Source organism: Duganella zoogloeoides, from assembly GCF_034479515.1.
In the GTDB taxonomy this organism is placed as follows: Bacteria; Pseudomonadota; Gammaproteobacteria; order Burkholderiales; family Burkholderiaceae_D; genus Rugamonas; species Rugamonas zoogloeoides.
Map to the genome: position 1 here is coordinate 2,006,500 of NZ_CP140152.1, position 57,671 is coordinate 2,064,170.

The following is a 57,671-nucleotide window of genomic DNA, read 5'->3' on the forward strand; positions in this document are numbered from 1 at the left end:
TGCGCGCGGCCGGGCAGGTGATCAACCTCTCCGGCCGCAGTACCATCGAGAGACCTCCACATGCAACCATCGATTTCAGAATCGCCGTTCGGCCAACTGCCCGACGGCCGCGCCGTCACCCAGTACACCCTTACCAACGCCAACGGCATGATCGTCAAGATCCTCGACCTGGGCGGGATCATCACCGAAATCCATGTGCCCGACCGCGACGGCAAAGTGACCGATGTGGTGTGCAGCTTCGACGACGTGGCCGCCTACCTGGGCGAGTCGCATTACTTCGGCGCGCTGATCGGTCGCTATGGCAACCGCATCGCCAACGCCAGCTTCACGCTCGACGGCACGCAGTACCAGCTCGACGTCAACAACGGCGCCAACCACCTGCACGGCGGCGTCGATGGCTTCCATCGCCGCCTATGGGCCGCCGAGAGCTTCAACACCCCCAAGTCGGCCGGCCTGATACTCACGTACCTGAGCGCCGACGGCGAGCAGGGCTACCCGGGCAACCTGGAAACCACGGTGATCTACGAGCTGCGCGCCGATAACGAGTTGCGCATCGCCTTCCACGCCATCACCGACCGGGCCACGCCGGTGAATCTCACCAACCACGCCTACTTCAACCTGGCCGGCGGCGGCGACATCCTCGGCCACGAACTGACGATACACGCCGACCGCTACACGCCGATCGACGCCGTGCAGATCCCGCTGGGCGACCTGCCGCCGGTGGCCGGCACGCCGTTCGATTTTCAGACGCCGCACGCCATCGGCGCGCGCATCGACGCCGACGACGAGCAAATTCGCAACGGTTTTGGCTATGACCATAACTTCGTTCTCGCCAAAAAGACGGAGGGTGCCCTGGAGTTGGCCGCGCGCGTGCGCGAGCCGGCATCGGGCCGGGTGCTGGAGGTATGGACCCAGGAACCGGGCGTGCAGTTCTACAGCGGTAATTTTCTCGGCGATTCGGTACAAGGAAAAGGGCGCATCTACGGCCATCGTAGCGCCTTCTGTCTGGAACCCCAGCACTTCCCCGATTCGCCCAACCGGCCCGCGTATCCATCGACGATTTTGCGCCCGGGCGAGGAGTACACGACCGTCATGGCTTACAAGTTCACGACCGAATAAGTGCCAGCCACCGATATCCATTTCGGTATCGAAGTCGTTTAACAATTTATTGGAAAGTTATCTCAGTACATTTTAGACTGCTTTCATCGCTGTGCTGGCGTGGTTTGGCCGGGCCGGCGCACAAGAATAACTGAGGAGATTTGCATGTCCGAGAACGACAACAAGAAAGTTAAGCTGCGCTCCGCCGAATGGTTCGGCTCCAATGACAAGAACGGTTTCATGTACCGCAGCTGGATGAAAAACCAGGGCATTCCCGATCATGAATTCCAGGGCAAACCGATCATCGGCATCTGCAACACCTGGTCCGAACTGACCCCGTGCAATGCCCATTTCCGCAAGCTGGCCGAACACGTCAAGCGCGGCATCCTGGAGGCGGGCGGCTTCCCGGTCGAATTCCCGGTCTTCTCGAACGGCGAATCGAACCTGCGTCCGACCGCCATGCTGACCCGTAACCTGGCGTCGATGGACGTCGAAGAATCGATCCGTGGCAATCCGATGGACGGCGTGGTCCTGCTGGTGGGCTGCGACAAAACCACTCCGGCACTGCTGATGGGCGCCGCGTCGGTCGATATCCCGACCATCGTCGTCACCGGCGGTCCTATGCTGAACGGTAAGCTGAACGGCAAGAACATCGGTTCCGGCACCGCCGTCTGGCAGCTGCACGAGCAGGTCAAGGGCGGCGAAATCAGCATGCACGAATTCCTGGCCGCCGAAGCCGGCCACTCGCGTTCCGCTGGTACCTGCAACACCATGGGCACCGCATCGACGATGGCCTGCATGGCCGAATCGCTCGGTACCTCGCTGCCGCACAACGCCGCCATTCCGGCTGTCGATGCGCGCCGCTATGTGCTGGCGCACATGTCGGGCATCCGCATCGTTGAAATGGTCCGCGAAGACCTCAAACTGTCGAAGATCCTGACCAAGGAAAACTTCGAAAACGCGATTCGCGTGAACGCCGCCATCGGTGGCTCGACCAACGCCGTGATCCACTTGAAGGCCATCGCCGGCCGTATCGGTGTCGATCTGGAACTGGAAGACTGGACCCGCGTGGGCCGTGGCATGCCGACCATCGTCGACCTGCTGCCATCGGGCCGCTTCCTGATGGAAGAGTTTTATTACGCCGGTGGTTTGCCGGGCGTGATCCGCCGCATGGGCGAAGGTAACTTGCTGCCCAACCCGAACGCGCTCACCGTCAACGGCAAAACCATCTGGGAAAACTGCCTGGACGCGCCGATCTACGACGACGAAGTAATCCGTCCGCTGGAGAAGCCGCTGCTGAAAGACGGCGGCATCTGCATCTTGCGCGGCAACCTGGCGCCACGCGGTGCGGTACTGAAGCCATCGGCTGCCACCCCGGCGCTGATGCAGCATCGCGGCCAGGCCGTGGTGTTCGAGGACTTCGAGCACTACAAGTCGCGCATCCTGGATCCGGACCTGGAAGTCGATGCGAACTCGATCCTGGTCATGAAAAACTGCGGTCCGAAAGGTTATCCCGGCATGGCTGAAGTAGGCAATATGGGTCTGCCGCCGAAGCTGCTGGCAGCAGGCGTGAAAGACATGGTCCGTATCTCGGATGCCCGCATGAGCGGCACTGCCTACGGCACCGTGGTGCTGCACGTGGCGCCCGAAGCGATGGCCGGCGGTCCGCTAGGCATCGTCAAGGATGGCGACTGGATTACGCTGGACTGCGCCGGCGGGGAACTGAACCTGGAAATCTCGGATGCCGAGATGGCCGAGCGCCAGGCAGTACGCGTGGCCGGCAGCGCGCCGGGACCGAAAACCGGTTACCAGCAGCTGTACATCGAACACGTGCTGCAGGCCGACGAGGGCTGCGACTTCGACTTCCTGGTCGGGAACCGTGGTTCGGCTGTGCCGCGTCATTCGCACTAAAACATATCGCACGCCGGTCCGCCGTCAACGGCGGGCCGCAGCCGTTAGCTTTTGAGTCGTCATCCTCGCGAAAGCGGGGATCCATACTGAGTAACAGGATCAGGCGTTCCATGGATCCCCGCGTGCGCGAGGATGACGGGGCGGCGGCCACGATTGCCGCGACGGCTGCGCTCAGCAAGCTGCAACCCGCAATTCAAGGAGACTTCCATGCTACTCATCCAATTCACCAACGAACAAGGCGCGCGCCAAATCGGCGTGCTGGAACAGGACACCGTCCGCATCATCGACGGCTACACCACCACGTACGCCCTGGCACAGGACGCGATCCGTAAATCGGTCGGCCTGGCCGCCCTGGCCGACAAGTCCATTGGCACCAACACCGCTTCGTTTGAGGCGATTGCCGCCGACGGCCGTCTGCTCCCGCCACTCGATCACACCGACGACGCCCACACCTACGTCACCGGCACCGGCCTGACCCACCTGGGCAGCGCCGACACCCGCGACGCCATGCACAAGAAAATCGGCGGCGACGTCGAGACCCTGAGCGATTCCATGAAGATGTTCCGCATGGGCGTCGAAGGCGGCAAACCTGCGGCCGGTGAGGCTGGCGTGCAGCCGGAGTGGTTCTACAAGGGCGACGGCTCCATCGTCGCCGCCAGCGGCAAGGACCTGGCCATGCCGGACTTCGCGCTCGACGGCGGCGAAGAGCCGGAAGTGGCCGGTCTGTACGTGATTGGCGACGACGGCCAGCCGTACCGCGTCGGTTTCGCGATCGGCAACGAGTTCTCGGACCACGTGACCGAGCGCCAGAACTACCTGTACCTGGCCCACTCCAAGCTGCGCGTCTGCGGCCTGGGTCCGGCCCTGCTGGTCGGCGCAGCGCCAGCGCACATCGAAGGCACTTCGCGCATCTATGATGTTGACGGCAAGGTACGCTGGGAAAAGGCGTTCTTCAGCGGCGAGCAGAATATGTCGCACACCATCGCCAACCTGGAGCACCACCACTTCAAGTACCCGCTGTTCAACCGCGCGGGCGATGTGCACATCCACTTCTTCGGTACCGCCACCCTGAGCGTGGCGGACAACATCGTGGTCAAGGAAGGCGAAACCTTCGAGATCGACGCGCCGCAATTTGGCCCGGCACTGCGCAACAAGCTGGCCGTGTACAAAACCGAAGTCGCGAAAGTGAAAGCCTTATGATTGATACCAGCGTTCTCACCGGCGAAGCACTGATCGCGGGCCAGCCCGTCAAGGGCACCGGCGCCTCCTTGCGTGCCTGGGACCCGGCAGCGGGCAAGCTGCTCGAGACTGAATTTTTCGCGGTCGATAACCAACAAATCGACGCGGCCTGCCGCGCGGCCGAAGCTGCATTCGACACGTTCCGCTCCATCAGCGACGAGCAGCGCGCAGTGTTCCTGGAAACCGTGGGCGAGCAGATCGTCGCCCTCGGCGACACCCTGGTCGAACGCGTGATGGCCGAAACCGGCCTGCCGCGCGCCCGCGTGGAAGGTGAGCGCGGCCGCACCGTCGGCCAGCTGAAACTGTTTGCCAACTTGCTGCGCGAAGGCTCGTGGAACGATGTGCGCATCGATGCCGCGCTGCCCGACCGTGCGCCGCCGCGCCCCGACCTGCGCCTGCGCATGATCGGTCTCGGTCCGGTCGCGGTTTTCTCGGCCAGTAATTTCCCGCTGGCGTTCTCGGTGGCCGGCGGTGACACCGCCTCCGCCTTTGCCGCCGGTTGCCCGGTCGTGTTGCGCGGCCATTTCGCCCATCCCGGCACGTCCGAGCTGGTGGGCCGCGCGGTAGCCAGGGCTGTCGAAATTTGCGGTTTGCCGGGCGGCGTGTTCTCGCTGCTCACCGGCGCCGGCAACGCCATCGGCCAGGAGCTGGTGCGCCATCCTGCGATCAAGGCCGTGGGCTTTACCGGTTCGCGCGGCGGTGGCATGGCGCTGATGGCGGTGGCTGCCGCCCGCCCGGTACCGATTCCCGTGTATGCAGAAATGAGCTCGATCAACCCGGTCTTCTTGCTGCCGGCCGCACTGGCCAACCGCGCCGAAGAAATCGCGGCCGGTTTCGCCGGTTCGTTGACGCTGGGCGTGGGTCAGATGTGCACCAACCCCGGCCTGGTGCTGGCGTTGGCCGGTCCCGAACTCGATCGCTTCACCACGGCCGCCTCGCAGGCGCTGGCTGGCGGCGCGGCAGTGACCATGCTGTCGCCAGGTATCGCCGGTAATTTCCAGCGCGGCGTGGCCCAGTTGAAGGATCAGCCCAATGTCTCGACCGTGGCGCTGGCGCCGCAGGAAGAGGGCAAGGGCGCCCCGGCGCTGTTCGTTACCACCGGTGCGGCCTTCCTGGCGCAGCATGCGCTGGGCGAAGAGATCTTCGGACCAGCATCACTGGTCGTGGCGTGCAAGGACTTGGCCGAACTGTTGCTGGTGACCGAAAACCTGGAAGGCCAGTTGACCGCCACCCTGCAACTGGACGACGCCGACCTCGATGCCGCGCGCGCACTGCTGCCGGTACTGGAGCGCAAAGTGGGCCGCATCCTGGCCAACGGTTTCCCGACTGGCGTGGAAGTGGCCAGCGCCATGGTGCATGGTGGTCCGTTCCCGTCCACCTCGGACGGTCGCAGCACGTCGGTGGGCACCGGCGCCATCGTGCGCTTCCTGCGCCCGGTGTCGTATCAGAACCTGCCGCAGGCGCTGCTGCCGGAAGTGCTGCGCGATAACGGCGCCGAAGCATGGCGCCGCCGCGACGGTGAACTGACCCGCAAGTGATGTCGGACTAGCCTGCGAGCCCCGCATAGACGGGGCCGCGGGCACAGGCGTGAGCCTAAACTTCAGGAGACTGCATGACCCAGTTGGCCAAGTTCCCCAGCTTGCGCGGCAAGCGCGTATTCATCACCGGCGGTGGCAGCGGTATCGGCGAGGCGATGGTGATCTCGTTTGCCGAGCAGGGCGCCAAGGTAGCTTTCGTCGATATCGCCCGCGATCCCAGCCTGGCCCTGTGCCGGCGCGTGAAGGAAGCCGGTTATCCCGAGCCGCTGTTCCGCCTGTGCGACATCACCGACATCGCCGCCCTGAAGGCCACGATGGCCGAGCTGACTGGCGCCATCGGCAACTTCGACATCCTCGTCAACAACGCCGCCAACGACCAGCGCCATGACACGCAAGACGTCACGGTCGAATACTGGGACCAGCGCATCGCCATCAACCAGCGCCCGATGTTTTTTACCTGCCAGGCCGTGTTCGACGGCATGAAGGAGAGGGGGGGCGGCGCCATCATCAATGTCGGTTCGATCTCGTGGCAGGTCAAGAACGCCGGGTATCCCGTCTATGCCACCGCCAAGGCGGCCACCCACGGCCTCACGCGCGGCCTGGCCCGCGAATTCGGCGCCCACGGCATCCGCGTCAATACCGTCACGCCGGGCTGGGTGATGACCCAGCGCCAGATCGACCTGTGGTTAGACGACGCCGGCGAGCAGGATATCAAGCGCAACCAGTGTTTGCCCACCAAGCTGCTGCCCCAAAATATCGCCTCCATGGTGCTGTTCCTGGCCGCCGACGATGGCGCCATGTGCACGGCGCAGGAATTCATTGTCGATGGAGGATGGGTTTAGCAGTTGAGTTTAGTAGTTGACCCAAGCAGTACCGCAATACCCGCAGCACCGTTCGCCGCCCCGGAGACAGCGCCCAGCATGAGGCGCCTGGGCCACATAACCCTAAAAAATGGTATGAACAATGGTGAAGAACTTTATCTCTGCGCTCGCGGTCGGCGTGATGGCCGCGCCGGGCGCAATGGCATTGACCCCCGAATCGAACCCGGTGAAGCTACCGGTGTCGAGTCCCGATGGGCGCATCGTGGCCAGTATCGTTGCAACGCCCGGCAAGCCGCTCAGCTACACGGTCAAGCGCGATGGCAGGCCGGTGCTGCTGCCGTCGGCACTAGGCCTGCAATTGCAGGGCGCTGATTTGTCCGGCGCGCTCACGGCCACCGCCGCATCGAAGACCACCGCCATCAGCGACGATTACCGCATGGCGGTCGGCAAGAAGCGCGACATCAGCTACCGCGCCAACGAGAAAACCTGGACCGTGCAGAACGCACAAAACCAGAAAATGGACATCGTATTCCGCGTCTCGAACGACGGCGTGGCATTCCGCTACGTGGTTGCCGAGCCGTCGCTGCCGCGCAAGACGCTGGTGCAGGAGCGCACCACGTTCGCATTCCCCGGCACCGCGAAAGCCTGGCTGCAACCGATGTCGGTCGCGCAGACCGGCTGGGAGCGCACCAATCCCTCTTACGAAGAACACTACAAGATGGACATTGCCGTGGGCACGGCATCGCCGTCGCCGGCCGGCTGGGTGTTCCCGGCTTTGTTCAAGAGCGGCGAGACCTGGGTCGCGCTGTCCGAAGCGGGTATCGACGGCACGTACCAGGCTTCGCGCCTGGCGCCGGAATCGAACGATGGCGTGTACAGCATCGGCAATCCGATGCCTGCCGAGGCTTACGGCGGTAAAGGCTTGCTGGCCGACGTCAAGGGCACCTTGACCACGCCGTGGCGGCTGATCGCACTCGGCTCGCTGGCAACGGTGACCGATTCCACGCTGGGTACCGACCTGGCTGCGCCCGCGATCAGGTTCGACGAGAAGCTGGTCAAGCCGGGCCACGCGTCGTGGAGCTGGGCCCTGCTCAAGGATGATGGCACGGTGTATGACGTGCAGAAGAAATTCATCGACTACGCGGCCGACATGCACTGGGACTACACGCTGATCGACGCCGACTGGGACCAGAAAATCGGCTACGAGAAGGTGAAGCAGCTGGCCGACTATGCCGCCACGAAAAACGTGGGCCTGCTGCTCTGGTATAACTCGTCCGGCCCGTGGAACGGCACCAAGTATACGCCCAAGGGCAAGCTGCTCACCCACGAGCAGCGCGTGGCGGAGTTCAAGCGCATCCGCGACATGGGCATCAAGGGCGTGAAGATCGACTTCTTCAACGGCGACTCGCAGGCGATGATGGCCTATTACGTCGATATTCTCAACGATGCGGCCGCTGCCGGCCTGCTGGTGAACTTCCACGGCTCCACGCTGCCGCGCGGCTGGCACCGCACCTGGCCCAACCTGATGACGATGGAATCGGTGAAGGGTTTCGAGTTCACCAGCTTCGAGCAAAAGGATGAAGACGCCATGCCCACCCACGTGGCCATGCTGCCGTTCACCCGCAACCTGTTCGACCCGATGGACTTCACGCCGATGGTATTCCGCGACATCCCCAACATCAAGCGCACCACCAGCAACGGTTTTGAGCTGGCCACGTCGGTGCTGATGCTCTCCGGCATCCAGCACTTTGCCGAACGCCCGGAAGGCATGGCCACCGCGCCCGGCTACGTGAAAGACTTCCTGCGCGAGCTGCCGCGCAGCTGGGACGACAGCCGCTATGTCGATGGCTATCCGGGCCAGTATGCGGTGATCGCGCGCCGTGCCGGCGACACCTGGTACATCGCCGGCATCAACGCCACCGAGTCCGACAAGACGATCACGCTCGACCTGTCGTTTGCCGGCAGCGGTGCGGCGCGGATCATCGCCGACGGCGAAGCCGTCACCGGCAACCCCGCCAGTTTCAGCCAGCGCAGCCTTGCCGCCGGCACGAAAGCAGTAGTGACCATCAAGCCGCGTGGCGGCTTCGTGATAACAAAAAAACAGTAACCAGGAGACCAGCATGAACCACCGTACTTACAACATCAAAAATGCCGTAGCCACCCTGTGCCTGATCGCCGCCGGCGGTTATGCGTACGCCGCGCCAGTGACCGTCACCATCGACACGTCGAAACCGGGCCCGGTAATCAACAAGAACGTCTATGGCCAGTTTGCCGAACACCTGGGCACCGGCATTTACGAAGGCATGTACGTCGGCCCGAAATCGAAAATCCCCAATACCCGTGGGTGGCGCAATGACGTCATCGGCGCGCTCAAGGAAATGCACGTGCCGCTGGTGCGCTGGCCGGGCGGCTGCTTCGCCGACGAATACCACTGGCGCGACGGCATCGGCGCGCGCGAAAAGCGTCCGGTCAAGGTCAACACCAACTGGGGCGGCGTGGAAGAATCGAACGCGGTGGGCACCCACGAGTTCTTCGACCTGGCCGAGCAGCTGGGCGCCGATACCTACGTGAACGGCAACCTGGGCACCGGCACGGCGCAGGAGATGTCGGAATGGGTGGAGTACATGACCTCCGACAGCAAATCGACGCTGGCCGAACTGCGCCGCAAGAATGGCCGCGACAAGCCGTTCAAGGTGGACTTCTTCGCCATCGGTAACGAGGCCTGGGGCTGCGGCGGCAACATGACGCCGCGCTACTACACGGACCTGTACAAGCAGACCGAAACCTTCCTGCGTGCGCCCAAGCACCTGCGTCCGCAAATCATCGCCAGCGGTGGCAACGACTACGACACCAGCTGGACCGACATGATCAGCCGCGAGGCCAAGAAGCAGACCTACGGCATCAGCTTCCACTACTACACCATCCCGACCGGCAAGTGGGAAGTGAAGGGCGCAGCTACCGGATTCAATGAAAGCGAATGGTTCTCGACCCTGTCGAACACGCTCAAGATCGACAGCATGATCAAGAAGAACGTCGAAGTCCTGGACCGCAACGACCCGGAGAAAAAAGTCGGCTTCCTGGTGGACGAGTGGGGCACCTGGTATGACGTGGAGAAGGGCACCAACGCCGGCTTCCTGTACCAGCAAAACACGCTGCGCGACGCGGTGGTGGCGGCGCTCAACTTCAACATCTTCCACGACCATGCCGACCGGGTGAAAATGACCAATATCGCGCAGATGGTCAACGTGCTGCAGGCGATGATCCTGACCGACAAGGACAAGATGCTGCTCACACCGACGTACCACGCCTACCACATGTACGTGCCGTTCCAGGATGCGACATCGCTGCCGCTCACGCTCAAGGACAATCCACAGTATTCGTACAACGGCAGCAGCATTCCTGAAATCAGTGCATCGGCCGCGCGCGCCAAGGATGGCAAGCTCTATCTGGCACTGGTCAACACCAACCCGAACAAGGATGCCGACGTGGCGGTGGATGTGCCGGGCGTAAGCATCAAGTCGGTCAAGGGACGCGTGCTGACCGCGCCGGCCATCGACACCCACAACACCTTCCAGGCGCCGGACACCATCAAGCCTGCGCCATTTAGCGCCAATGCCGGCGCGGACGGCAAGCTGACGATCAAGATCCCGTCGAAAGCGGTGATCGTGGTGGCGGTGGAGTAAGCCATGGAAGACTTCATGCTCTCGCGCCGCAAGGCGATCGCCGGCGGCGTGGCGCTGCTGCTGGCCGGCTGCGGTGGTGGCGACGGGGTGAGCAACCCTGTCACCGCCACGCCGACGCCTACCCCGACGCCAACGCCGACACCGACACCGACGCCAACGCCAACGCCAACGCCAACGCCAACGCCAACGCCAACGCCCACCACGATCGCCTTCACGGAGGCATCGGTGCACGATCCGTCCGTGATCCGGGTCGATGGCACGTACTACGTGTTCGGCTCGCACCTGGCTGCCGCCAAGTCCACCGACTTGATGAACTGGACCAAGATCGCCGACGGGGTCGATGCGGCCAACCCGCTGTTTTCCAACGTCATTACGGCGCTGGCCCCCACCTTCGCCTGGTCGCAGGTGAATGGCCTGTGGGCGGCGGACGTGGCGCGCCTGGGCGACGGCAAGTTCTACTTCTACTACAACTCGTGCAAGGGCGATTCGCCGCGCTCCGCCATGGGCGTGGCCGTGGCGGACAAGGTGGAAGGCCCGTACGTGGACAAGGGCATGTTCCTGCGTTCCGGCATGTGGGACCAGGTCAGCGAGGACGGCGTCAATATCTATAACGCGCTGACCATGCCCAACGTGGTGGATCCGCAGACATTCTTCGACAAGGACGGCAACCTGTGGATGATTTACGGCTCGTACTCGGGCGGCATCTTCATCCTGAAGATGGACAAGATTACCGGCAAGCCGGTGGCAGGCCAAGGCTACGGCAAGCACCTGATGGGCGGTAATCACAGCCGCATCGAAGGCGCCTATGTGCTCTACAGCCCGGAGTCGAAGTTCTACTACCTGTTTACGTCCTTTGGCGGCCTGGATGCCAATGGCGCGTACAACATGCGGGTGGCGCGGTCGCTCAACCCCGACGGCCCGTACGTCGATGCCAAGGGCAACGACATGGCCACGGTGAAATCCGATCCGGCAAAGCCGCTGTTCGACGACGCGACCATCGCACCGTTCGGCCAGAAGATCATGGGCAACCACCAGTTCGCACTGGCGGCGGGGGAAAGCGGCACGGCGCTTGGGTACGTTTCGCCGGGCCACAACTCGGCCTATTACGACGCTGCCACCGGCCAGTACTTCCTGATCTTCCACACGCGCTTCCCCGGCACCGGGGAGCTGCACCAGATCCGCGTGCACCAGATGTTCATCAACGCCGATGGCTGGCTGGTGGTGGCGCCGTTCCGCTACGCGCCGCTCAGCAAGAATGCGACGCCGTTGTCGGCGGTGGTCACGGTGGCGGATGCCGCCGGCAGCTACAAGATGATCAACCACGGCAAGGATATTTCAGCGGTCATCAAGGCGTCGCAAAATATCGTGCTGGCGTCCGGCGGTGCGGTGACCGGTGCGGCGACCGGCACCTGGACCCATGATGGCGACAACCGCATCACGCTGGTACTGGGTACGCTCGGTACGTTCAAGGGCGTGCTGTCGCGCCAGTGGAATACCAACGCCAGCGCGTTCGTGGTGACGTGGACGGCGCAGTCGGTCGATGGTGTGTCGATCTGGGGTGCGCGCACGGGCAGTTAAATCAAGACCCGCCATTGCTGTTGTCCAGCAATGGCGGGGGCTTTCAGTCAAAGGCATTACATGAAGTCTCTCATTTCTTCGATCATCCTCGCTGCCGCCACGGTGGCAGCACTCCCGTCCACCGCCAAGGAAGTCAGCGTCCACGATCCCGTGATGGCGAAGGAAGGGGATACGTATTACGTATTCTCCACCGGCCCCGGCATCACCTTCTACAGTTCGAAGGACATGAAGAACTGGAAACCGGAAGGGCGCGTGTTCGCCGGCCAGCCCACGTGGGCCAAGCGCGCCGCGCCGACGTTCGACGACCATATCTGGGCGCCGGACATCCAGCACCATAATGGCAAATACTATTTATATTATTCCGTCTCCGGTTTCGGCAAGAACACCTCCGGCATGGGCGTTACCGTCAACAAGACGCTCGATCCGCGTTCGCCCGACTACCGCTGGGAAGACCAGGGCATGGTGCTGCAATCGGTGCCGGTGCGCGACGACTGGAACGCCATCGACCCGAATGTGATCGAAGATGAAAACGGTGATGCGTGGATGTCGTTCGGTTCGTTCTGGAGCGGCCTGAAGCTGGTCAAGCTCAATCAGGACTTGACCGGCCTGGCCGAGCCGCAGGAGTGGCACGCGATCGCCGCGCGGCCGCGCAGCGACAAGGTGGCCGGCGAGTCCGCCGGTCCTGCCGAAATCGAAGCGCCGTACATCTTCAAGAAAAACGGTTATTACTACCTGTTTGCCTCCTTCGGCCTGTGCTGCAAGAAGGCCGACAGCACCTACCACCTGGTGGTGGGGCGCTCGAAGTCGGTCAAGGGCCCTTACCTGGACAAGCAGGGCGTGGACATGGTCAAGGGCGGCGGTTCGCTCGTGATCGCCGGCGACAAGGACTGGAAGGGCCTGGGCCACAACAGCGCCTACACCTTCGACGGCAAGGACTACCTGGTGCTGCACGCGTACGAGACAGCCGATAACTATCTGCAAAAGCTGAAGATCATGGAAATGAAATGGGACAAAAATGGCTGGCCCACCGTGGACCAGGCTGACTTGAACAACTACCGCAGCGTGCAGCTGCCCGCCAAATGAAATACCAGCTTCGCCTGCTGGCCGCCGCAGCCCTGATCGCGGTATCGAGCGTCGTCCATGCGGCGCCTCTGAAACTGTTCCCGCTGCAGGACGTGCGCCTGGGCGCCAGCCCGTTTCTGGAAGCGCAGCAGACCGACCTCCATTACATGATGGAGATGGAACCGGACCGCCTGCTGGCGCCGTTCCTGCGCGAGGCGGGTCTGCCATTGAAAAAGCCGACGTACGGCAACTGGGAGTCCACCGGCCTCGATGGCCACATGGGCGGCCATTACCTGTCGGCGCTGGCGCTGATGTATGCATCCACCGGCGATGCGGAAGTCAAGCAGCGGCTCGACTACTTCGTGGCGGAGCTCAAGCGCTGCCAGGAAAAGAACGGCAACGGCTATATCGGCGGCATCCCCGAGGGCAGCGCCGTGTGGCAGGCCATCGCCCGTGGTGAAATGAAAGCCGATAACTTCTCGGTCAACGGCAAATGGGTCCCGTGGTACAACCTGCACAAGGTGTACGCGGGCCTGCGCGATGCCTACAAATATGCCGGTAACGAGGATGCGCGCACCATGCTGGTCGCGCTGTCCGACTGGGCGCTGGCACTGAGCGCGCACCTGACCGACGAACAGATGCAGAACATGCTGCGCGCGGAGCACGGCGGCATGAACGAAGTGCTGGCCGACGTGGCCGAGATGACGGGGCAGAAAAAGTATATGGACCTGGCCGTGCGATTCTCGCACCAGGCCATCCTGCGCCCGCTCGAGGAAAAAAAGGACAAGCTGACCGGCCTGCACGCCAACACGCAAATCCCGAAAGTGATCGGCTTCAAGCGCATCGGCGACATCACGGGCCGGCGCGACTGGCAGCAGGCCGCGCAGTTCTTCTGGCAGACGGTACACGATCACCGCACGGTGGCCATTGGCGGCAACAGCGTCAAGGAGCACTTCCACGACGCCAACGATTTCACGTCGATGATCGACGAGGTGGAGGGGCCGGAGACTTGCAATACGTACAATATGCTCAAGCTCACCGAGATGCTGTTCCTCGGCGACGCGAAAGGTTCGTACACCGACTACTACGAGCGTGCGCTGTACAACCACATCCTGTCGTCGCAGCGGCCCGATACCGGTGGCTTTGTATATTTCACGCCGATGCGGCCCAACCACTACCGCGTGTATTCGCAGGTGGATAAGGGCATGTGGTGCTGCGTGGGTTCGGGCATCGAGAGCCACGCCAAGTACGGTGAGTTCATCTACGCCCACGGCAAGGATGCGCTGTACGTGAACCTGTTCATCCCGTCCACGCTCAAGTGGAAGGAGAAGAACCTCACCATCACCCAGACCAACCAGTTCCCGGACCGGGACAGCAGCACGATTACCGTGACCGGCAACGGCAAATTCGCGATGAAGATCCGCTATCCGTCGTGGGTGGCGCGCGGCGCCATGCGGGTGACGGTCAACGGCAAGACGGTGGCCGCCAAGCCGGGCGCGGACAGCTATGTCAGCGTCGAGCGCACCTGGAAGAGCGGCGACAAGGTGGAGGTCAGGCTGCCGATGACCACCTGGCTGGAACAGATGCCGGACAAGTCGAACTACTACGCCGTGCTGCACGGCCCCATCGTGCTGGCCGCGAAAACCGCGCCGATCGCCAATGAAAAGCTCAGCTTCCTGGCCGACGATTCGCGCATGGGCCATATCGCTTCCGGTCCGATGTGCCCGCTGGAGTCGGCGCCCACGCTGGTGAGCGACACCAAGGACTTCATGGACCGCTTCAAGCCGGTGCCGGGCCGTTCGCTTACATTTACCGCACCGGGACTGGTGCAAGGTAAAGACGTGGGCAGCGTGGTCTTCATGCCGTTCTTCCGCCTGCACGATGCGCGCTACGTGATGTACTGGCCGTACTCCACGCCGGCCAACCTGCAGGCGATGCAGGCCAGGGCGGCCGAAGGGGAGAAGGAGCGGCTGGCCTTGAATGCGCTCACCATCGACCAGGTGGCGCCGGGCGAGCAGCAGCCCGAGTCCGATCACTTCTTCAAGTCCGACGGCGGCGAGGCCGGGATCAACCAGGGCAAGCACTGGCGCCACGCGACCGGCTGGTTCAGCTACGACCTCACCGACAGGAAGGGAGAAGCAAGTGCGTTGCGCCTGACCTACGCCAGGGGCGATGCCGGCCGCAAGTTCGACATCGTCGTCAACGGCCAGTTGCTGGCGGAAGTGGTGCTGGACGACCAGGCCGCGCAGCCGTTCTACACGGTGGACTATGCGCTGCCGCCGGCGCTGGTGGCAGCGGCGAAGGGCAAGCTGGTGGTGAAGTTCGTGGCCAAGCCGGGGTCGATCGCTGGCGGCTTGTACGGACTGCGGCTGCTCAGGCTATATCCGAAATGATATCGAACAAGCGCAAAATGTGATTGGATAGATATTTCCCTAGCCCTTAGTATTTGCTCGATAAATACGAGCTAACCATACGAGCCATTCGGAGACTTAGGAGTTGTACATGAAACTGAAGAAAATTGCCGCCATCGTTGCTGCCGGCGTGGCGTTCGCCGCCGCCACCGTGGCCCACGCCGCCAATCCGCTGTTCCCTAAAATCTTCACCGCCGATCCGGCCGCCTTCGTGGAAGACGGCGTGGCCTACCTGTACGTGGGCCGCGACGAAGCCACGCTCAAGGACAAGGATTACGTGATGAAGGAGTGGCGCCTGTACTCGAGCTGCGACATGAAGAACTGGACCGACCGCGGCGTGCCGCTCAAGCCATCCGCCTTCAAGTGGGCGATCGGTAAAGTGGACGCCTGGGCCTCGGACATCGTCAAGCGCGATGGCAAATACTACTTCTATTCCACCGTCGATCACGCCACCATTCCCGGCCGCGCCATCGGCGTGGCCGTGGCCGACAAGCCGGAAGGTCCGTTTGTCGATGTGCGCGGTTCGGCGCTGGTCACCAACGACATGACCAAGGAGTCGCCGATTTTCTGGGACGATATCGACCCGGGCGTATTCGTCGATGACGACGGCCAGGCTTACCTGTACTGGGGTAACACGGTACTAAAGTACGCCAAGTTGAAAAAGAACATGATGGAGCTCGACGGCCCGATCGTCACCGTGGGCATGGACCGCTTCACCGAGGCGCCGTATCTGCACAAGCGCAACGGCATCTACTACCTGTCGTACTCGCGCGAGTATCCGGAAGAAACTGCGTACATGACCGGCCCGAGCCCCACCGGTCCGTGGACGTATCGCGGCGTGATCATGTCGAAGAATAAAATCGTCAAGACCATCCACCACGCGTTCATCGAATTCAACGGCAAGTCGTACATCGTGTACCACAACGACAAGCTGCCCGGCGGTGGCGAGTTCCGCCGCTCGGTGGCGGTGGAAGAGTTCACCTATAACGCCGATGGCACCATCCCGTACATCAAGCAGACCAAGGAGGGTCCAGCAGCCAACCCCAGCCCTGCTTGCGGCAAGTAAGCGAGTGATATCGAAACGAACGGTGTTGACTAAAAATCTATGCCGTTTGTGATATCATTTTCCTATGGAAACAAACCCAAACTGGTTTTTACGTGCGCGCCTCAAGACGCGGCAGCTGCTGCTCCTGATCGCGCTCGACGAACAGCGCAACATCCATCGCGCCTCGGAAGAGCTGCACATGACGCAGCCGGCCGCCTCCAAGCAATTGAAGGATCTCGAAGAGATGCTGGGCGTGCAGCTGTTCGACCGCCTGCCGCGCGGCATGGAACCGACCATCTACGGCGAGACCATGATACGTCACGCCCGCATGGCGCTCACCAGCCTGTCGCTGGCGCACGAGGACATCGTTGCCATCAAGGCCGGCCTGGCCGGCCAGGTCGATATCGGCACCATCATGACGCCGGGGATCGCGCTGCTGCCGCAGGCGATCACGCGCACCAAGCAGGCCGCGCCGCGCCTGCGCATCGGCGTGGAGATGGAGCAGTCCAACGTGCTGCTCGAGCAGTTGCAGCGCGGCCGCCTCGATTTCATGATCGGCCGCATTCCCGAGCGCCAGAGCGCCCAGGGCCTGAGTTACGAAGAGCTGGGCGACGAGCCGGCATGCGCGGTGGTGCGTCCCGGCCACCCGCTGCTGGCAGCGCGCAACCTGCAGCTGCGCGACATCTCGTCGCAGCCGTGGATCCTGCCACCGCAAGGCAGCATCCTGCGCGCGCGCTGCGAACTGATGTTCCGCCGCGCCGGGCTGGAAGTGCCGTTCAACGTGATCGACACCACGGCGGTGCTGATGATCAAGCCGCTGTTGCAGCAGACCGACGCCCTGAACGTGATGCCGGTGGCGGTGGCCCAGTACTACGAATCGCAGGGGGTGTTGAACATCCTGCCGATCGAGCTGCCGTGCCGGATGGATGCCTATGGCATCATCATGGTCGATGGTCACCTGATGTCGCCGGGGGCGGAGCTGTTGTTGCGGTATGTGCGCGAAGTGGCGCGCGAGATTTACTGAGGGTTGCCGCCTAGCCGAAGCTGGCGAACGTATCGAGCAGCACCTTGGCCCGGAACGGTTTCACGATCACCCGGCTGATATCGCGGCTGCGCAATTCCTGCAGCAGCGCCGCCGTCGGATGGTCCACCATCACGGCGATCGGGATGGTTGCGCGGCTGGCCGACATGCCGCCGCGTACCCGGTCGAGCAGCGTGAAATTGTGGGCGGCGCCGCCAAAGGCGCCGCATTCGAGCGAAATCACCGCTCCCTGGAAACTGCGTTCGCGCAGCAGTTTTTCGGCCGCTTCGGCGGTCGCCGCCTCGTGCACCGTACCCATGCCCAGCGAGCGGGCCGTCATCGACACGGTTTTGCGCAGCAATGGCTGTTCTTCCACCAGCAGCATGTTGATCGGATTGCGTGGACGTTCAGGCATGTTCATTTCCTCCCGATAATTCCTCTTGCAGCAGGTCGCGCAGGCTGGCCAGGATCGCCAGTTCGGTGGCGTCCAGGGTGCGCGGCTCGTGGTCGATCAGGCACAGCGTGCCGATGGCGTGGCCCGAAGGTTCGAGCAGCGGCGCGCCTGCATAGAAAATCACGCGCGGCTCGCCGGTGACGATGGGGTTGTCGGCAAAGCGCGGATCCTGGCGGGCGTCCTCGATCACGAAGATATCGGGCTGCACGATGGCGTGGCCGCAAAACGAGATGTCGCGCTGGGTCTCGCACACATCAAGCCCCACGCGGGCCTTGAACCACTGGCGATTTTCATCGATCACCGACAGCAGCGCGATCGGCACGCCGAATTCTTCGGCCGCGAAGCGCACGATCCTGTCGTAGCGTTCTTCCGGTGGCGTATCGAGGATCAGCAGCGCGCGCAGCGCAGCCAGGCGTTCCTTGTCGTTGGCGGGTATCGGTGCTGCAAGCATGGGCGGTCGGGGCGCGGCGGCCAGAAGGTCATGTTCGGTCAACTTTAACACTGCCTCGCGATAAACGGTGCATGGTACGCAAAGGTGTTTTGTTGACTCAGTCAGCAATATGTTCGACAATTGCTGGCAATTCATTTGACGGAGTTCCAATGTCATCACCAGTGAGCGACGACCGCGTCGCGGCCGTGCGGTCGTTCAACCGATTTTTCACGCGCCAGATCGGCGTGCTGCGCGAGGGTTTGCTGCATAGCCAGTTCACCCTGACCGAGATGCGCGTTCTGTACGAACTGGCCCATCACGGCGACCAGCCATCGGCCGCGCTGTGCCGCGACCTGGGGCTCGATCGTGGTTATCTGAGCCGCATCGTCACGGGGTTCGAGGCGGCAGGCCTGGTCGCCAAGGTGCCGTCTCCCACCGACGGACGCGCCAAGCTGCTGCACCTGACCGACCACGGACGCGCCGTGTACGAGCCGCTGGACCGCCGCTCGCGCGAGGAAGTGGGCGACCTGCTGGCGCGCTTCGACGACGCCGACCAGTTGCGCATGCTCGACGCCATGCGCACCATCCGCACGCTGCTCGACACCGATGGCGCCCTCAAATACGCACAGCCGTTCGTGCTGCGCACGCACCGTCCCGGCGACATGGCGTGGATCACGCGCCGTCACGGCGCGCTGTATGCAACGCAGCAGGGCTGGGATGCCAGCTTCGAGACGCTGGTCGGCCAGATTTGCGCGGACTTCGAGCACAACTTTGATCCGGCGCGCGAGCGTTGCTGGATCGCGGAGATGAACGGTGTGCCGGTCGGCTCGATCGCGCTGGCGCGCAGCGGCGAGGAGGGCGTGGCCAAGCTGCGGCTGCTGCTGGTGGAGGATGCGGCGCGCGGCCACGGCCTCGGTTCGCGCCTGGTGGATGAATGCCACCGTTACGCGCGCGCTGCCGGCTATCGAAAAGTGCGGCTGTGGACCACCGACCAGCAGGCCGAGGCCCGCCATATCTACCGCAACAAGGGCTACGTGCTGGTGGCGGAGGAAGCCGTGCACGCCTTCGGCAAGGACATGGTCAACGAAACCTGGGAACTCGATCTCTGACGCGATTGCCCGGCCGGCGCGGCTCTGGCACACTGGCCGGCATATCAATCATGGTCGCGGGGACGTATGCGCAACAAGCGGTGGTGGAAGTGGCCGGGGCGGGTGCTGCTGGCCGTGGTGTGCCTGATGCTGCTGGCAGTGGCCGGTGGCTGGCTGTACCTGCGCGCCAGCCTGCCCGCGCTGGACGGCACGCGGTTGGCGCCCGGTTTGCACGGCACGGTCAGCGTGGCGCGCGACCGGCATGGCGTGCCTGTCATCAGCGGTGAGAGCCGGCTCGATGTGGCGTATGCCACCGGCTTCGTGCACGCCCAGGAGCGTTACTTCCAGATGGACCTGCTGCGCCGGGTGGCGGCCGGCGAGCTGTCGGAGCTGTTCGGACCGCGCGCGCTGCCCACCGACCAGGCCCACCGCCTGCACCGCCTGCGCGCCCGCGCCGACCTGGCGCTGGCCGCGCTGCCGGCCGGCGACCAGCAGCTGTTGATACGCTACACCGACGGCGTCAACGCCGGCCTGGGTGCGCTCGGCGCCAGGCCGTTCGAGTATGTGCTCACCGGCGCCGCGCCGCGTCCGTGGCGCGCCGCCGATTCTCTGCTGGTGATCTGGGCCATGTATTTCGACTTGCAGGGCAACCAGATGCCGCGCGAACTGGCGCGCGGCTGGCTGCGCGACCACACCGATGATGCCCAGCGCGCTTTCCTGGTGCCGGCGTTCACCGCGTGGGATGCGCCGCTCGACGCGGCAACCGTCACCGGCGACGAAGCGCCGATCCCCGCCACCGCGCCCGCATGGTGGGGCCGTCCGCGCGGGCAAGGCTTGCAGACGCCGCGCCGCCTCGCTTTGGCCGATCCTTCGGCCGTCCCCGCGACGGGGCCGTTAGCCGAATCGTCCATCGCCCTGGTCCCGACGTTAGCCGAATCGTCCACCGCCTCGACGCTATCGTTTGTGCAAGCGCCGACGGACTGGCTCAACACCGTTGGCAGCAACAACTGGGCGGTGGCCGGCGGTCGCAGCGACAGCGGCGCGGCCATTGTCGCCAACGATATGCACCTCGGCCTGCAACTGCCGGTGATCTGGTACCGCGCCGCCTTGCAGTTCGCCGACGGCAAGGGTGGACAGCGCCGCGTGGTGGGCGTGACATTACCCGGCGCGCCGGTGGTCGTTGTCGGCAGCAATGGCCAGGTGGCATGGGGCTTTACCAACAGTTATGGCGACTACCTGGACCTGGTCGAAGTCGATGCCGACGCGGCCCATTCGGGGCAACTGCGTACCCCGGCTGGCCTGGAGACCCCGGTGGTCCACCACGAAACCATCATCGTCAAGGGACAGGCAAGCCATACACTGACAGTGCGCGATACCTCGCTCGGGCCGCTGCGTGAGGTCGGCGGCAAAACCTACGCGGTGCGCTGGACCGCGCACCAGCCGGGCGCTGTCAATGTCCGTGCGCATTTGCTCGAAAGCGTGGCGACGGTGGAGCAGGCATTGGCGCTGGCGCCCACGCTCGGCATCCCGGCGCAGAACATGGTGGCAGGCGACAGCGGCGGCCATATCGGCTGGACTATTGCCGGCCGCATTCCGCGCCGCGTGAGCAGTGCTGCCGGCGCCACCAACGCCACCAACGCCACCAACGCCACCAACGCCACCAACGCCACCAACGCTCCCAGCGCTGCCAACCCTGCCGGCACCACCCGCGCCACCGACGCCAGCTATCCGCTGCGCGCCGGCGACATGGCCAGTACCTGGCGAGGCTGGCTGGCGGCGGACGAATATCCCAGGTTGATCGATCCGGCCGGCGGCCAGCTGTTTACCGCCAACAGCCGCCAATTGAATGGGGCCGGCGCGGCGCTGCTGGGCGATGGTGGTTACGACCTCGGTGCGCGTTCGCGCCAGGTGCGCGACGGCTTGACCGCGCTGGGCCCGCGCACCGGCGTCAGGCAGGTGTGCGCGGTGGCGCTCGACGACCGCGCGCTGTTCCTGGCGCCGTGGCGCGACCGGGCTATCGCCGCGCTCGATGCGCAAGCGGTGGCCGGCCAGTCGCTGCGCGCCGAGGCGCTGGCGCTGCTGCGGTCCACCTGGACCGGCCACGCCAGCGTCGATTCGGTGGCATACCGTCTCACGCGCGGCTATATGTACGCGCTGTTCGACATCCTGTATGGCGGCGCCGACCAGCAGTTGTCCGCCCTCGATCCCAAGGCCGGCATGGCGGCAGCCAGCGCGCGCTGGCCGGTGGTAGTGGCGCGCCTGCTCGATGCGCAACCGCCGGCCTGGCTGCCGCCCGGATTCGCCAGCTGGCACGCGGTGCAACTGGCGGCGCTGGACCGCGTGATCGCCGATCTGACGCAGGACGGCCGGCGCCTGGCCGACGCCACCTGGGGCCAGCGCAACACGGCCGCCAGCGCGCATCCGATGGCCGCATCGATACCGGTGCTGGGGCGCTATCTGAAAGTGGCGCCCGACATGCTGGCCGGCGACCAGCACATGCCGCGCGTGGCGGGCCCCACTTTTGGCGCATCCGAGCGGCTGACGGTGGCGCCGGGGCGCGAGGAAGAGGGCGTGTTCAACATGCCAGGCGGCCAGGGCGGCCATCCGCTGTCGCCATACTTTCTCGATGGCCGCGACGACTGGGTGGCGGGACGGGCCACGCCGCTTCTGCCGGGCCTGCCTGTCCATACGCTGCATTTCAGCCGACCTTGATCCAGATCTAATCACGCTCACGCAGGCGGAACCGGGCGGTCACAGTGGAACTCCAAGCATGATAACCAGGAGTTCTCCCCATGCTCAAAATTGCGCTCATCAGTTCGTATGCTTCGCCGCTGGCCGTCAATCGCAGTGTCGATTGCGACAGCCTCGGCCTTTACGTGGCGCAACTCGGTTCGGAACTGGGTGCGCTCGGCTGCCAGGTCGATATCTTCACCCGCCGCGACCGCATCGAGCAGCCCCAGGTCCATTATTGGCGGCCCAATGTGCGCATTATCCACGTGCCGGCCGGTCCGCCCGCTGTCCTGGCGTCCGAACACATGCAACCGTTCATCGAGCAGTTCGGGCGTTTCATGGCGGGCTTTGCGCGGCGCCAGCGCGGCGGCTACGACATCGCCCACGCCTGCGACCCGTCGTCCGGTTGCGCGGCGCAGCAGCTGCGGCGCACGCTGGGCGTGCCTTATGTGATCACGCTGTCTGCGTTTCCGGCGCAGCAGGGCGGCGCGGCGGCGGTCGCCTTGCAACAACAATCGCTGGACAATGCCGACCGCGTGCTGGTGCTGTGCCGACAGCAGCGCGACGCACTGCAAGGCGTGCCGGGCCGGGCTCCCCCCCGTATCGACATCGTGCCCGGCGGATTCGACCCTGCGCTGTTCTGGCCGGTGCGGCTGCGCGCGCGCGGCGTGCTGGGGCTGCCTACGGATGCCTTTCTGGCGCTGCACGTGGGGCGGCTGGCGCCCGGGCATGGCATCGACACCGCCATCGAGGGCATGGCAAAACTGGCCGGCCGGCACGCGGTGGCAGCGCGGCTGCTGGTGCTCGGCGCGGCTGTGCCGGACGAGGATAGCCATTTGGCGCGCCCGCTCGATGCAGCGCCGTCGCGCCAGCCATGCGAGACGCCGCAGTCAACCCGGTCGCAGCAGCCATCCCAATCGCAGCCGCCCAATCAGTCGCCCCCATTGCTCCAGTGGCACCAGCGAGCGCATGTGAGCGAGTTTCAGCGCCTGCGCGACCTGGCAGGCAGGCTTGATGTCGAAATTGCTTTCGTGAGGCCGCAGCCGGCTTCCGCGCTGCGCCACTGGTATAGCGCGGCGGATGTTTGCATTGCGACGCCGTGCCACAACGCTTTTGGTGCAGCGGTGCTGGGGGCCATGGCGTGCGCCACGCCGGTTGTTGGGGCAGCGGTTGGCTGCATCGACGCCATGGTGGTCGATGGCGAAACCGGCTACCTGGTCGCGCCGCGCGATCCGGCAGCGCTCGCCGGCCGGCTGGCCAGCCTGCACGCCAACCCGGCGCAGGCGCGCAGTCTCGGCGTGCAGGGCTGGCGCCGCGCCCATCGCCACTACACCTGGCGCCGCGTGGCGCAGCGCCACATGGCAGTCTATGCGCAGGTGCTGGCCGGGGTGGCCGCCGACGTGGCTTCTGACGGTGCCAGCGAGCTTGCAGGCAAGGTAGCCAGCCATGGGGGCGCCAGCGCCTCGCTGGCCTGAGCGGGGGCTTGGACATGGTTCTCGCCCCGCACCGTCCGCTGCATCTTGCCCAGCCCGAACAAGGGGCGCAGCACCGCCACCCGCCGCACCAGCTCGAATACGGCAAAGCTGATGGTCACGGTCAGGATCACCAGCACCGCGCCTTCCACGGCCGGCGCCAGCCTGACCGGCTTGAACCAGTGTGCCATGGTCACGATCAGGGTCTGGTGCAGGATGTACACGGGGAAGACGGCTTCGGTCAAATAGCGGCGCGGGGCGCTGTCGGCGCGTACGTGGCGGTGGGCATAACCGCACACGGTCAGGATCGCCACCCACTGGTTCAGGCTATAGATTGCCCCCATCACCGGGCGCCACGGCGCCACGGCCGGGCTGTGCATCAGTTCGTGCGGCATGATGTAGCACACCACCAGGATCGCCCAGCTGCCCAGCCACATGCCCAGCGAGGTCCAGCGCAGGCGGTCGGCTTCCTGCCACACGTGGCGCTGGCTGGCCAGCAGCGCGCCCAGCACGAACAGGTAAAAGTACTGCGCATGGTTGTACCAGTCGCCAGCCAGGGCGTGGGTGCTGGGGTAGCTTGCGGAAAGCGTCAAGCGGGCCACTACCAGTACGATCACCGGCAGCAGCACCAGCTTCCAGCCGGCCAGCACGCGGCCTGCCAGGTTCGACAGCGCCGTCAGGCGTTTGCCCGCCATCCAGGCCAGCGCGCCGAACACCATCGTGTACACCCACAGGTAGGCCACGAACCACAGGTGGTTCCAGGTCGGCATGGCCAGGCAGTCGTCGCCCCGGCAAAAGCCGTCGTAGCTGGTCATGTACAGCTTGAGGAAGTCGCCGTAACCGCCCTGGTAGGCTACTTTTTCCACCACCTCGAAGTACGCTTGCGGCGGCACGATCACCAGCATGCCGAAGGCCAGCGGCACCAGCAGGCGCCAGCTGCGCTGCGCCATCAGTTTGCCGACGTGCAGTTTGCCCAGCATGAAGGCGGTGGCCACGCCCGAGATCATGAACAGCAAGCCCAGCCGCCACGGCGCAGACAGGATCATCAGCGGTTCGATGGCATGGCCGGCATCGGGACTTTTTACGTGCCAGTCCCAGCTGACGTAGTACATGCCGGTGTGGTAAAGGATCAGCACCAGGAAGGCGATGATGCGTATCCAGTCGAGAAAATACAGGCGTTGGTGGTTGTGCATGCTGGCTCCGTGGGGGATGCGTGGTTCGATGGAGCCAGCTTATGCGGCCGTCCACTCAGGGTCCAGCGTCGTGGGGCGAACCGGGATGCCGGTGGGGCGAGTTGGAATTATTGGAACTGCCAGGTGCGCCAGGTGCGCCGCCTCCCGACGCTGCGTCCGCCTGCAGGCGCGCCACCACGTCGCTGCGGAACTGGCGCGAGCATGCCACCCGGGCGCCGCCGCGCAATATCAACTCTCCGTCACCCTTGTCCAGCGCTTCGATGCCGGCCACCCAGTCCAGCTGCACTGCGGCGCGGCGGTGGCAGCGCACGAAGCGCGGGCCGAGCTTGGCGAGCAGGCCGGCCAGGGTCTGGCGCATCAACGGCCCACCGTTGGCCGTGTGCAGCACTACGTAGTTGTCGGCCGTTTCGATCCACTGGATGTCTTGTACCCGGACCACGCGCATGCCGCCGCGTTCGGGTACCAGCAGTTGCATCGGGGCGGGCAGGGGTGGTGGCGTGTCTGGCGATGCTGCTGCGGCTGGCATGACCGGATTAACCGGCGTTGAACGCGTGGACAGCGAACGGGCCGGCGAGGCAGGAAGCGGCGAGGCAGAAAACGACGAGTCCGCTTGTGGCAAGGCAGGGCATGGCGAAGCACTTGGCGGTGCAAGCGCACCTTGCGCCAAGCGTGCGCGGGCGCGGTCCAGCGCGCGCCGCAGCCGCTGCTGGTCGTAGGGTTTGAGCAGGTAGTCGATGGCGTTGGCGTCGAAGGCGCGGATGGCGTAGTCGTCGTAAGCGGTCACGAACACCACCAGCGGCGCCGGGACCGGCAGCGAGGCCGCCACGTCCAGGCCGTTAACTTCCGGCATCTGGATGTCGAGCAGCAGCAGGTCGGGCGCGAACGCCGGCAATTGTTCGAGCGCATCGACGCCGTCGCGCGCTTCGCCGATGGCGGTAATGTCCGGCTCCTGCTCCAGCAGGCGCCGCAGCTTGTCGCGCGCCGGGCGCTCGTCGTCAACGATCAGGATCCGCATGGCAGCCGCATCTCCGCCCGCACGCCGGCAGGCGCAAGCTGGATCAGGTTGAACGTTGCACCGCCAGCGTACCCGGTGGCCAGGCGCTCGCGCAAATTGCGCACACCGATGCCGGTGTTGTCGCCAGCGTCACTCGCCGCCGCCAACCGCCCCGCATCATCCTCCACCCGCAGCACCAGCAACCCGTCTTCGCGGTACGCGGTGATGGCGATGGCGGTGGGCTGGCGTCGCCGTTCCACCGTGTGCTTGAAGATGTTTTCCAGCAGCGGCTGCAGGCTCATCACCGGTACCGGGCAGTCCAGCAACGCTTGGTCGATCTGCCAGGCGATGCTGACGCGGTCGGAGAAGCGTTCGGCCATCAACGCCGCGTAGCCGCGCAGCAGGCGCAGTTCGGTGGACAGTGGCACCTGGTGCTGCTCACCCACGTCGAGCGTGGCGCGCAGCACGTCGGCCAGCTGGATCAGCATGGCGTCAGCACGGTCCACGTCGGTGTGCATCAGCGACGAGACGGTGTTGAGGGCATTGAACAGGAAGTGCGGTTGCAGTTGCTGGGTGAGCCGCAGCAACTGTACTTCGCGCAGCGAGGCGTTCACCCGTTCCAGTCTCAGTTTTTCGCTGAGCATGGCGTGGTACGACAGGATGCCGAAGGTAATCGTGGCGAAGATGAAAAAGAACACCGTCATCTTGACGTTCTCGTACAGCAGCACCTCGGGCCAGGCTTCGTGCGTGTACACATCGCCCGCCATGCCGTACAGCAGATGGCGCATGCCGAAGGCGAGCGGGGTGAAGGCCACCCAGTAGACGGGCAGCCATACCAGCTGGCGCGCGAACCAGCGCACCGGCGAACCGACCAGGTCGTCGTGGCGGGCGGTGTAGCGGCGCTGCAGGTAGAGCAGCAAGGTCACTGCCAGGAACGAGGTCGCCTCCCACGAGATCGGTTTCCACAGCGCGCCGCCACCGTTGCGGATGAATTCCTGTATCGCAGTAGCTGTCATCAGGCTCCAGAACAGGAGCCAGGCGATGGCGAGGTTGAGCCTGGTGCGACTCTGGAACTTGGCGGACATGGCGGCCATGATTGGCCATTCTTGGCACATTGTCAAACCCACCTTGTTGGTGAAATCGTTTTCAGATACCCTGTGGTCACAATAATGATGGAGAGTCATGATGACCAACGATGCCCGCCGCAAGGCCGTTAAAACCATGCTGGCCGGCGCCGTCACGCTGTCGGCCACACCTGCGCTCGCTGCCACCGCTGGCGTCACCGCCAACAGCCGCAGCGCCACAGTCGCAGGCACCGGCACCCGCCCCGGCAACGGCAACGGCAACGGCAACGGCACCCGCACCCGCCCCGGCAACGGCAACGGCAACGGCAACGGCGCAGGCGCAGGCGCAGGCGCCGCCGACACCAGCGGCAATGCCAACGCGGCTACCAGCCGGGGCGGGGATGGCTGCACGCCACCTTCGCCAGGCTGGGGCAAAGGCGTGGAAGGCCAGCGCCAGGCCGACCTCGGCAACGGCCTGTACCGCAACCCCATCATTGCCGGTGACCATCCCGACCCGACCGTGCTCAAGGACGGCAGCGACTACTACCTGACGTACTCGTCGTTCTATTCGTATCCCGGCCTGGTGATCTGGCATTCGACCGACCTGGTCAACTGGCGGCCGATCACCGCCGCCCTGACCAAGCCGCTGGGCGCCGTGTGGGCGGTGGACCTGTGCAAGCACAACGGCCGCTACTTCATCTATATTCCCGCCGCGCCCGACGGCGATGCCTGGTCGATCTACGCGATCTGGGCCGACAACATCGCCGGCCCGTGGAGCGAGCCGGTCGATCTCAAGATCGCCGGTTGCATCGATCCCGGCCACGTGGTGGGCGAGGATGGCAAGCGCTACCTGTTCGTCAACGGCATCCGCAAGATCCGACTCACCGACGATGGCCTGGCCACCGACGGCCAACTGGAAAAGGCCTACGAGCCATGGCGCTACCCGGCCGACTGGGTGGTGGAAAACTTCGCGCCCGAAGGCCCGAAGCTGCTGCGTCGCGGCAAGTGGTTTTACCTGGTGACGGCAGTGGGCGGCACTGCCGGGCCGGTCACCGGCCACATGGTGATTGCCGCGCGGTCGGCGTCGATCCACGGACCGTGGGAACATTGCCCGCACAATCCGCTGGTGCGCACCACCGGCACCGCCGAGCCCTGGTGGTCGCGCGGCCATGCCACGCTGGTCCAAGGCCCGGCCGGCGACTGGTGGATGATTTATCACGGCTACGAAAACGGCTACCGCACGCTGGGCCGCCAGACCCTGCTCGAACCGATCGAGTGGACTGCCGACGGCTGGTTCCGCGCGCTGGGCGGCGATTTGTCGCGGCCGCTGCCGAAACCGCGCGGGGGCAAGGCCGGACCTTCGGGCCATGCCCTGTCCGACAACTTCAGCAGCAACCGCATGGGCGTGCAGTGGGCGTTCCACGATCCCGCGCCCGGCGAGTCGCGCCGCGCCCGCTACACGCAGCAGGGGCTGGAACTGGCCGGGCGCGGCCATACGCCGGCCGACAGCCGGCCGCTCACCTGCGGGGTGGGCGAGCACTCGTACCAGGGTGAAATCACGCTCACCCTGGACGGGCAGGCGGAGGCCGGCCTGCTGCTGTTCTATAACAGCAAGGCGTTCGTGGGACTGGGCTTTGCGCCGGACACCATCAAGACTTTCCAGTACGCCGAAGAGCACGGCTGGGCCCGCGTACAGCGCGCCACCTCGACGGTGCGGGTGCGCCTGACCAACGTGGAAAACGTGATCACCTTTCACTACTCGCACGATGGCGGCCGCCACTGGACGCTGCACGGTACGCGCATGGAAGTATCGGGCATCCACCACAATGTGTTCGGCGGTTTTCTCAGCCTGAAGCTGGGCGTGTACTGTGCTGGCGCGGGTACGGTGCGACTCAACGATTTCACATTCCGGGCTCTCGATGCGGTATCGAAGTAACAGTTTTGTATTGGATAATTTGCATAATTTCCGAGGAGAATTAATTACTGTATAGTTAGATATTCCCCTCGCATTACATCCACGCCATGACTGCCGTTAACTCCGACCTGATGTATCGCCTGCTGGTGCAAGGCGTCTCCGACTATGCCATTTACATGCTCGATCCCGACGGCCATGTGATCAACTGGAACGCCGGCGCCGAGCGCGCCAAGGGCTACCAGGCGGACGAAATCATCGGCAAGAATTTCGCGCTGTTCTACAGCGACGAGGATCGCGCTGTCGGCCTGCCGCAGCGCGCGCTGTCGATTGCGCGCGAGGACAGCCGCTTCGAAGCGGAAGGCTGGCGCCTGCGCAAGAATGGTAGCCGCTTCTGGACCAGCGTGGTGATCGAGGCGATCCGCGACCAGCGCGGCGTGCTGCTCGGCTTTGCCAAGATCACGCGCGATGTCACCGAGCGCCGCCAGCAGCAGCTGAGCCTGATCGAAGCAAAGGAAATGGCAGAGCAGTACAGCGTGCAAATGGCCGGCATGTCGCGCTTCCTCGATTCGGTGATCGCCAATATTCCGGCCAGCGTGCTGGCGCTGGACCGCGCCACCGGCGAGATCCTGCTGGCCAACCAGCAGGCGAAACTGCTGTTCGCCCAGCCGCGCCACGACATGGTGGGCCGCACCCCCGACCAGTGCCTGACGTCGGAAATCGCCGCGTACATCGCGCGCCAGACCTCGGGCGACCTGTCCGAAGCGGAACGGGTGGACAGCGAAAGCCTGGTGCAGACGTCGATCGGTCCGCGCCACCTGCGCAGCCGGGTGGCGATCGGCAGCCGGCCCGACGAGGGCGGCGATTACGTGCTGGTGATTACCGAGGACGTCACCGAGGAACTGGCCGCCTACGCGCAAATCCACCACATGGCCCAGCACGACGGCCTGACCGACCTGCCCAACCGCGCCTTCTTCAACGCTCGCCTGGAGCAGGCCATCTTGGATGGGGAGGGCAGCGAGACCGGCACCGCCATCCTGTGCCTGGACCTCGATAACTTCAAGAACATCAACGACGCGCTGGGCCACGCCTTCGGTGACAAGATCCTGCTGGCGCTGGGCAAACGCCTGAAAAAATCGCTGCGCGAGCAGGATACGCTGGCACGCCTGGGCGGCGACGAATTTGCCGTGGTGCTGCCGCGCGTGAAACGGCTCGATGAAGCGCGGCTTGCGGCCCAGCGCCTGATCGACGCGGTGGCGCCGGCGTTCCTGATTGACGGCCACAGTTTTTCGGTGGGGCTGTCGGTGGGTATTGCACAGGCCACTGCCACCGAACCGGCCAGCGGCGAGGAGCTGATGCGCTACGGCGACATGGCGCTGTACGAAGCCAAGCGCAACGGCCGCAATCGTTTCGAAGTCTTCCGCCCGGAGCTGGAAGAAGCGTCGCGCCACCGGCGCCAGATGGAAACCGAACTGCGCCGCGCGCTGCACCAGGGCCAGCTTGCAATGCACTACCAGCCGGTGATCGAATCGGACGGCCGCATTTCCGGTTACGAGGCACTGATGCGCTGGCAACATCCCGTGCGCGGGCTGGTGCCGCCGATGGAGTTCATCCCGATTGCCGAGGAAACCGGCTTGATCCACGAGATCGGCGTGCGTGCGCTGAACCTGGCCTGCCAGGAGGCAGTCGGCTGGGAAAATAATGCGGTGGTGGCGGTCAACCTGTCGCCGGTGCAGTTCAAGTGCACCGACCTGGTCAAGGTGGTGGCGCTGGCGTTGGCCGACTCGGGCCTGGACCCGGCCCGGCTGGAGCTGGAAATCACGGAATCGGTCCTGCTCGACAACAGCGACGGCAATATCCGCACGCTGCGCGCGCTCAAGCATTTGGGCGTGGCGATTTCGCTTGACGATTTCGGCACCGGCTACTCGTCGCTCAGTTACCTGCGCTCGTTCCCGTTCGACCGCATCAAGATCGACAAATCGTTCGTGCGCGACATGGGCACCAGCAAGGAGGCGATGGCGATCATCCGCGCCATCACCGGCCTGTCGAGCAGCCTGCTGATCAAGACCACGGCCGAGGGCGTCGAAACCGAGGCGCAGTTCCTGCAACTGAAGAACGAGGGCTGCTCGCACTTCCAGGGCTTTTTGTTCGGCCGCCCGGAAGCGGCCGAGAACATGCTGCAGGATGCCTCGGCCCCGATGAATTTTTAGCGCTCGGTTTTAACGCTTATTTGTAACGCTCCTCCATCAGATCGATTTCGCGCACCAGCTTGCGCGAAATCGAATCCGAGATCTTGTCGTGCCGCGCCAGGTCGAACACCACGCGCCGCTCGGCCTTCAGTCCCGCCAGGCGCAGCTCGCGTTCGGCCGAATCGGTGCGGCGCCAGGCGCCTTCCTTCTCCGGTTCCACTTCCTTGAGCCGGTGCTCGTAGAACGCGATCACGCGGCCCGCCGCTTCCGGATACACGTTCGGATCGGCGCAGGTACCCGACTCCATCAGCTTGATCTGCGCATCCTTGACCGCTTCGAGTGCGGCAGTGGCGGCGGCGCGGCGCCCCAGGTCTTCCTCCTGCTGCTCTTCCGGCTCGGACGGGAACGTTACGCCCTTGAGCAGGCGCGGCAGGCCGATGCTGGCGATCAGCAGCGAGAGCAGGATCACCGAGCAGGCCAGGAAGATGGTCAGCGCGCGGGCGGGGAAGGGCTCGCCGTTGGGCAGCAGCAGCGGCAGCGTCAGCACGCCGGCCAGGGTGATGGTGCCGCGTGCGCCAGCCAGCGTGGTGGCCATCACCAGGCGCCACTTGATTTGGGGACCCGGCGCGTGGCGCAGGCGCTGCTTGAAAATGGTCAGCCGCAGCGACGCCCATACCCAGGCAAAGCGCAGCACCAGCAGGCCGCCGGTAATGGCCACCGCGTAGACCGCCAGCCACCACGGGTTGAGGTGGCCGCTTTCCTCGATGGTGGCGCGGGCGCCCTTGAAGATGTCGGGCAGTTGCTCGCCCAGCAGCACGAACATGATGCCGTTGAGCGCGAATTGCACCGTGTCCCACACGGCCGAGCGCTGGATGCGGGTATTGGCCATGGCCTGGCCGCTCAGCTCCACGTAGCTCATGGTCACGCCGGCCGCCACCGCCGCCAGGATGCCGGATGCATTAAGTCGCTCGGCCACCAGGTAGGCGCCGAACGGCAGCAGCAGGTTGACCAGGATCGGCGAGCCGACCGGTTCGCCGAAGTGGCGCGTGAGCCAGCGCTGCACCCAGGTCACGACCATGGTGACGGCCACGCCGGAACCGAGGCCCGCGATCACCACCCACACGAACGTCAGGCTGGCGCTGCCGATTGAAAACGCGCCGGTCATGGCAGCGGCCACCGCGAAGCGGAAGCATACCAGGCCGCTGGCGTCGTTGAGCAGCGATTCGCCTTCGAGGATGTGCATCAGGCGCTTTGGGATCGGCGTGTTGGACGCGATCGAGCTGACCGCGATCGGATCGGTGGGCGAGACGATGGCCGCCAGCGCAAAAGCGACGGCCAGCGGCATGGCCGGAATCAGCCAGTGGATCAAAAAGCCGGCGCCGATCACGGTAAAGAACACCAGCCCGAACGCCAGTTCGAGGATGGTGCCCTTGTCGCGCAGCAGGCCGCTTTTGGGGATGCGCCAGCCGTCGAGGAACAGCAGCGGCGGCAGGAAAATCAGGAAAAACAGGTCGGGCTCCAGTTCCACGCCGTGCGTGGACTTGGCAGCGATCAGCGCGCCCAGCGCGATCTGCACCAGCGGCAGCGGAATCGCACTTGGCAGCAGCCGCATCAGGTACGCGCTGGCCACCACGGCCAACAGCATGACCAGCACAATTTCAATCGAATCCATTCCAGTCCTTCATTACCATTGCTAAATGGTATGAAGTTTAACCGAAGGGCCGCACGGTAAGAACTTGGCAAACGGATAGTGCCCGGGGCTGGCGCTTTGGAAAAAGTTCTGTCATAATCTTGCCTCTCCAAGCGGGAGTAGCTCAGTTGGTAGAGCGCAACCTTGCCAAGGTTGAGGTCGAGAGTTCGAGACTCTTCTCCCGCTCCAGCATTCAGCTGTGCAGATTTTCGGTCTGCACAGCGTTCAAAAGGACCTGCGGGTCCTTTTTTTATTTCCATCGGCAGGTGACGTGGGTTGCCTTTCTATTCATAATGAGAATTCCTCATGAATGGAGAATCGCATGACCCAACGCTCCGTTGCTCCGCTTGCCGCACTGTCAATCGCCTTTTTCACCTCGGCTGCCATGGCAGCCGAGGCCAAGACAGGCCCGGACTCCGCCATGCTGCCCGACACCGTCTGCACCAGGGCCAACCAGCCGATCGACGAAAAAGGCTTCGTACAAGCTGTTGCGGGAGAACTTCGATATTTGCGACTGATCTGCTCGAGAAGGAAAACTATCAAGTTCACATCCACTGAAATTCCTGCCTGAATTGACAATGTTGCCTCGCAGACCGTTGTTTATCGTGCTGTAGGACAAGATTACGCCACTGAAAGTGCTCCGTAACAGTGTTGCGAACGTTATACTTCTCAGGCAATGGCAGCAGGGGTCCGCGGTGGACTCGCTGTTCTGCGCACCCGACGGAGACGATCTATGAAATCAGTTCAGCAGGAAGTGGATGAACGCAGTAATTTGACCAATTCCAACAAATTCGAACTGTTGCTGTTCCGCCTCGGCGCTGACGCCAATGGTGAACACTCGGAATTGTTCGGAATTAACGTCTTCAAAATCCGCGAAATCGTGGCGATGCCTGAAGTGACAGCTGTGGCCGGATCCCCGCCACACATGCTGGGCGTCGTCAATTTGCGCGGTCAAATTATCACGGTGCTCGATTTGCCGGGCATCGTGGGTGTGACCCCAAAAACTGGTCTCAATATCATGCTGGTAACCGAGTTCGCGCGTACCACGCAAGCGTTCGCTGTGGAATCGGTGGAAGAAATCGTGCGTCTCGACTGGAGCCAGGTGCTGACGGCCGAAGGTACGGCCGGCGGCAAGGTCACCAGTATCGCGCGCGTCGATGGCGATGTGCAAAACACGCGCCTGGCGCAGGTGCTGGACGTGGAGACCATCTTGCGCGAGCTGGTGCCGCCCGATGGTAAAGACGTGGACATGGAAACCATCGGCCCGAAAGTGCTGTTGAAGCCAGGCTCCGTGGTGCTCGCTGCCGACGATTCGGTGGTGGCGCGCAACCTGATCGAAAAAGGCCTGGAAGCGATGGGCGTGCATTTCATCATGACCAAGTCGGGCAAGGAAGCGTGGGAACGCCTGAACGCGATTGCCGATGGCGCCAAGGCCGAAGGTTTGCCGGTCAGCGACCGCGTGGCGATGGTGCTGACCGACCTGGAAATGCCGGAAATGGACGGCTTTACCCTGACGCGCAAGATCAAGCAGGACGCGCGTTTCGCCAAGATACCGGTGGTGATCCACTCCTCGCTGTCGGGCAAGACCAACGAGGATCACGTCAAGGGCGTGGGCGCGGATGCGTACGTGGCCAAGTTCTCGGCCGAAGACCTGGCATCGACGATTCGTACCGTGATCGGCAAGGCTGCCGCCTAACGGGATAGGCTCCTGAGCAAAACACGGTAGTATCGAGGTCCACGGCGGCAACGTCGTGGCCCTTTTTTCTTGCCCCGAAAGGATCTATCGTGACAGCCAAAAACATCCTGTTTCTGACCGGCGACTTTGCCGAGGATTACGAGACCATGGTGCCATTCCAGGCGCTGCAAATGGTCGGTCATATCGTCCATGCAGTCTGCCCGGGCAAGCGCGCCGGCGACACCGTCAGAACCGCCATCCACGACTTCGAAGGCGACCAGACCTATACCGAAAAGCCCGGCCACCTGTTTGCGCTCAACGCCAATTTCGACGAGGTCGATACCGCCAACTACCATGCGCTGGCAATTGCCGGCGGCCGCGCGCCCGAGTACCTGCGCCTCAACCCGCGCGTGATCGCCATCGTCCAGGAGTTTGCCGCAGCGGGAAAACCGATCGCGGCGGTGTGCCACGGCGCCCAGTTGCTGGCCGCCACCGAGGTCATCCGCGGCAAGACCATCGCCTGCTACCCGGCTTGCTCGCCCGAGGTCAAGCTGGCCGGCGCCACCTATGCCGATATCGCGGTGGACCAGGCTATTACCGACGGCAACTTCATCACCGCTCCCGCGTGGCCGGCCCATCCGGCGTGGCTGGCGCAATTCCTCAAGGCGCTCGGTACCGAAATCAAGCTGTAGCACTTGTCCCGGCAGTGAAGGAGGCGCCACTTGCACGCCTCGGCAACGGCGCCGGCGCGGCTTGTCAGCGCATCGCTTACGCCAGGTTCTTGGCGTGGAAGCGGATGTGGTCTTCGATGAAGGTCGCGATGAAGTAATAGCCGTGGTCGTACAGCGGATGCTGCCGCAATTCCAGTGGCTGCGATGCGTTGCGGCAGGCCGCCTCGAACACTTCCGGATAGAGCTGCTCGGCGAGAAACTTGTCGCCGAGGCCCTGGTCGATCAGGATACCGGCCGGGAAGGGCGTCTGCAGGCGCGACATCAAGACCGAGGCGTCGTACTGCTCCCAGGTTTCCTGGTCGTCACCAAGGTAGCCGGTGAACGCCTTCTTGCCCCACGGCGACTTGATCGGCGCGGCAATCGGCGCGAAAGCCGACACCGACTTGAACGCCTGCGGATTTTTCAGCGCCAGCGTCAGCGCGCCATGGCCGCCCATCGAATGGCCGAAGATACCGACCCGCGCGCCATTGACCGGCAGCTCGGCGATGACCAGCTCGCGCAGTTCGTGGATGTAGCTTTGCATGCGGTAGTGCTTGTCCCATTCCGGTTTGGTGGCGTCCAGGTAGAAGCCGGCGCCCACGCCGAAGTCCCAGCTGTCCGACTCGCCCTCAACGTTGGCGCCGCGCGGGCTGGTGTCCGGCGCGATCAGGATCAGGCCGGCTTCGGCGGCAAAGCGCTGGGCGCCAGCCTTGATCATGAAGGTTTCTTCGTTGCAGGTCAGGCCGGCCAGGTAGAACAGCGCCGGCAGGCGCGCATTGTCCAAGTTGGCGGGGATGAACACGGAGAAGCGCATCGGCAGGCCGATCTCGCGCGAGTCGTGGCGGTAAAAGCGTTGAACGCCGCCGAAACAGGCGTGTTCACTCAGTAATTCGAGCATAGAAGTTTCCTTATGTTTCTTATGGAACAGTAGTCGGTGGCGTAATCGGCCATAATACTACTAGTAACGTTAAGTGTTTTGCAAAAAATAGGAGAACTACATGCCGGAATTCCAGGTCATCCTGGCCGACCTTGGTTGGCCGCTTGCCATCGCTCTTGCCTGGCTGTTGGGCGAATTCATACACCGCTGGACCCAGCTGCCGCGCATCAGCGTGTACGGCATTGTCGGTTTCCTGTTATCACAGGCGTTTCCCGAGGCGCTCACCAGCGGCGCCTCCAGCACCGTCACCACCCTGGCCAACTTTGCCTTTGGCCTGATCCTGTTCGAATTCGGTTACCGCATCAACCTGCGCTGGCTGCGCATCAATCCGTGGATATTGGTCACCGGCCTGGTCGAATCGGCCGCCACCTTTGGCGTGGTGTACCTGATCGCCACGCTGTCCGGCATGCCGTCGCTGACGTCGTTGTTGCTGGCCTCGCTGGCCATGTCCACGTCGCCGGCCGGCGTGCTGCGCGTGATTAACGAGCAGAACAGTTCGGGGCAGGTCACCGAGCGCGTGCTGCACCTGGTGGCCATCAACTGCGTGCTGGCCGTGTTTGTCTTCAAGGTCGTGGTCGGCTTCTGGGTGTTCGAGACTTCGGGCAGCCTGACGCAAGCAATCTCGCATTCTCTGATCGAGTTGCTGATTTCGGCCGCCATGGGGGCCATCCTCGGCTTCCTGGTGCCGGCCGTGCTGCGCCGATTGGGCGCGCTGGCGCAGGATGGCACCATCGCGTTTGCTTTGGGCGTGGTGCTGCTGGTGGCCGGTTCGTCGGCGTTCGAGGTGTCGCCGGTGCTCGCTACGCTCACGTTCGGCCTGGCCGCGCGCCACAGCCGCGTCGCGTTCAGCCGTACCGAGCGCAACTTCGGCGGTATCGGCGAACTGCTGACCGTGCTGCTGTTCGTGTTTGCCGTGTCCACGCTGGAGTGGAGCCGCGTGGTGGAAGGCGCCGGCCTGGGCATGGTGCTGCTGCTGGCGCGCTTCCTGGTCAAGACCGCCAGCGTGACCGTGTTTGCCAAGGTGGGCGGTATTTCGTGGCGCAAGGGCATGTTGACCGGCGTGGCGCTGGCGCCGATGTCGGTGTTCGTCACCTTGCTGCTCGAGCAAACCCGCTACATGGGCATCGTGCTGGTCGACGAGCTGGCCGCGCTGGCCGCCATGACCCTGGTGCTGGAAGTGCTGGGACCGATCTTCACCCAGCGCGCCCTGATCTGGGCTGCCGAAACGACCAAGAAGGAGATTTGACATGTCATTGGAAAAATTCAACAATTCCGAACCGCTGACCCTGGGCGTGGAGCTGGAACTGCAGCTGGTGAGCCTGTCCGACTACGACTTGACCGCGTCGAGCCCCGACCTGCTGCACCTGCTGGGCCGCAAGCCGTTCCCCGGCAACGTCACGCCCGAGATCACCGAGAGCATGATCGAGATTAACAGCGACGTCCACACCCGCCACAACGAGCTGGTCGCGCAGTTGCAGGTGATCCGTGACACGCTGGTGCAGGCCGGCGAGCAACTCAATATCGGCATTTGCGGCGGCGGTACCCACCCGTTCCAGAAATGGTCGGAGCGCCGCATCTTCTCCAAGCCGCGCTTCAAGGAGGTGTCCGAGCTGTACGGCTACCTAGCCAAGCAGTTCACCATCTTCGGCCAGCACGTGCACGTCGGCTGCGCCAACGGCGACGATGCGCTGTTCCTGCTGCATTCGCTGAGCCGCTACGTGCCGCACTTTATTGCGCTGTCGTCGTCGTCGCCGTTCGTGCAGGGTAACGACACGCTGTTCAATTCAGCGCGGTTGAACTCGGTGTTCGCGTTCCCGATGAGCGGCCGGGCGCCGTTTACGCTGAGCTGGGACAGTTTCGAGCACGAGTATTTCGCCAAGATGGAGCACACGGGCGTGATCAAGAGCATGAAGGACTTTTACTGGGACATCCGACCCAAGCCCGAGTTCGGCACCATCGAACTGCGCGTGTGCGATACGCCATTGACGGTGGAACGCGCCGCCGCGTTGGCCGCGTACCTGCAGGCGCTGTGCGCCTACCTGCTGGAACGGCGCGAAGAGGCGCCGGCCGAGGATGACTACCTGGTCTATAACTACAACCGCTTCCAGGCTTGCCGCTTCGGCCTGGACGGCACGCTGGTGCACCCGAAAACCTACGAAAGCCTGTCGCTGCGCGAGGACATTCTGACCACGCTGCGCAAGATGGAACCGTACGGCGTCACGCTGGGCGGCACCGAAGGGTTGCAGCACCTGGTGCGCGCCACCCACGAAGGCAGCGACGCCCACTACTTGCGCCAGCAATACGACCGCAGCGGCAGTGCCGAAGGCATGGTGGACGCAGCGATCCAGCGGTTCCGCGGCCGGTAGGCTAGATGCCAGCGAGCACCGCAATGTCGCCGGTGCGCCAGATGTTATCGACCGTGTTGCGCGTGATGACCCAGCCATCGCCGGCTCTGGCCAGCTCCACGTCATACCGGTTCTTCATCAGGTAATGGCGGGTGGGATCGCTGCGCGGAACGTGCTGCGCTTCCACCAGTGCATCGAGCCGCGCCGTGTCGCCGTCGATGGTCACGCGCGCGTTGGTCACGGAGTGCGTGGTATCGAGCGTTGCCAGCGAGGCGCGCAAGGCTGCGACGATCACGTCTCTGCCCTCGATGACAGGATAGTCGAAGCCCGCCTTGGCGGCTGCCGGACGAAAATCGGAGACGGCGTTTTCCGCCAGCGCCGACGCCAGCAGGGACTGGTCGCGCAGATCGATGCCGGCAGCGAAGCGATAGAGGGCATCGACAGCCGCAAGCTTGTCGGCGGTGTCGCCGGTGAACGATGGTGAGTTGGTCATGGGTTGTCCTTTTTGGTGCGGGTGGCGGGCGGAGTGCCGCCATGCCCGGGATGTGCGCCCTTGCAGGTGCGTTGGTTATTCGAGTGCGGCGTCGATGCGAGCGATCAAACCGTCGGCACCGAGCCTGATCCTGAGCCAGCCTGTTTCGTGGCCGAAATCGCCGGTGAAGTCAACTCGGGCGGTGGCTGCGCTGTCGCTCAGCCGCTCCAGCGCCAGCAGTTTCGTGCTGGTGTGATAGCCGACGAAGTACTGCGCGAGGTAGCGGCGGATGCCGTCGGTGCCGATAAAGGCATCGCCCACCGAGACGTCCTCGATGAACGCTTCGGCGCTGAACAGCGCCAGCGTGCCCGCCACGTCGAAGGCGTTGGCGTTCTCGATAAACTGGTTTACCAGCTTTTCCATGAGTTACTCCTCGATGTCGATGATGGTGGTGTCGGCAATGCTCGCAGCAAAACCATTGCCAAACAGCGTGGCCGGCGTCTGGAAGCCGGGACGGTATTCGCCGGCCAGCACGCGCCGGCCTGCCTCGGCGGCAGCGGTGGCGGTGAAGGTGTAGCCGTTGACCGTGTCGAGGATCGAGCGCACCACGGAGCCGTCCGCACCGGTCACTTCGGCCACGGCCTGGTACCGGTTGGCTTGCCGTTCGTGTTCGGTGGGACCATCGGGCAGCGCCGCCAGGTCGCCCTGCGGAAAGCCGGGACCGGTCACGTGGACGTAGGCCGCGATGTCGGCCACGCCGGTGGCGCGCCAGAGCGTGACAAGGTCGGGCAGGGTGACCTGGAAGCACTCGACCGGCCCCTTGCCAAAGTCGAACTGGCGGATCGTGGCGGCAGGCTGCGCCACCAGCTTGCCGCCGGCGCGCGCCAGCGTCGCGTTGGTCACGCCGGCCATGGCGCTGATGGCCGAACCGCGCGACAGGCCGCCAGCGACATGCATGGCGACCGCGATGCGCACGGGATGGCTGGTTCGCGCCACGGCATGGCCGGCCAGGCAACCGAGCATGGCGACGCTGCCGCCGCTGCCGGGCAACAGCATCACGTTGGCGGCACGGGCTTCGGCGTCGATTTCTTCGGCCAGCCGGTAGCCGTCCAGCTCCGCTGCCACGTCGAGGTAATGCACGCCATTGCGCATGCCGGCCCGCATCAGCACCCCAGCGGTGGCAGCAAATGGTCCCGCGCAGTTCAACAGCACACCGATGTCCGCCAGCGAGCGGTCGATCAAGGCATTGTCGTCCAGTGCGAATACCCGGTATTCCACGCCAAGGCTGGCGGCCAGCCCGGCGAGGTCCGGCTGGCTGCGTCCCGCCAGGATCAGCGGTGTGCCTGCCGCTGCGGCGCTCTGCGCCGCCATGCGACCGGTGTAACCGGTCGCGCCATAGATCATCAGTTTTTTCATGTCAGTGCTGCCATTCCTTGCAAATCGGGATGGCCGGCGGGGCCCAGTTTGCCGTCGTAGTCGAGCACATGGGCGATGCCCAGCGGGGCCAGTGCTGTTTCATAGAATGCGATCGAGCGAGCGATGTCGCTGACGGAGATGAAAACGTGGTCGAGCATGGGTTCTCCTTGAATCAAAGGATTGATGATAGGGGCGGCGCTCCCCGCTCACTCACCTGAAGCTCTTTCAAACTTGCCTATTTCTGCTTTTTGATTGCAGGGCAGGACGCCGCCTGTTAGTGTCGAAACATGGAAGATAAAATGAAAACACTGCGGGCGTTGGCCGCCGGTGCGCAAAACCGCCGTACCGACACCGGCATCCCGCGCGTGGCCATGGTGCAGGGCGCAATCCCGGAACACCTGCTGGCGGCCGTGTACGACCCGATGATCAACCTGATCCTGACCGGCTCCAAGACCATGACGGTGGGCGACCGCACCTTGCACTAAGATCCGGCCACGTATTTTGTCATGTCGGTGGATCTGCCAGCGGTGGGGGCGGTGCATCCCGCCGCCACAGGGGAACCGTACCTGGCCGTGAGCCTGACGCTCGATCCGGCCATTGTCGCGGCGCTGATCCGCGACTTGCCGGTGCAGATATGCAGCACATTGTCCGGTTCCGGATTCTCGGTGGCGCCGGTGAACGACGACTTGCTCGATGCATGGATACGCATGCTGCGGCTGATGGAGCGGCCGAACGAGATTGCGGTGCTCGCTCCCGCCTACGAGCGCGAGATCCTGTTCCGCGTGCTGCAAGGGCCGCTGGGCTGGATGTTGCGCGACATCGCCGCGCCCGACACGGCGCTGTCGCGCATCGCTGTCGCCATCAACTGGATACGCAATAATTTTACCGAGCAGGTGAGGGTGGAGGCGCTGGCCGAGATGGCGGCATTCAGCGTGTCGGCTTTTCACCGGCATTTCAAGGCGGTGACGGCCTTGAGTCCGTTGCAGTATCAAAAACGGCTGCGGCTGCTGCATGCGCGTGCGCAGCTGATTGCCGGCCAGGGCAGCGCCACGTCGATCGCCTTCAGCGTGGGCTACGAGAGCCCCAACCAGTTCAGTCGCGAATATTCTCGCCTGTTCGGGCTGCCGCCTTCGCGCGACGTGGCGCAGGCATTGCGCTATGCGAGCAACAGCCAGGCGTAGCGTGCACGTTCACGGCTGAACTGCAAGGCGCATTGGTACCCAGCCTGAAAGGCGACCGGGGACGCGTCGTATCGCTCGAACCTGGCTTTCTGCTTGCCGACCTGCTGTTACCGCAATTTTTCAAGCGAGGAGACGATCTGGTCCAGCGCGCCCACTTCAAACGTGGGCACCGCCTGCGACGTATTGGGCAGCCGGTCGCGGTTGAACCAGCAGCTGTCGATGCCGTAGCGGTTGGCGCCGAGGATGTCGGCGTCGAGGCGGTCGCCGATGATGATGGCCTGGTCCTTGCTGAACGGCTTGGCCATCTTTGCCGCGTACTCGAAGAAGCGCACGTCGGGCTTGGCGTGGCCGGAGCCTTCCGAGGTGGCCACGAAGGAAATGTAATCCTGCAGGCCGGAGCTGGCGATGCGCAGCCGCTGGATATGTTCCGCGCCGTTGGTGATGATGCCCACTTCGCCGATCGCGGCCAGCGTTTCGCATACCTGTTTGGCGCCGTCGATCAGCACCACCGAGTTGGCCAGCGACGCCAGGTAGATGTCACTGGCTTCCTTGGGATCGAGGTCCATCTGGTGCGCCAGGAAGGTCATGCGGAAGCGCTCGACCTTGAGAAACTCGGTGGTCACTTCACCGAGTTCCAGGCTGCGCCACAGCGCCACGTTGATGGCCTGGTATTGGCTGAACAGGCCGTCGGGGACGGTGTCCAGGCCCAGCACCTGCATGGTGTGCTGGAACGAGAGGTGTTCGGAGGCGCGGAAATCGAGCAGGGTATCGTCGAGGTCAAACAGAAATAGCCGGTGCTTCATGTCTGGTCAAGGCAAGAGTTTCTAATTGGCGATGTTAGCACGCCCGGCGCTATCGTGGTCACGCTCCCCAGAGTCCGGCGATTTGCACCAGCACGATCTTTAGCACCGTCATCGACGGGAAGATCATGGCGTAGCCGATGTCGGGCCGGTCGGTGGGCGCGATGCGGTTGGCAAACGCGAGGATCGCCGGGTTGCCGGTGGCGCCGGCGACGATGCCGGCCACGCTGTCGAACGGCAGGCGGAATACCAGCATCGCCATCAGCATGGTGACGGCCACCAGCGTCGCCACGATGGCGCTGCCCAGCAGCAGGTACAGCAGGCCGTTGTCGGCAAAGGTGGCGGCAAAGGTGGCGCCGGACGATATGCCCACCACCGCAAGGAACAGGGTCAGGCCGAAATTGCGCAGCACCAGGTTGGCCGACAGCGGCATCGCCCACTGCAATGGCCCGGTGCGGCGGCGCCAGCCGAGCAGCAGCGCCACCAGCAGCAAGCCGGCAAAGCCCAGCGACAAATGGCCCAGCAGCGGCAGCGGCCAGTGGATGGCGCCAAACGCCAGGCCCAGCGTGACGCCCACGCCGATGCCGATGTAACTGATCTCGCCCGTGCCCCGGATCGAATCGCCGAACAGCACCCGCAGCGCATCGAAACTGGCGCGCGGCGCCATCACGCCGATGCGGTCGCCGTACTCGAGCAGCCGGTCCGGCCTGAGCGGCAGTTCCATGTCGCCCCGGCGCAGGTGCAGGATGCGCGCATTGAGCGCCGGCGGCAGTACCAGCGCCGCCAGCGGCCGGCCCGCCACGCTGGCGCTGGAAATGAAGAAGCGTTCGTAATCGAGGTCGCTGCGGTCGCGCAGCATGCGGCCGGGACGGGAGGGGCCGAAGCGGGTGGCGGCGTCGTGCAACTGGTCGCGGTCGGTGCCGGTCACCAGCAGCACGTCGTCGCGCTCGATGCGCATGGCATCGTCGGCCACCAGGTTGTGGTGGCCCCGGCGAATGGCGACGATCGCCACGCCCGCCGGCAGGTTGCGCGCGGCGTCCGCCAGCGTCATGCCGATCGCATAGAACTCGTCGACGGCGATTTCCTCGGCATGCAGCGCGGACGCGCCGCGCCTGGCCACCGTGGGTTTGAACACGGCGTTGTATACGCCGAGCAGCAGGATCGGCACGGCCACGCCGATCGGATAGGCCATTGAATAACTGGTGGCAGGCGCGGCGCCGAAGACGGCCAGCGCCGCCTGCAGCGCAGCGGTGCTGGTGCCGGCGCCGGCGTACGCGCCCAGCGCATGCGGCAAGTCGATGGCTGGCAGCCAGCGCGCGGCAGCGAGCGTGACCGCCAGTGCCGCGCCGACCGCGATCAGCGCCGCCAGGTTGGCCTTGAGGCCCTCGGCAGTGGTCAAGCCCCGGAAAAATTGTGCGCCATACGCAATGCCTACGCCGTACAGAAACAGCAGCAGGCCCAGGTTGCCGAGGATGGCTGGCAGTACCAGCGTGGGCGCGAACGCCCCCACCGCCAACCCGATAAACAGCACCGCGCCGGACCCGAGCGACAAACCCCTGACACTGACCGCCCCCAGCAAGTAGCCGGCAGCGATGGTAAGAAACAAGGCCAGCAATGGCTGACCGGCAAGAAATGCGCCGAATTCGAACATGACCCCGCCATCGTCGATGAAATTGCGCCAATGTTACGCTAACCGCAACTGGTTGACGGGAAATTTGGTCAATGTGATAATGAGAATTATTCTCAAATGACTGGGTATTGTGTGAACGCCGCGCTATCTCCCCCTTCCATCGCCGACATCTATCTCCAGCACAACGGCTGGCTGCTGCGCTGGCTGAGGGGCAAGTTGTCGTGCGCGGACCAGGCGGCGGACCTGGCGCAGGAAACCTTTGTGCGCCTGCTCGCCGCGCCCGCCGATGCGCCATCGCTGCGCGAACCGCGCGCCTATCTGACCACCGTGGCCCGGCGGCTGGTGATCGACCATTACCGCCACCAGTCGCTGATGCAGGCGTGGCACGACACGCTGGCGCAACTGCCCGAGCCGCTGGCGCCGTCGCCGGAGGACCGGCTCGAACTGCTGCAAACGCTGGACCGCATCGACCGCATGCTCGATGGCATGGGCGCGAAGGTGCGCGCGGCGTTCCTGATGGCGCAGCTGGAAGGGCTGACCTATGCCGACATCGCCACCCGCCTGGGCACCAGCGAACGCACGATCAAACGCTACATGGTGCAGGCGTTCGCGCGCTGCATCGTGCTGATCGCATGACCGGCTTCCTGGCCATGCCACAAGTCGACGCCCGCGCCGCGCGCGAGGCGGCGCAATGGCTGATCCGCCTGAACGGCCACAACGACCAGCACGGCCAGCACGGCCAGCAGGGCCAGCTACAGAGGCAGAGCGGCCAGCAACGGAGGCAGGGCGGCCAGGCCGGCCGGCACGGCGACGAGGACCGGCAGACGGCCCGGCCCGACGCCGCCACCGTGCAGGCGTGGCAAGCCTGGCGCGCTGCCGACCCGGTCCACGAAGCGGCCTGGCAGCGCGCCGAGCTGGTACTCCGCACGCTGGGCATGGTGCCGCCGGCCATCGCCGCGCCCGTGCTGGGCCGCCCGGCAGTGGACCGGCGCGCCGCCACCCGTGTGCTGGCCGCACTGATCATCGCCGGCCCGGCGGCACTGGCCGGCTACGCCACGGTGCGCGCCGCGCCGTGGCAGGACTGGTTTGCCAATGTGCGCACGTCCACCGGCGAGATCCGCACCTTGATCCTCGACGACGGCACCAGCCTGGCCGTCAATACCGGCACCGCCGTCGATATCGCTTTCGACGCCACCACCCGTCTGCTGCGCCTGCACCACGGCGAAATCCACGTGGCGGCCGCGCCGGACCGCAACAACCGGGTACGGCCGCTGGTGGTGCAGTGCGCCAGCGGCAGTGTTTACGCGCTCGGCGCCCGGTTCTGCGTGCGCGCCAATCATGGCGTGCTGGCGCCATCCGCGCAGGTGGCGGCGCTCGAGGGCACCGTGGAACTGCGTCCGGCCAGGGCGCCGCTGCAAGCGACGGTGCTCGGCGCCGGCTGGCAGGCGGCAATGACCGAACACGCCATCGCCATGCCTGCCGCCGTGCGCGGCGGCGTGGCTGCGTGGGTCCACGGCGTGTTGCTGGCCGACGACACGCCGCTGGCCGACTTCGTGGCCGAACTGGCGCGCTACCGGTCCGGCGTGCTGCGCTGCGATCCGGCGCTGGCCCGGTTGCGCGTGTCGGGCGCATTCCAGTTGCGCGATACCGACAACATCCTGCAGTTGCTACAACGCTCGCTGCCGGTGCGCATCCGCCAGCGCACCCGCTTCTGGGTCAGCCTCGAACCCGCATGAATAAAGTGTCCCTTTTTGCAGGCTGGCACGTCAGACCATATGACACCATCTGATCGACGAAAGGGAATTCATGAAGCAGTCTCCACCCCGCCTCCAGTCCGCCGCGCTTGCCGTCCTCTCGGCATGGGCCATGCTGTTGGCTTTGCCCGCGCAACCGGCACTGGCCCAGGCCAGCACCGCGCTCCAGAACTTTGCGATTCCAGCCGGTGCGCTGGGGCCGGCGCTGTCGCAGTTTGCCGTCGCGCTGGGCGCCAGCATCGCCATCGACAGCAACCTGGTTGCCGGCAAGACCACGCGCGGCCTCAATGGCAGCTACACGGCCGGCGACGGCTTCGCCCGCCTGCTGGACGGCACCGGCCTCGAACTGGTGGACCAGGGTAATCGCAGCTACACGCTGCGCAAGCCGGCCGTTGCCGACAACCCGGCGGCCCTGTCGGCCGTTACCGTGAGCGCCCAGGCCGATCCAGGCACCGAAGGCACCGGCTCGTACACGTCAGCCGCCATGAACACGGCCACCGGCCTGACCCTGTCGCAGCGGCAAACGCCGCAGTCGGTGAGCGTGGTGGGCCGCCAGCAAATGGACGATTTTCACCTGACCACGCTGCAGGACGTGGCGCAAGCGGTGCCCGGCATCTACAGCAAGGGACAAGCCGTCTCCGACCAGGAAACCACGTATTACGCGCGCGGCTTTGCCGTGAGCCAGGTCAGCGTCGATGGCCTGGGGCTGGACGTGACCGGCTTTAACGAGCGCAACGTCTCGGCCGACATGGTGATGATCGACCGGGTGGAGGTGGTGCGCGGCGCCACCGGCCTGATGCAGGGCGCCGGGGCGCCGGCCGGCAGCATCAACCTGATCCGCAAGCGTCCCACCGCTGTGCCGCTGTTCAACGCCTCGGCCAGCGTCGGCAGCTGGCATGACCGCCACGTGACCGCCGATGTCGGCGGCGCGCTCAACGAGACCGGCACGCTGCGCGCACGCGTGGCCGGCAGCTGGCGCGACAGCGACAGCTTCGTGGACGTGGTCAACCACCAGAACGCCACGCTGTACGGCATCGTCGAAGGGGAGCTGGCGCCTGCTACCACGCTGGCCGTGGGCTTCTCCACCCAGCAAACCCGTACCAATGGCGTGTTCGTGGGCCTGCCCACGTTTGCCGACGGCCGCCACATGGACCTGCCGCGCTCCACGTACCTGAACAATGCCGATTCGTTCCAGGACCGCGACAACGACGTGCTGTTTGCCGACCTCGAGCACCAGCTGGCCAATGGCTGGCGCGCCCGCTTTGCCGCCACCCATATCGATGCCTCGTCCGACACCCGCAACACCACCAACAACCGCATCGACGGCCAGCCGTACCAGCTGAACCAGACCGAAACCGGCTGGAAGTACGGTACCCGGCAAAGCGTGGCGGACGCGCGCATCAGCGGCCCGGTCCAGTGGTTCGGCCGCCGCCATGAAGTGCTGGCCGGCGCCAGCTACCGCAGCGACGCTTCCACCGCAGCCCAGTCGTGGGACAGCCTGTCCAGCCGCACGGTCGACATCGGCAACTGGAATCCGTACCAGTACCAGATGGTGGGCGGCGTGGTGGCGCCGTATAACTGGGGCCGCAAGACCCGCGAAAAGGGCCTGTATGCCGCCGCCAACCTGAGCCTGGCCGACCCGCTGCACCTGGTGCTGGGCGGGCGCTTCGGCTGGTACACCCAGGACGTGACGGGCTGGTACGAAACGGCCGCCACCTGGAAGCGCAGCCTCGATGAAAGCGCCAGATTCACGCCATACGCCGGCGTGGTATATGACGTCAGCCGGCAGCATTCGCTGTACGCCAGCGCCACCAAAATCTTCCAGCCGCAAAGCGCGATGGACGTCAACGGCAACACCTTGCCGCCGCTGGCCGGCACCAACCTGGAGCTGGGGGTGAAGGGCGAGTACTTCGATCGCAAGCTCAACGCCAGCGCGGCCGTGTTCCACATCGACCAGACCAACCGCGCCATGCGCGACGAAGTCAATTGCCCGACCGGTGGCCGGCTGTCGTGCTCGCGCGCGGCGGGCGAGGTCGAGAGCGAAGGCGTCGATCTGCAAGTCTCGGGCCAACTGGCGCCGGGGTGGCAACTGACCGGTGGCTACACCTATGTGCTGGCCAAGTACACGAAGGACAGCAACGCCGCCAACGTCGGCCAGCGCACCGCCACCGACGAGCCGCGCCACCTGTTCAAGCTGTTCAGCAGCTACCGGCTGGGACAGTGGAATCTCGGCGGCTCGGTGTATGCGCAGGACCGCATTTACCGCAGCGAGACAGGCTACAACACCGCGCAGGGCGCGTATGCGATTGCCGGCTTGAGCGCCGGCTACCGCATCGACAGGAACTGGCAACTGCGCGTCAACGTCGATAATCTGTTCGATCGCAGGTACTACTCGGCGCTCGGCTATTCGTGGTCGGGTGGGCTGGACCGCTATGGTGCACCGCGTTCGGTTCTGGTAAGCCTCGACTACCGGATGTAAGCCGTCTCGGGTGTGACCACAAGCGATTGCTTGCGGTAGACTGTCGGTCCATCCTCCGCCAGGCTAGTCCAGTGAGCAACATCGATCCGCCCGTTCCGCCCGCCGCATTTGCGCCCGATGCCGATTTCACGGCGCTGTTCGATGCCGTGCCCACGCCATGCCTGGCAGTCACGCCCGACCTGGTGATTGTGGCAGTCAATGATGCCCACCTGCGCGCCACCGGCGGTCGGCGCGCGCAGCTGCTGGGCCGCCACCTGTTCGATGCGTTTCCCGATAATCCCGATCTCGACCAGCCCGACGGCTCTGCCAATATCGGCGCGGCGATTGCGCGCGTGATACAGACCAAGGCGCCCGACACCTTGCCGATCCAGCGCTACGACGTGCCGGCCGAAGACGGGGTGGGCTTCGTGGAGCGCTACTGGAAGCCGGTGCACGTGCCGGTGCTGGGCGCCGACGGCGAGGTCAAATACGTGATCCAGCACGCCGAGGAAGTCACCCAGCGCGTGCGCGAGGCCGACCAGGCTGCCCAGATGCGCGCGGAACTCGTGGCGCAGGCGCAGACCATCCGCGACCATCATTCGATGGCCGAGCTGTTCCAGCAGGCACCCGTATTCATGGCCATGCTCGAGGGCCCCGCGCACCGCTTCACCTTCGTCAATGCCGGCTACCTGCAACTGATCGGCCAGCGCGAGGTACTGGGACTGACCGTGGCGCAAGGTCTGCCCGAAGCGGCGGACCAGGGCTTTATCGTGCTGCTCGACGAGGTATACCGCAGCGGCAAACCATATGTCGCCAACGGCACCCGCTACCTGATGCCCGCCACGGCGCACAGCCCCGCCGCCGAGCGCCACATCGATTTCGTCTATCAGCCAGTGCGCGACGGCGACGGCCTCGTTACCGGCATCCTGGTGCAGGGGATCGACGTGACCGATCGTGCACTGCGCGAACTGCGGCGCCATGCACTGGTGCGCCTGGGGGACGCCGCGCGCCGCGTACGCCAACCCGACGATCTGCTGATCCAGGCCTGCGTGATCCTGGGCGAGACCCTGGGCGCCAGCCGGGTGGGGTACGGCAGCGTCGATCTCGATACGGAGACCTTTACCGTGGCGCGCGACTGGTCTGCGCCAGGCTTGCAGGCGCCGCCGGCCACGCTCAAGTTCAGCGACTACGGCAATTTTCTCGAAGAACTGAGCCAGGGCAGGCTGATCGCCATCGACGATGTCGATTTCGATCCGCGCACGCGCGACATGGCCGTCAAGCTCAAGTCCCGCCATGCCGGCGCTTTTGTCGATGTGCCGGTGATCGAGCGCGGCACGCTGGTGGCGATGATCTTCGTCACCAGCGACCAGCCACGCTGCTGGAGCGAGGACGACCTGGCCCTGATCCGCGAAGTGGCCGAACGCACCCGCTCCACCAGCGAACGACTGCGCAGCGAGAGCGCGCTGCGCGCCAGCGAGGCGCGGTTTCGCACCATCGCCAACGCCATGCCGCAAATGGTGTGGTCCACGCTGCCCAACGGCATGCACGACTACTTCAACCAGCGCTGGTACGACTTTACCGGCGTGCCGCCCGGTTCCACCCACGGCGAGGCCTGGAACGGTTTGCTGCACGCGGACGACCAGCCGCGCGCCTGGGCGCTGTGGCAGCAATGCCTGGCCACGGGCGACACCTACGAAATCCAGTACCGGCTGCGCCACGTCTCGGGGCGCTTTCACTGGGTGCTGGCGCGCGCCTTGCCGATTCGCGGCGACACCGGCCACATCATCCGCTGGATGGGCACCTGCACCGACATCCACGAACAGAAACTGGCGGAAACCGAGTGGCGCCAGGCCAGCCAGCGCAAGGACGAATTTCTGGCCATGCTGGCGCACGAGCTGCGCAACCCGCTCGCGCCGATCAGCACCGCCGCCCAGCTGCTCAGGCTGCGCGGCAGCCACGACACACCGATCCAGCATGCCAGCGACATCATCATCCGCCAGGTCAAGCACATGACCGACCTGGTGGACGACCTGCTCGATGTGTCGCGCGTCACGCGCGGGCTGGTGCAGCTCGAACAGCAGGACCTCGAGCTGATGGCCATCGTCAACGGCGCTGTCGAACAGTCGCGCCCCTTGCTCGAGGCGCGCCACCACGCGCTGGTGCTGCGCCTGCCGCCGGGCCAGCTGCACGTGCGCGGCGACAGGACCAGGCTGGTGCAGGCGCTGGCTAACCTGCTCAACAACGCCGCCAAGTACACGCCGCAGGGCGGCGAAGTGGTGCTGGCGCTGGAAGCCCGCGCTGACAGTGGCGAAGTGGCCATGTCCGTGACCGACAACGGCATCGGCATGTCGGCCGAGCTGCTGCCGCGCGTGTTCGACCTGTTCGCCCAGGCCGAGCGCACCCCGGACCGGGCCCAGGGCGGCCTCGGGCTGGGCCTGGCGCTGGTGAAAAGCATCGCCGTGCTGCACGGCGGCAGCGCGGCAGCCGCCAGCGATGGCGCGGGCAAGGGCAGTACCTTCACCATCCTGCTGCCGCTGCTGCCGCCAGCGGCGGTCGCCCCGCAGGCGCCGTCTGCCGCGCCGCTGCCGACCATGCTGCCCGAAGGCCGCAGCCTGCGCCTGATGGTGGTGGACGACAACCAGGACGCCGGCCGCACGCTCGGCGCGCTGCTCGAAGCGCAGGGCCACCAGGTACTGATTTTCGAGGACGCCGAAACCGCGCTGCGCGCCAGCGCCGCCCACGAAGTCGATGCATTCATCCTCGACATCGGCCTGCCCGACATGGACGGCTACGAACTGGCGCGCCGGCTGCGCGCGCAAGCTGGCACCGCCAGCAAGCTGCTGATCGCGCTGACCGGCTACGGCCAGGCGCATGACCGGTTGCTGTCGAAGGTCGCCGGCTTCGACCACCATTTCGTCAAGCCGGTGGACCACGCGGAGCTGGGCCGGGTGCTCGCGGGTTGACGTTTTAACTTGAGGTTTGCGGCAAAGCGGCCTATAATTTTATTTCACGAATTAAAGTTCGCTATCCGAATAATTGCAGGGTGGTTTTAGCCGGCATTGGCCTGCTCTGCTCCCTGAATTTATCGAATAAAAGTTCGCATTCCGAATAACTAGCCCCAGTCTTTTGCCGGGGAGCCATCATTCGACCGCCGAACCAAACTATAATTCGCACTCCGAACTTGATGGAGTGCAGCATGACCCGACCGACAGAATCGACCAAAGCGGCGCCGGCCGATCCGAAAAACACGGTGCAGTCCCTGGCCAAGGGCTTCAAGGTACTGCAGGCGTTTACGGCGCAGGAGCCGGAGCTGACCATGGCCGAGGTGGCGCGCAAGGCGGGGCTCGACAACGCCACCGCGTTCCGCTTCCTCAACACGCTGGTGGGGCTCGGCTACGTGGACAAGGTGGACAACAGCCGGCTGTTCCGGCTGTCGTTGAATGTGCTGGACCTGGGCTTTCACGCGATCGCGCGGTCGGACTTGCGCACGCTGGCGCGGCCGGTCCTGCGCGGGCTGGTGGGCGAGGTGAACGAGGCGGCGTCGATCGGCGTGCTCGATGGCAGCAGCGTGGTGTACGTGGAGCGGGTGCAGGCGGGGCTCACGCAACTGGGCGTGGATGTGCGGATCGGCAGCAGGGTGGCGGCCTATTCGAGCGCGGTGGGGCAGGCGATCCTGGCCTGGCTGCCGCAGGACCAGCAAGTGAAGGTGCTGCGCGGCCAGCCGCTGGTCAAGCTGACGGAAACCACGCTGACCGACATCGACGCCCTGCTCGAGCGCCTGGCCCAGATCCGCGCGCTAGGGTATGCGGTGTCGAACCAGGAAACCGTGGCCGGCCTGTACGTGATGGCGGCGCCGGTGCTCGACATCGACGGGCTGCCGGTGGCGTCGCTGAGCGTGGCCGCGCCGGCGCACCGCAGCACCTTGCGCCAGTTCGAGGAAAACACGATTGCCGGCGTGGTGGCGGCAGCGGGGCAGTTATCGAAGTCCTTGCAGGCGACCGGCGGTTACGCCGGCCAGGGCCGCTAGGACGCGCCGATGGTCATCCTGGGCGCCGCCGGATACACGGGCACCACCATCATCGTGGCGATGGTGGTGGCGTACATCGCCCTGACGGGATGGCTGACCGCGCGCACGCGCAGCCGTACCGCCAGCGAATTCATGGTGGGCGCGCGCACCATGCCGGCGGTGGTGGTGGGCGTGTTGATGGTGTCCGAGTTCGTGGGCGCCAAGTCCACGGTGGGCACCGCGCAGGCGGCGTTCGAGTCGGGCATGGCGGCGTCGTGGGCGGTGCTGAGCGCGGCGATCGGCTTTCCGATCTTCGGGCTGCTGCTGGCGCGCAGGTTGTACAACTCGGGCGAGTACACGATCTCCGGTGCGATCTTCCAGCGCTACGGCCGCGCCACCCAGATGATCGTCTCGCTGATCATGATTTACGCGCTGCTGCTGGTCAACGTGGGCAATTACATCAGCGGCGCGGCGGCGATTGCGACGGTGTTGCAGGTGAGTTTGCCGATGGCGGCGTTCGTGATCGCGGCGGTCAGCACGTTCTATTTCGCCTTTGGCGGCATGAAGAGCGTGGCGTACGTGACGCTGCTGCACAGCGCCGTCAAGTACCTCGGCGTGCTGGTGGTGCTGGCGGTGGCATTGAAATTGAGCGGCGGCGTGGCGCCGATGGTGGCGACGTTGCCGCCCTGGTATTTCACGTGGGACGGCGCCATCGGCGCGCCGACCATCGTGGCGTTTTTCATCGGGAATGTCGGCGCGATTTTCTCGACGCAGTACATCATCCAGGCGATTTCCTCGACCCGGAGCGCCAATGCGGCACGCCGCGCGACGTTTATCGCGGGCTGGCTGGCGCTGCCGGTCGGGATCGCGCTGGGGCTGATCGGCGTGGCCGCGCGGTACCTGTATCCGGACCTGCCGAGTTTATATGCGCTGCCGGTCTTCATGCAGAGCATGAATGTGTACCTGGCCGGGTTTGTGGCCGTGTCGCTGGTGGCGGCGATCTTCGCCGGCGTGAGCACCGTGTCGCTGGCGATCGCCTCGCTGGTGGTGCGTGATTTTTATGTGCCGTTGTGCCAGCCCTCGCCGGAGCGCGAATTCCGCGCCACCCGGTGGATGGCCTTGGCAATCGGGCTGGTGCCGCTGGTGTTCGTGTTCTTTGCGCCCGGCCTGTTGCAGTTGTCGTTTTTTACGCGCGCCCTGCGCCTGTCGATTTCCGTGGTGGCCGTGATCGGCCTGTATTTGCCATGGTTCGGCGGCAGGCGTGGCGCCATGTGGGGGCTGCTGGCATCGAGCGTGGCCACCACCGTCTGGTACCTGCTGGGGGATCCCTGGGGTATCGACAATATGTATATCGCGCTGGTTACACCAGCGATCGTGATTCTGGTCGAGCGGGTGCTCGGTCCTGGGGGCGGCGTCAAACAATAGGCGCTGCCTATTTTTTGTCGCTCTGCGACCCTTTTGGAGATGATGCAACCGTGGTTCCGCCTGGAAGCCGGGCCAGGAATCGCGGTTGCCAATACGTATGAAGCAAACTCACAACCTGATCCTGGGCGGCATGCTGCTGTCCGGCGCCTGCGGCATCGCAGCGGCCCAAACCGGCAATTCGAACGTCAGCATCTACGGCATCGTCGACGTCGCCGTCACCCGCGTGGACCACCTGCCGGGCGGCGCCAAGACCTATATGCGCTCCGGTCCCAAGGACGGCAACCGCATCGGCTTCCAGGGCAGCGAAGACCTGGGCGGTGGCACCAAGGCCATCTTCAAGCTCGAAGCGGGCCTCAATACCGACGACGGCACCGCCGGCCAGGCGGGCAGCCTGTTCAACCGCGCCGCGTTCATCGGCCTGACCAACAACAAGCTCGGTACGCTGACCATGGGCCGCCAGTACTCGTCGTACTTCGACGCCCTGAACGCACTGGGTCCGGTACCGATTGTGACCGGTTCTGCCGGCGACCACCCGGGCGATATCGACGGCTTCGACATCACGATCCGCCACAACAACTCGATCAAGTACACGTCGCCGACCATGCACGGCTTCACCGGCAGTGCGATGGTCGCGTCGGGCGAGCAGGCCGGCCACACGGGCAGCGGCGGTTCGGCTGCCGCATCGGTCAAGTTCGACGGCAGCCAGTGGCACCACGCGCTCGGCTACCAGCTGCTGAAAAACGGCCCCAACCAGTTGAACTGGGACGCCACCACGGCGGGCAGCTTCAGCAAGTCGCCGGTCAACGCCGGCTACCTGTCGGCGCGCGACATCCAGTTCCTGGCCGCCGGCACCCGTTACCAGATGGGCGCAGTGAGCCTCGGCGGCTCGGTAAGCAATGTGCAGTACACGCCGAATGCCACTTCCGTGTTCCGCGACAAGGCCATTTTCAACACCGGCGCGCTGCTGGCGCAATGGCAAACGTCCACTCCGTGGCTGCTGGGCGCGGGCTACACTTACACCCAGGCCAACCGCGCCAATGGTATCACCGATGGCGCCCGTTACCGCCAGTTCGCGCTGCAGCAGGCGTACTGGTTCACCAAGCGTACCTCGGTGTACTTCCTGGAAGCGGTGCAGCGCGCCAGCGGCCAGACCCTGGCTGCCAACGGCCGCACCGTGATCGATGCGGACGCCGTGATCGGCACGTCGCAGGCCGGCCTGGTTGGCGATGGCGCCCATCAAACCATGTTCTCCATTGGCCTGCGCCATTCGTTCTAAGTCTCCCGCCTGACCCGTGCCGCCTGTGTGCGGCGCGGGCATCGACCGCATAGAGGTAACACAATGGCACTATCTAGACGCAAATTTTTGCTGGGCGCGACCGTAACCGGCGCCTGGGTGACCTGGGGCGCGCTGCCCGCCTGGGGCGTGGGCGCCACCGCCTCGTCGGCACAATTCATGGAAGTATCGAAGCTGCTGATCAACCACCAGCTCGACGAGACGGTAGGCGCGCGCATTGCCGCCGCTGCCGCAAAAAAATACCCGCAATGCGCGCAGATGCTGACGTCCATCGCCGCGCTGGCGCAGGCCAAGCAGGCCAAGCAAGTGGAAGACTTCTTCGGCGACATCCCGGAAGGACCGCTGCAGGAATTCGCCCACTGGGTGATCTTTGCCTGGTACTCGGGCTGCTCGTCGCCGAAAAAAGATGCGCAGCTGTTCACGTTCGAACACGCGCTCACGTACAAGACCACGGCCGATACCGTGGCAATGCCGTCGTACGGCTTCTCCGGTCCCAACCTGTGGAGCCGTCCGATCGTGCCGCTGTCCAACATGCCGATCTTCTGATCGAAGGAACACACAATGTCCAACCCAACTAGCGCCGACGTGGTCATCGTCGGCACCGGCGTCGTCGGTGTATCAATTGCCGAAACCCTGCTCGACGCCGGCCTGTCCGTGCTGATGCTCGAAGCCGGGCCGCGCGTCTCGCGCGCCGAAGTGGTCGAAAACTTCCGCAACCTGCCGCTGGCCCTGAAAGGCGATCCGTCGTCGTGCTACCCGCCAGCCGCCTGGGCGCCGCACCCGATGGCATCCATCGAAACCAAGGAAGACGCGTACCTGCAACTGTCGGGCCCCGACCGCTACGCGCAAAGCTATATCCGCTACGCGGGCGGCTCCACCTGGCACTGGGCCGGCACCTGCTGGCGCCTGACGCCCGAAGACATGCGCCTGAAAACCCTGTACGGCGTGGGCCGCGACTGGGCCATCGATTACCAGACGCTGGAACCGTACTACACCCGCACCGAATACGCGCTGGGCATTTGCGGTCCGTCCGAACCTGCCGAACAATGGCCGCCGCTGTCGGAAGGCGCCGCGCGCTCGAAGCCGTACCCGATGCCGCCGCTGCCGTTCGGCCCCGGCGAGCAGCGTTTTACCGACGTGGTGAAAACCCTCGGCTACAGCAATATCCCGACCGCGCAAGCCCGTAACAGCGGCACGTCGTACGACGATCGCCCAGCCTGCTGCGCCAACAACAACTGCGTGCCCGTGTGCCCGGTGGGCGCCAAGTACGACGCCGCCACTGCGCTCTCGCGCATCGAAGCCAAGGGCGCGAAAATCACGGCCAATGCCGTGGCCTATCGCCTGGAAACCGATGGCGCCAACCGCGTCATCGCTGTCAATTACTTCGACCAGAACAAGGCCAGCCACCGCGTGACGGGCAAGCTGTTCGTGCTGGCCTGTAACGGCATCGAGACGCCGAAGCTGCTCTTGATGTCGGCCAATGCGCGCAACCCCAACGGCCTGGCCAACAGCTCCGACCAGGTGGGGCGCAACATGATGGACCACCCGCAGCTGACCATGACCCTGACTTTGGCCGAGCCTTACTGGGCCGGCGTGGGACCGGTGGTCAACAGCGGCATCATGGAGACGTCGCAGGGCGCGTTCCGCAGCGAACACGCGGGTGCGTACTTCCGCTTCAATAACTTTGCGCGCAACCGCTTCGTGACGTTCGGCGCGCTGAAAAAAGGCCTGGTGGGCAAGGCGCTCGACGCCGAAATCCGCCGCATGACCGCCTGCACCGCCGACGTGGTGCTGGCGCACGAAGTGCTGCCCGACCCGAACAACCGCCTGACGCTGTCCGACAAGAAGGACTGGCTCGGCCTGCCGAAACCGGCGATCCATTACGACGTCGGTGACTACACGCGCAAATCGGCCGAAGTGTATTCGGTCCCGATCGGCAAGCGCATCGCCCAGGCCATGGGCGCGACCGACATCAAGCTCAGTCCCCAGTTCAACCAGAGCAAGCACATCATGGGCGGCACCATCATGGGCCTCGATCACAAGGATTCCGTGGTCGATGCCGATTGCCGCGCGTACGACCATGACAACCTGTTCCTGCCCGGTGGCGGCGCCATGGCCAGCACGGCCTGCGGCAACAGCACCATCACCATGGTGTCGCTGGCCTTCAAGGCTGCCGACGCGATGGTGCGCCAGATGAAGGGGGCGTGATGAAAGCACTGTTCAATACCTTGCGCGTGGCTGTCGTCATTGCGTCGGCGTTATGGTCCGTCGCCGCGCTGGCCCAGGCGCCGGTCCCACAATTCGACGCGGCCACCATCGCGCGCGGCAAATACCTGGCTGCGGCCTCGGACTGCATGGCGTGCCACACGGCGCACCATGGCCAGCCGATGGCCGGTGGCCTGGTGATGTCGTCGCCGGTGGGCGATATCGTCTCCACCAACATCACGCCATCGAAGCAATACGGCATCGGCAAGTACACCGCACAGCAGTTCAGCGACGCAGTGCGCAAGGGCGTGCGCGCCGATGGCCGGATGCTGTACCCGGCCATGCCGTACACCGCGTACGTTAAGATGACGGACGCCGACGTCAACGCCATGTACGCGTACTTCATGCAGGGCGTGCCGGCGGTGGACAAGGCCACGACCGAGACCAGCCTGCCGTTCCCGATGAATGTCCGACAGTCGATGAAAGTGTGGAACGCGCTGTTCCTCGACGACCAGCCGTTGAAGGTGAATCCCGAGCGCTCGGCGCAATGGCTGCGCGGCCAGTACCTGGCCGAAGGCGCCGCCCACTGCACCACCTGCCACACGCCGCGCGGCATGCTGATGCAGGAGGATAAGTCGCGCCACCTCGCCGGCGCGCAAGTGGGACCGTGGTATGCACCGAATATCACCTCGCACCCGGTGGCCGGCATCGGCGCCTGGACCGAGGACGAAGTGGTGCAG

General features: G+C 64.8%; 46 protein-coding genes, 1 tRNA gene and 1 pseudogene (1 of these 48 running past the window's edge). 35 read left to right on the forward strand and 13 right to left on the reverse strand.

All coding sequences use genetic code 11. The features are described from left to right. Nucleotides 1–60: 60 nt before the first annotated feature. From SR858_RS08895 to SR858_RS08950, 12 genes are all read left to right on the forward strand, one after another. The gene (locus SR858_RS08895; protein ID WP_019922404.1) at nucleotides 61–1,119 is read left to right on the forward strand and encodes an aldose epimerase family protein; all 1,059 of its coding nucleotides are present in this window, start codon (nucleotides 61–63) and stop codon (nucleotides 1,117–1,119) included. 144 nt (nucleotides 1,120–1,263) lie between these two features. Next, complete coding sequence (locus SR858_RS08900; RefSeq protein ID WP_019922405.1) at nucleotides 1,264–3,009, forward strand: IlvD/Edd family dehydratase; 1,746 nt, start codon at nucleotides 1,264–1,266, stop codon at nucleotides 3,007–3,009. A 207-nt stretch (nucleotides 3,010–3,216) separates the two neighbouring features. Beyond that, a complete protein-coding gene (araD1, locus tag SR858_RS08905; RefSeq protein WP_019922406.1) occupies nucleotides 3,217–4,209 on the forward strand; it encodes an AraD1 family protein in 993 nt (330 codons plus the stop codon). Continuing rightward, nucleotides 4,206–5,786, forward strand: a complete 1,581-nt coding sequence (locus SR858_RS08910) for an aldehyde dehydrogenase (NADP(+)) (protein WP_019922407.1) — start codon at nucleotides 4,206–4,208, stop codon at nucleotides 5,784–5,786. Before araD1 ends, SR858_RS08910 begins: the two co-directional genes overlap by 4 nt. A gap of 74 nt (nucleotides 5,787–5,860) precedes the next feature. Then, complete coding sequence (locus SR858_RS08915) at nucleotides 5,861–6,628, forward strand: SDR family NAD(P)-dependent oxidoreductase (RefSeq protein WP_019922408.1); 768 nt, start codon at nucleotides 5,861–5,863, stop codon at nucleotides 6,626–6,628. A gap of 121 nt (nucleotides 6,629–6,749) precedes the next feature. Further along, nucleotides 6,750–8,714 (forward strand): glycoside hydrolase family 97 protein, encoded by a 1,965-nt coding sequence (locus SR858_RS08920; protein WP_019922409.1) that lies wholly within the window; start codon nucleotides 6,750–6,752, stop codon nucleotides 8,712–8,714. A 13-nt stretch (nucleotides 8,715–8,727) separates the two neighbouring features. Further along, a complete protein-coding gene (locus SR858_RS08925; RefSeq protein WP_019922410.1) occupies nucleotides 8,728–10,290 on the forward strand; it encodes an alpha-N-arabinofuranosidase in 1,563 nt (520 codons plus the stop codon). Nucleotides 10,291–10,293: 3 nt separating this feature from the next. Further along, nucleotides 10,294–11,868: a glycoside hydrolase family 43 protein gene (locus SR858_RS08930; protein ID WP_019922411.1), complete on the forward strand. Its 1,575-nt coding sequence runs from the start codon at nucleotides 10,294–10,296 to the stop codon at nucleotides 11,866–11,868. Nucleotides 11,869–11,928: 60 nt separating this feature from the next. Next, complete coding sequence (locus tag SR858_RS08935; protein WP_019922412.1) at nucleotides 11,929–12,951, forward strand: arabinan endo-1,5-alpha-L-arabinosidase; 1,023 nt, start codon at nucleotides 11,929–11,931, stop codon at nucleotides 12,949–12,951. Continuing rightward, nucleotides 12,948–15,323, forward strand: a complete 2,376-nt coding sequence (locus tag SR858_RS08940; protein WP_019922413.1) for a glycoside hydrolase family 127 protein — start codon at nucleotides 12,948–12,950, stop codon at nucleotides 15,321–15,323. The genes SR858_RS08935 and SR858_RS08940 overlap by 4 nt, the downstream gene beginning before the upstream one ends. Before the next feature lie 109 nt (nucleotides 15,324–15,432). Next, nucleotides 15,433–16,407, forward strand: a complete 975-nt coding sequence (locus tag SR858_RS08945; protein WP_019922414.1) for a glycoside hydrolase family 43 protein — start codon at nucleotides 15,433–15,435, stop codon at nucleotides 16,405–16,407. Nucleotides 16,408–16,471: 64 nt separating this feature from the next. Further along, the gene (locus tag SR858_RS08950) at nucleotides 16,472–17,410 is read left to right on the forward strand and encodes a LysR family transcriptional regulator (RefSeq protein ID WP_019922415.1); all 939 of its coding nucleotides are present in this window, start codon (nucleotides 16,472–16,474) and stop codon (nucleotides 17,408–17,410) included. Between the two features lie 10 nt (nucleotides 17,411–17,420). Here SR858_RS08950 and SR858_RS08955 read toward each other — a convergent pair whose 3' ends face one another. Continuing rightward, entirely contained in the window at nucleotides 17,421–17,822 is a 402-nt protein-coding gene (locus SR858_RS08955; protein ID WP_019922416.1) for a DNA-binding transcriptional response regulator, read from the reverse strand. Next, nucleotides 17,815–18,312 (reverse strand): GAF domain-containing protein, encoded by a 498-nt coding sequence (locus SR858_RS08960; protein WP_019922417.1) that lies wholly within the window; start codon nucleotides 18,310–18,312, stop codon nucleotides 17,815–17,817. The genes SR858_RS08955 and SR858_RS08960 overlap by 8 nt, the downstream gene beginning before the upstream one ends. A gap of 149 nt (nucleotides 18,313–18,461) precedes the next feature. Between SR858_RS08960 and SR858_RS08965 the strand changes: the two genes are divergently transcribed. The 3 genes from SR858_RS08965 (at nucleotide 18,462) to SR858_RS08975 (ending at nucleotide 23,584) form a co-directional block, all read left to right on the forward strand. Beyond that, nucleotides 18,462–19,400, forward strand: coding sequence for a bifunctional helix-turn-helix transcriptional regulator/GNAT family N-acetyltransferase (locus tag SR858_RS08965; RefSeq protein WP_026637389.1), 939 nt, complete (start codon nucleotides 18,462–18,464; stop codon nucleotides 19,398–19,400). Nucleotides 19,401–19,466: 66 nt separating this feature from the next. Further along, nucleotides 19,467–22,091, forward strand: coding sequence for a penicillin acylase family protein (locus SR858_RS08970; RefSeq protein WP_019922419.1), 2,625 nt, complete (start codon nucleotides 19,467–19,469; stop codon nucleotides 22,089–22,091). 80 nt (nucleotides 22,092–22,171) lie between these two features. Further along, nucleotides 22,172–23,584, forward strand: a complete 1,413-nt coding sequence (locus SR858_RS08975; protein WP_019922420.1) for a glycosyltransferase — start codon at nucleotides 22,172–22,174, stop codon at nucleotides 23,582–23,584. Here SR858_RS08975 and SR858_RS08980 read toward each other — a convergent pair. The 3 genes from SR858_RS08980 to SR858_RS08990 are packed head-to-tail and all read right to left on the reverse strand — an operon-like array spanning nucleotide 23,476 to nucleotide 26,862. Beyond that, nucleotides 23,476–24,774 carry an acyltransferase family protein gene (locus SR858_RS08980; RefSeq protein WP_019922421.1) on the reverse strand — a complete coding sequence of 433 codons (1,299 nt, stop codon included), beginning with the start codon at nucleotides 24,772–24,774 and terminating at the stop codon, nucleotides 23,476–23,478. The two genes, SR858_RS08975 and SR858_RS08980, sit on opposite strands and share 109 nt — an antisense overlap. A gap of 55 nt (nucleotides 24,775–24,829) precedes the next feature. Beyond that, on the reverse strand, nucleotides 24,830–25,789 hold the full coding sequence (locus SR858_RS08985) for a LytR/AlgR family response regulator transcription factor (protein WP_019922422.1): 960 nt from the start codon (nucleotides 25,787–25,789) through the stop codon (nucleotides 24,830–24,832). After that, a complete protein-coding gene (locus SR858_RS08990) occupies nucleotides 25,777–26,862 on the reverse strand; it encodes a sensor histidine kinase (protein ID WP_322534531.1) in 1,086 nt (361 codons plus the stop codon). The genes SR858_RS08985 and SR858_RS08990 overlap by 13 nt, the downstream gene beginning before the upstream one ends. An 88-nt stretch (nucleotides 26,863–26,950) precedes the next feature. On the opposite strand from SR858_RS08990, the gene SR858_RS08995 reads away from it, so the two are divergent. After that, entirely contained in the window at nucleotides 26,951–28,768 is a 1,818-nt protein-coding gene (locus tag SR858_RS08995; protein WP_322534532.1) for a family 43 glycosylhydrolase, read from the forward strand. Between the two features lie 86 nt (nucleotides 28,769–28,854). Next, nucleotides 28,855–30,954 (forward strand): sensor domain-containing protein, encoded by a 2,100-nt coding sequence (locus SR858_RS09000; protein ID WP_019922424.1) that lies wholly within the window; start codon nucleotides 28,855–28,857, stop codon nucleotides 30,952–30,954. 16 nt (nucleotides 30,955–30,970) lie between these two features. Here SR858_RS09000 and SR858_RS09005 read toward each other — a convergent pair whose 3' ends face one another. Then, entirely contained in the window at nucleotides 30,971–32,605 is a 1,635-nt protein-coding gene (locus SR858_RS09005; RefSeq protein ID WP_019922425.1) for a Na+/H+ antiporter, read from the reverse strand. A 131-nt stretch (nucleotides 32,606–32,736) separates the two neighbouring features. Here SR858_RS09005 and SR858_RS09010 point away from each other — a divergent pair. The 4 genes from SR858_RS09010 (at nucleotide 32,737) to SR858_RS09025 (ending at nucleotide 34,990) form a co-directional block, all read left to right on the forward strand. After that, nucleotides 32,737–32,812 (forward strand) — tRNA-Gly (locus SR858_RS09010). Between the two features lie 133 nt (nucleotides 32,813–32,945). Beyond that, complete coding sequence (locus SR858_RS09015) at nucleotides 32,946–33,194, forward strand: hypothetical protein (protein ID WP_019922426.1); 249 nt, start codon at nucleotides 32,946–32,948, stop codon at nucleotides 33,192–33,194. A gap of 162 nt (nucleotides 33,195–33,356) precedes the next feature. Continuing rightward, entirely contained in the window at nucleotides 33,357–34,319 is a 963-nt protein-coding gene (locus SR858_RS09020; RefSeq protein WP_019922427.1) for a chemotaxis protein, read from the forward strand. A gap of 89 nt (nucleotides 34,320–34,408) precedes the next feature. Further along, nucleotides 34,409–34,990: a DJ-1/PfpI family protein gene (locus tag SR858_RS09025; protein ID WP_019922428.1), complete on the forward strand. Its 582-nt coding sequence runs from the start codon at nucleotides 34,409–34,411 to the stop codon at nucleotides 34,988–34,990. 76 nt (nucleotides 34,991–35,066) lie between these two features. On the opposite strand, the gene fghA is transcribed toward SR858_RS09025, so the two are convergent. Continuing rightward, a complete protein-coding gene (gene fghA, locus SR858_RS09030; protein WP_019922429.1) occupies nucleotides 35,067–35,906 on the reverse strand; it encodes an S-formylglutathione hydrolase in 840 nt (279 codons plus the stop codon). Nucleotides 35,907–36,006: 100 nt separating this feature from the next. Between fghA and SR858_RS09035 the strand changes: the two genes are divergently transcribed. Together SR858_RS09035 and SR858_RS09040 are read left to right on the forward strand one after the other, a co-directional pair. Beyond that, a complete protein-coding gene (locus SR858_RS09035) occupies nucleotides 36,007–37,191 on the forward strand; it encodes a cation:proton antiporter (protein WP_019922430.1) in 1,185 nt (394 codons plus the stop codon). Between the two features lies 1 nt (nucleotide 37,192). Beyond that, nucleotides 37,193–38,311 (forward strand): YbdK family carboxylate-amine ligase, encoded by a 1,119-nt coding sequence (locus SR858_RS09040; RefSeq protein ID WP_019922431.1) that lies wholly within the window; start codon nucleotides 37,193–37,195, stop codon nucleotides 38,309–38,311. A gap of 1 nt (nucleotide 38,312) precedes the next feature. Here SR858_RS09040 and SR858_RS09045 read toward each other — a convergent pair whose 3' ends face one another. The 4 genes from SR858_RS09045 to SR858_RS09060 all read right to left on the reverse strand — a co-directional run bounded on the left by SR858_RS09045 (nucleotide 38,313) and on the right by SR858_RS09060 (nucleotide 40,336). Next, nucleotides 38,313–38,783 (reverse strand): nuclear transport factor 2 family protein, encoded by a 471-nt coding sequence (locus SR858_RS09045; RefSeq protein WP_019922432.1) that lies wholly within the window; start codon nucleotides 38,781–38,783, stop codon nucleotides 38,313–38,315. A gap of 75 nt (nucleotides 38,784–38,858) precedes the next feature. Then, complete coding sequence (locus SR858_RS09050; RefSeq protein ID WP_019922433.1) at nucleotides 38,859–39,185, reverse strand: hypothetical protein; 327 nt, start codon at nucleotides 39,183–39,185, stop codon at nucleotides 38,859–38,861. A gap of 3 nt (nucleotides 39,186–39,188) precedes the next feature. Continuing rightward, the gene (locus SR858_RS09055; RefSeq protein ID WP_019922434.1) at nucleotides 39,189–40,178 is read right to left on the reverse strand and encodes a saccharopine dehydrogenase NADP-binding domain-containing protein; all 990 of its coding nucleotides are present in this window, start codon (nucleotides 40,176–40,178) and stop codon (nucleotides 39,189–39,191) included. Then, entirely contained in the window at nucleotides 40,175–40,336 is a 162-nt protein-coding gene (locus tag SR858_RS09060; protein WP_019922435.1) for a VOC family protein, read from the reverse strand. Before SR858_RS09060 ends, SR858_RS09055 begins: the two co-directional genes overlap by 4 nt. A 141-nt stretch (nucleotides 40,337–40,477) precedes the next feature. On the opposite strand from SR858_RS09060, the pseudogene SR858_RS09065 reads away from it, so the two are divergent. Then, nucleotides 40,478–40,972: pseudogene (locus tag SR858_RS09065) on the forward strand (AraC family transcriptional regulator); the annotation flags it as partial. Nucleotides 40,973–40,984: 12 nt separating this feature from the next. Beyond that, a complete protein-coding gene (locus SR858_RS09070) occupies nucleotides 40,985–41,359 on the forward strand; it encodes an AraC family transcriptional regulator (protein ID WP_322534613.1) in 375 nt (124 codons plus the stop codon). Nucleotides 41,360–41,466: 107 nt separating this feature from the next. Here the strand turns inward: SR858_RS09070 and SR858_RS09075 are convergent, their stop codons facing one another. Both SR858_RS09075 and SR858_RS09080 read right to left on the reverse strand, forming a co-directional pair. Further along, nucleotides 41,467–42,162: a YjjG family noncanonical pyrimidine nucleotidase gene (locus SR858_RS09075; RefSeq protein WP_019922438.1), complete on the reverse strand. Its 696-nt coding sequence runs from the start codon at nucleotides 42,160–42,162 to the stop codon at nucleotides 41,467–41,469. A 58-nt stretch (nucleotides 42,163–42,220) separates the two neighbouring features. Further along, nucleotides 42,221–43,810: an aspartate:alanine exchanger family transporter gene (locus SR858_RS09080; RefSeq protein WP_019922439.1), complete on the reverse strand. Its 1,590-nt coding sequence runs from the start codon at nucleotides 43,808–43,810 to the stop codon at nucleotides 42,221–42,223. Between the two features lie 96 nt (nucleotides 43,811–43,906). Between SR858_RS09080 and SR858_RS09085 the strand changes: the two genes are divergently transcribed. The 10 genes from SR858_RS09085 to SR858_RS09130 all read left to right on the forward strand — a co-directional run. Beyond that, nucleotides 43,907–44,425, forward strand: a complete 519-nt coding sequence (locus SR858_RS09085; RefSeq protein ID WP_154819885.1) for a sigma-70 family RNA polymerase sigma factor — start codon at nucleotides 43,907–43,909, stop codon at nucleotides 44,423–44,425. Continuing rightward, nucleotides 44,422–45,525: a FecR domain-containing protein gene (locus tag SR858_RS09090; RefSeq protein WP_019922441.1), complete on the forward strand. Its 1,104-nt coding sequence runs from the start codon at nucleotides 44,422–44,424 to the stop codon at nucleotides 45,523–45,525. The genes SR858_RS09085 and SR858_RS09090 overlap by 4 nt, the downstream gene beginning before the upstream one ends. A gap of 70 nt (nucleotides 45,526–45,595) precedes the next feature. After that, nucleotides 45,596–48,022 (forward strand): TonB-dependent siderophore receptor, encoded by a 2,427-nt coding sequence (locus SR858_RS09095; protein ID WP_040377824.1) that lies wholly within the window; start codon nucleotides 45,596–45,598, stop codon nucleotides 48,020–48,022. Between the two features lie 71 nt (nucleotides 48,023–48,093). Continuing rightward, on the forward strand, nucleotides 48,094–50,964 hold the full coding sequence (locus tag SR858_RS09100; protein ID WP_019922443.1) for a PAS domain-containing protein: 2,871 nt from the start codon (nucleotides 48,094–48,096) through the stop codon (nucleotides 50,962–50,964). Between the two features lie 233 nt (nucleotides 50,965–51,197). Next, complete coding sequence (locus SR858_RS09105) at nucleotides 51,198–52,028, forward strand: IclR family transcriptional regulator (RefSeq protein WP_019922444.1); 831 nt, start codon at nucleotides 51,198–51,200, stop codon at nucleotides 52,026–52,028. Between the two features lie 9 nt (nucleotides 52,029–52,037). Then, on the forward strand, nucleotides 52,038–53,432 hold the full coding sequence (locus tag SR858_RS09110) for a sodium:solute symporter family protein (protein WP_019922445.1): 1,395 nt from the start codon (nucleotides 52,038–52,040) through the stop codon (nucleotides 53,430–53,432). A 97-nt stretch (nucleotides 53,433–53,529) separates the two neighbouring features. Further along, nucleotides 53,530–54,708, forward strand: a complete 1,179-nt coding sequence (locus SR858_RS09115; RefSeq protein ID WP_019922446.1) for a porin — start codon at nucleotides 53,530–53,532, stop codon at nucleotides 54,706–54,708. A gap of 63 nt (nucleotides 54,709–54,771) precedes the next feature. Further along, complete coding sequence (locus SR858_RS09120) at nucleotides 54,772–55,272, forward strand: sugar dehydrogenase complex small subunit (protein ID WP_026637394.1); 501 nt, start codon at nucleotides 54,772–54,774, stop codon at nucleotides 55,270–55,272. A gap of 15 nt (nucleotides 55,273–55,287) precedes the next feature. After that, nucleotides 55,288–56,934 carry a GMC family oxidoreductase gene (locus SR858_RS09125; protein WP_019922448.1) on the forward strand — a complete coding sequence of 549 codons (1,647 nt, stop codon included), beginning with the start codon at nucleotides 55,288–55,290 and terminating at the stop codon, nucleotides 56,932–56,934. Then, on the forward strand, nucleotides 56,934–57,671 hold the 5' portion of the coding sequence (locus tag SR858_RS09130; RefSeq protein ID WP_019922449.1) for a c-type cytochrome. It continues 696 nt past the right edge of the window; the window shows 738 of its 1,434 coding nt (coding positions 1–738); its start codon is at nucleotides 56,934–56,936; its stop codon lies off the right edge, out of view. Before SR858_RS09125 ends, SR858_RS09130 begins: the two co-directional genes overlap by 1 nt.

Coding starts and splice junctions, on each gene's coding strand:
- SR858_RS08895 (WP_019922404.1), top strand. CDS start 61: ATGCAACCATCGATTTCAGAATCGCCGTTCGGCCAACTGCCCGACGGC.
- SR858_RS08900 (WP_019922405.1), top strand. CDS start 1,264: ATGTCCGAGAACGACAACAAGAAAGTTAAGCTGCGCTCCGCCGAATGG.
- araD1 (WP_019922406.1), top strand. CDS start 3,217: ATGCTACTCATCCAATTCACCAACGAACAAGGCGCGCGCCAAATCGGC.
- SR858_RS08910 (WP_019922407.1), top strand. CDS start 4,206: ATGATTGATACCAGCGTTCTCACCGGCGAAGCACTGATCGCGGGCCAG.
- SR858_RS08915 (WP_019922408.1), top strand. CDS start 5,861: ATGACCCAGTTGGCCAAGTTCCCCAGCTTGCGCGGCAAGCGCGTATTC.
- SR858_RS08920 (WP_019922409.1), top strand. CDS start 6,750: ATGGTGAAGAACTTTATCTCTGCGCTCGCGGTCGGCGTGATGGCCGCG.
- SR858_RS08925 (WP_019922410.1), top strand. CDS start 8,728: ATGAACCACCGTACTTACAACATCAAAAATGCCGTAGCCACCCTGTGC.
- SR858_RS08930 (WP_019922411.1), top strand. CDS start 10,294: ATGGAAGACTTCATGCTCTCGCGCCGCAAGGCGATCGCCGGCGGCGTG.
- SR858_RS08935 (WP_019922412.1), top strand. CDS start 11,929: ATGAAGTCTCTCATTTCTTCGATCATCCTCGCTGCCGCCACGGTGGCA.
- SR858_RS08940 (WP_019922413.1), top strand. CDS start 12,948: ATGAAATACCAGCTTCGCCTGCTGGCCGCCGCAGCCCTGATCGCGGTA.
- SR858_RS08945 (WP_019922414.1), top strand. CDS start 15,433: ATGAAACTGAAGAAAATTGCCGCCATCGTTGCTGCCGGCGTGGCGTTC.
- SR858_RS08950 (WP_019922415.1), top strand. CDS start 16,472: ATGGAAACAAACCCAAACTGGTTTTTACGTGCGCGCCTCAAGACGCGG.
- SR858_RS08955 (WP_019922416.1), bottom strand. CDS start 17,822: ATGCCTGAACGTCCACGCAATCCGATCAACATGCTGCTGGTGGAAGAA.
- SR858_RS08960 (WP_019922417.1), bottom strand. CDS start 18,312: ATGCTTGCAGCACCGATACCCGCCAACGACAAGGAACGCCTGGCTGCG.
- SR858_RS08965 (WP_026637389.1), top strand. CDS start 18,462: ATGTCATCACCAGTGAGCGACGACCGCGTCGCGGCCGTGCGGTCGTTC.
- SR858_RS08970 (WP_019922419.1), top strand. CDS start 19,467: ATGCGCAACAAGCGGTGGTGGAAGTGGCCGGGGCGGGTGCTGCTGGCC.
- SR858_RS08975 (WP_019922420.1), top strand. CDS start 22,172: ATGCTCAAAATTGCGCTCATCAGTTCGTATGCTTCGCCGCTGGCCGTC.
- SR858_RS08980 (WP_019922421.1), bottom strand. CDS start 24,774: ATGCACAACCACCAACGCCTGTATTTTCTCGACTGGATACGCATCATC.
- SR858_RS08985 (WP_019922422.1), bottom strand. CDS start 25,789: ATGCGGATCCTGATCGTTGACGACGAGCGCCCGGCGCGCGACAAGCTG.
- SR858_RS08990 (WP_322534531.1), bottom strand. CDS start 26,862: ATGGCCGCCATGTCCGCCAAGTTCCAGAGTCGCACCAGGCTCAACCTC.
- SR858_RS08995 (WP_322534532.1), top strand. CDS start 26,951: ATGATGACCAACGATGCCCGCCGCAAGGCCGTTAAAACCATGCTGGCC.
- SR858_RS09000 (WP_019922424.1), top strand. CDS start 28,855: ATGACTGCCGTTAACTCCGACCTGATGTATCGCCTGCTGGTGCAAGGC.
- SR858_RS09005 (WP_019922425.1), bottom strand. CDS start 32,605: ATGGATTCGATTGAAATTGTGCTGGTCATGCTGTTGGCCGTGGTGGCC.
- SR858_RS09015 (WP_019922426.1), top strand. CDS start 32,946: ATGACCCAACGCTCCGTTGCTCCGCTTGCCGCACTGTCAATCGCCTTT.
- SR858_RS09020 (WP_019922427.1), top strand. CDS start 33,357: ATGAAATCAGTTCAGCAGGAAGTGGATGAACGCAGTAATTTGACCAAT.
- fghA (WP_019922429.1), bottom strand. CDS start 35,906: ATGCTCGAATTACTGAGTGAACACGCCTGTTTCGGCGGCGTTCAACGC.
- SR858_RS09035 (WP_019922430.1), top strand. CDS start 36,007: ATGCCGGAATTCCAGGTCATCCTGGCCGACCTTGGTTGGCCGCTTGCC.
- SR858_RS09040 (WP_019922431.1), top strand. CDS start 37,193: ATGTCATTGGAAAAATTCAACAATTCCGAACCGCTGACCCTGGGCGTG.
- SR858_RS09045 (WP_019922432.1), bottom strand. CDS start 38,783: ATGACCAACTCACCATCGTTCACCGGCGACACCGCCGACAAGCTTGCG.
- SR858_RS09050 (WP_019922433.1), bottom strand. CDS start 39,185: ATGGAAAAGCTGGTAAACCAGTTTATCGAGAACGCCAACGCCTTCGAC.
- SR858_RS09055 (WP_019922434.1), bottom strand. CDS start 40,178: ATGAAAAAACTGATGATCTATGGCGCGACCGGTTACACCGGTCGCATG.
- SR858_RS09060 (WP_019922435.1), bottom strand. CDS start 40,336: ATGCTCGACCACGTTTTCATCTCCGTCAGCGACATCGCTCGCTCGATC.
- SR858_RS09070 (WP_322534613.1), top strand. CDS start 40,985: ATGTTGCGCGACATCGCCGCGCCCGACACGGCGCTGTCGCGCATCGCT.
- SR858_RS09075 (WP_019922438.1), bottom strand. CDS start 42,162: ATGAAGCACCGGCTATTTCTGTTTGACCTCGACGATACCCTGCTCGAT.
- SR858_RS09080 (WP_019922439.1), bottom strand. CDS start 43,810: ATGTTCGAATTCGGCGCATTTCTTGCCGGTCAGCCATTGCTGGCCTTG.
- SR858_RS09085 (WP_154819885.1), top strand. CDS start 43,907: ATGACTGGGTATTGTGTGAACGCCGCGCTATCTCCCCCTTCCATCGCC.
- SR858_RS09090 (WP_019922441.1), top strand. CDS start 44,422: ATGACCGGCTTCCTGGCCATGCCACAAGTCGACGCCCGCGCCGCGCGC.
- SR858_RS09095 (WP_040377824.1), top strand. CDS start 45,596: ATGAAGCAGTCTCCACCCCGCCTCCAGTCCGCCGCGCTTGCCGTCCTC.
- SR858_RS09105 (WP_019922444.1), top strand. CDS start 51,198: ATGACCCGACCGACAGAATCGACCAAAGCGGCGCCGGCCGATCCGAAA.
- SR858_RS09110 (WP_019922445.1), top strand. CDS start 52,038: ATGGTCATCCTGGGCGCCGCCGGATACACGGGCACCACCATCATCGTG.
- SR858_RS09115 (WP_019922446.1), top strand. CDS start 53,530: ATGAAGCAAACTCACAACCTGATCCTGGGCGGCATGCTGCTGTCCGGC.
- SR858_RS09120 (WP_026637394.1), top strand. CDS start 54,772: ATGGCACTATCTAGACGCAAATTTTTGCTGGGCGCGACCGTAACCGGC.
- SR858_RS09125 (WP_019922448.1), top strand. CDS start 55,288: ATGTCCAACCCAACTAGCGCCGACGTGGTCATCGTCGGCACCGGCGTC.